General features: G+C 58.7%; 46 protein-coding genes, 2 tRNA genes, 1 other RNA gene and 2 pseudogenes (1 of these 51 running past the window's edge). 22 read left to right on the top strand and 29 right to left on the bottom strand.

What is annotated here, in order from left to right; genetic code table 11:
- From HMPREF2681_RS04670 to HMPREF2681_RS04635, 9 genes and pseudogenes are all read left to right on the top strand, one after another.
- Window positions 1–227, top strand: the final stretch of a protein-coding gene (locus tag HMPREF2681_RS04670) for a glucose PTS transporter subunit IIA (RefSeq protein ID WP_070546238.1). The gene continues 1,894 nt to the left of window position 1, outside the view; 227 of the gene's 2,121 nt are visible here — the last part of the coding sequence; its start codon lies beyond the left edge, outside the window; its stop codon occupies window positions 225–227.
- Between the two features lie 41 nt (window positions 228–268).
- Window positions 269–1,108: pseudogene (locus HMPREF2681_RS11235) on the top strand (PRD domain-containing protein); the annotation flags it as partial.
- 162 nt (window positions 1,109–1,270) lie between these two features.
- Complete coding sequence (locus HMPREF2681_RS11230) at window positions 1,271–1,537, top strand: HPr family phosphocarrier protein (protein WP_224433282.1); 267 nt, start codon at window positions 1,271–1,273, stop codon at window positions 1,535–1,537.
- Between the two features lie 88 nt (window positions 1,538–1,625).
- Window positions 1,626–3,317, top strand: coding sequence for a phosphoenolpyruvate--protein phosphotransferase (gene ptsP / locus HMPREF2681_RS04660; protein WP_070546235.1), 1,692 nt, complete (start codon window positions 1,626–1,628; stop codon window positions 3,315–3,317).
- A 467-nt stretch (window positions 3,318–3,784) separates the two neighbouring features.
- On the top strand, window positions 3,785–5,188 hold the full coding sequence (gene brnQ / locus HMPREF2681_RS04655; protein ID WP_070429143.1) for a branched-chain amino acid transport system II carrier protein: 1,404 nt from the start codon (window positions 3,785–3,787) through the stop codon (window positions 5,186–5,188).
- Window positions 5,189–5,268: 80 nt separating this feature from the next.
- Window positions 5,269–6,513: a dicarboxylate/amino acid:cation symporter gene (locus HMPREF2681_RS04650; protein ID WP_070429144.1), complete on the top strand. Its 1,245-nt coding sequence runs from the start codon at window positions 5,269–5,271 to the stop codon at window positions 6,511–6,513.
- 123 nt (window positions 6,514–6,636) lie between these two features.
- Window positions 6,637–8,085 (top strand): threonine synthase, encoded by a 1,449-nt coding sequence (gene thrC / locus HMPREF2681_RS04645; RefSeq protein ID WP_069359210.1) that lies wholly within the window; start codon window positions 6,637–6,639, stop codon window positions 8,083–8,085.
- Window positions 8,086–8,220: 135 nt separating this feature from the next.
- The gene (locus tag HMPREF2681_RS04640) at window positions 8,221–9,957 is read left to right on the top strand and encodes a thiamine pyrophosphate-binding protein (RefSeq protein ID WP_224784053.1); all 1,737 of its coding nucleotides are present in this window, start codon (window positions 8,221–8,223) and stop codon (window positions 9,955–9,957) included.
- Between the two features lie 77 nt (window positions 9,958–10,034).
- On the top strand, window positions 10,035–11,462 hold the full coding sequence (locus HMPREF2681_RS04635; RefSeq protein WP_070546234.1) for an MFS transporter: 1,428 nt from the start codon (window positions 10,035–10,037) through the stop codon (window positions 11,460–11,462).
- Window positions 11,463–11,491: 29 nt separating this feature from the next.
- On the opposite strand, the gene HMPREF2681_RS04630 is transcribed toward HMPREF2681_RS04635, so the two are convergent.
- From HMPREF2681_RS04630 to HMPREF2681_RS04620, 3 genes are all read right to left on the bottom strand, one after another.
- Entirely contained in the window at window positions 11,492–13,705 is a 2,214-nt protein-coding gene (locus HMPREF2681_RS04630; RefSeq protein ID WP_070546232.1) for a hypothetical protein, read from the bottom strand.
- A gap of 98 nt (window positions 13,706–13,803) precedes the next feature.
- Window positions 13,804–16,986: a bifunctional [glutamine synthetase] adenylyltransferase/[glutamine synthetase]-adenylyl-L-tyrosine phosphorylase gene (locus HMPREF2681_RS04625; RefSeq protein ID WP_049189593.1), complete on the bottom strand. Its 3,183-nt coding sequence runs from the start codon at window positions 16,984–16,986 to the stop codon at window positions 13,804–13,806.
- Between the two features lie 61 nt (window positions 16,987–17,047).
- On the bottom strand, window positions 17,048–18,388 hold the full coding sequence (locus HMPREF2681_RS04620) for a glutamine synthetase family protein (RefSeq protein ID WP_005511085.1): 1,341 nt from the start codon (window positions 18,386–18,388) through the stop codon (window positions 17,048–17,050).
- A gap of 140 nt (window positions 18,389–18,528) precedes the next feature.
- On the opposite strand from HMPREF2681_RS04620, the gene panB reads away from it, so the two are divergent.
- Together panB and HMPREF2681_RS04610 are read left to right on the top strand one after the other, a co-directional pair.
- A complete protein-coding gene (gene panB / locus HMPREF2681_RS04615) occupies window positions 18,529–19,338 on the top strand; it encodes a 3-methyl-2-oxobutanoate hydroxymethyltransferase (RefSeq protein ID WP_246822702.1) in 810 nt (269 codons plus the stop codon).
- A 30-nt stretch (window positions 19,339–19,368) separates the two neighbouring features.
- Window positions 19,369–21,192 (top strand): CYTH and CHAD domain-containing protein, encoded by a 1,824-nt coding sequence (locus tag HMPREF2681_RS04610; protein ID WP_070546228.1) that lies wholly within the window; start codon window positions 19,369–19,371, stop codon window positions 21,190–21,192.
- A 10-nt stretch (window positions 21,193–21,202) separates the two neighbouring features.
- Here the strand turns inward: HMPREF2681_RS04610 and HMPREF2681_RS04605 are convergent, their stop codons facing one another.
- Window positions 21,203–21,406: an SPOR domain-containing protein gene (locus tag HMPREF2681_RS04605; protein WP_016423068.1), complete on the bottom strand. Its 204-nt coding sequence runs from the start codon at window positions 21,404–21,406 to the stop codon at window positions 21,203–21,205.
- 263 nt (window positions 21,407–21,669) lie between these two features.
- Here HMPREF2681_RS04605 and HMPREF2681_RS04600 point away from each other — a divergent pair, with 263 nt between their 5' ends.
- Entirely contained in the window at window positions 21,670–22,833 is a 1,164-nt protein-coding gene (locus HMPREF2681_RS04600) for a galactokinase family protein (RefSeq protein WP_070546226.1), read from the top strand.
- A gap of 11 nt (window positions 22,834–22,844) precedes the next feature.
- On the opposite strand, the gene rnpB is transcribed toward HMPREF2681_RS04600, so the two are convergent.
- From rnpB to cobC, 5 genes and pseudogenes are all read right to left on the bottom strand, one after another.
- Window positions 22,845–23,309: RNase P RNA component class A (rnpB, locus tag HMPREF2681_RS04595), an RNA gene on the bottom strand.
- A gap of 59 nt (window positions 23,310–23,368) precedes the next feature.
- Window positions 23,369–24,034 (bottom strand): annotated as a pseudogene (locus tag HMPREF2681_RS04590) (histidine phosphatase family protein); the annotation flags it as partial.
- A 24-nt stretch (window positions 24,035–24,058) separates the two neighbouring features.
- Window positions 24,059–24,802, bottom strand: coding sequence for a zinc ribbon domain-containing protein (locus HMPREF2681_RS04585; RefSeq protein ID WP_070546224.1), 744 nt, complete (start codon window positions 24,800–24,802; stop codon window positions 24,059–24,061).
- Window positions 24,803–24,807: 5 nt separating this feature from the next.
- On the bottom strand, window positions 24,808–25,995 hold the full coding sequence (locus HMPREF2681_RS04580; protein WP_070546222.1) for a Nif3-like dinuclear metal center hexameric protein: 1,188 nt from the start codon (window positions 25,993–25,995) through the stop codon (window positions 24,808–24,810).
- A gap of 69 nt (window positions 25,996–26,064) precedes the next feature.
- On the bottom strand, window positions 26,065–27,198 hold the full coding sequence (gene cobC / locus HMPREF2681_RS04575) for an aminotransferase class I/II-fold pyridoxal phosphate-dependent enzyme (protein WP_070546220.1): 1,134 nt from the start codon (window positions 27,196–27,198) through the stop codon (window positions 26,065–26,067).
- A gap of 35 nt (window positions 27,199–27,233) precedes the next feature.
- Here cobC and HMPREF2681_RS04570 point away from each other — a divergent pair, with 35 nt between their 5' ends.
- Together HMPREF2681_RS04570 and HMPREF2681_RS04565 are read left to right on the top strand one after the other, a co-directional pair.
- Window positions 27,234–27,914: an HAD hydrolase-like protein gene (locus tag HMPREF2681_RS04570; RefSeq protein WP_049192884.1), complete on the top strand. Its 681-nt coding sequence runs from the start codon at window positions 27,234–27,236 to the stop codon at window positions 27,912–27,914.
- A gap of 68 nt (window positions 27,915–27,982) precedes the next feature.
- Window positions 27,983–28,486 (top strand): low molecular weight protein-tyrosine-phosphatase, encoded by a 504-nt coding sequence (locus HMPREF2681_RS04565; RefSeq protein WP_369707166.1) that lies wholly within the window; start codon window positions 27,983–27,985, stop codon window positions 28,484–28,486.
- Here the strand turns inward: HMPREF2681_RS04565 and HMPREF2681_RS04560 are convergent.
- Window positions 28,483–29,064 carry a GtrA family protein gene (locus tag HMPREF2681_RS04560; protein WP_042388795.1) on the bottom strand — a complete coding sequence of 194 codons (582 nt, stop codon included), beginning with the start codon at window positions 29,062–29,064 and terminating at the stop codon, window positions 28,483–28,485. The two genes, HMPREF2681_RS04565 and HMPREF2681_RS04560, sit on opposite strands and share 4 nt — an antisense overlap.
- A 136-nt stretch (window positions 29,065–29,200) precedes the next feature.
- Between HMPREF2681_RS04560 and HMPREF2681_RS04555 the strand changes: the two genes are divergently transcribed.
- Entirely contained in the window at window positions 29,201–30,187 is a 987-nt protein-coding gene (locus HMPREF2681_RS04555) for an SURF1 family cytochrome oxidase biogenesis protein (RefSeq protein WP_049170162.1), read from the top strand.
- Here HMPREF2681_RS04555 and HMPREF2681_RS04550 read toward each other — a convergent pair.
- The 4 genes from HMPREF2681_RS04550 to HMPREF2681_RS04535 all read right to left on the bottom strand — a co-directional run bounded on the left by HMPREF2681_RS04550 (window position 30,184) and on the right by HMPREF2681_RS04535 (window position 32,428).
- Complete coding sequence (locus HMPREF2681_RS04550) at window positions 30,184–31,143, bottom strand: cobalamin biosynthesis protein (protein ID WP_222865368.1); 960 nt, start codon at window positions 31,141–31,143, stop codon at window positions 30,184–30,186. The two genes, HMPREF2681_RS04555 and HMPREF2681_RS04550, sit on opposite strands and share 4 nt — an antisense overlap.
- Before the next feature lies 1 nt (window position 31,144).
- Window positions 31,145–31,750 (bottom strand): zinc metalloprotease, encoded by a 606-nt coding sequence (locus tag HMPREF2681_RS04545; protein ID WP_141698021.1) that lies wholly within the window; start codon window positions 31,748–31,750, stop codon window positions 31,145–31,147.
- Window positions 31,751–31,822: 72 nt separating this feature from the next.
- A tRNA-Val gene (locus tag HMPREF2681_RS04540) sits at window positions 31,823–31,894 on the bottom strand.
- Window positions 31,895–32,017: 123 nt separating this feature from the next.
- Window positions 32,018–32,428, bottom strand: a complete 411-nt coding sequence (locus tag HMPREF2681_RS04535; RefSeq protein WP_005511050.1) for a DUF3052 domain-containing protein — start codon at window positions 32,426–32,428, stop codon at window positions 32,018–32,020.
- 276 nt (window positions 32,429–32,704) lie between these two features.
- Between HMPREF2681_RS04535 and aceE the strand changes: the two genes are divergently transcribed.
- A complete protein-coding gene (aceE, locus tag HMPREF2681_RS04530) occupies window positions 32,705–35,461 on the top strand; it encodes a pyruvate dehydrogenase (acetyl-transferring), homodimeric type (RefSeq protein WP_070546218.1) in 2,757 nt (918 codons plus the stop codon).
- The gene (locus tag HMPREF2681_RS10925; RefSeq protein WP_083276308.1) at window positions 35,461–35,826 is read left to right on the top strand and encodes an acyl carrier protein; all 366 of its coding nucleotides are present in this window, start codon (window positions 35,461–35,463) and stop codon (window positions 35,824–35,826) included. The genes aceE and HMPREF2681_RS10925 overlap by 1 nt, the downstream gene beginning before the upstream one ends.
- Here the strand turns inward: HMPREF2681_RS10925 and HMPREF2681_RS04520 are convergent.
- From HMPREF2681_RS04520 to HMPREF2681_RS04505, 4 genes are all read right to left on the bottom strand, one after another.
- On the bottom strand, window positions 35,802–36,425 hold the full coding sequence (locus HMPREF2681_RS04520) for a DUF3145 family protein (RefSeq protein ID WP_070546216.1): 624 nt from the start codon (window positions 36,423–36,425) through the stop codon (window positions 35,802–35,804). The genes HMPREF2681_RS10925 and HMPREF2681_RS04520 overlap by 25 nt on opposite strands.
- Before the next feature lie 267 nt (window positions 36,426–36,692).
- Window positions 36,693–37,547, bottom strand: coding sequence for a serine hydrolase domain-containing protein (locus HMPREF2681_RS04515; protein ID WP_070546250.1), 855 nt, complete (start codon window positions 37,545–37,547; stop codon window positions 36,693–36,695).
- A 10-nt stretch (window positions 37,548–37,557) separates the two neighbouring features.
- Window positions 37,558–38,940 (bottom strand): dicarboxylate/amino acid:cation symporter, encoded by a 1,383-nt coding sequence (locus HMPREF2681_RS04510; RefSeq protein ID WP_070546214.1) that lies wholly within the window; start codon window positions 38,938–38,940, stop codon window positions 37,558–37,560.
- A 317-nt stretch (window positions 38,941–39,257) separates the two neighbouring features.
- On the bottom strand, window positions 39,258–40,901 hold the full coding sequence (locus HMPREF2681_RS04505; RefSeq protein ID WP_083295715.1) for a DHA2 family efflux MFS transporter permease subunit: 1,644 nt from the start codon (window positions 40,899–40,901) through the stop codon (window positions 39,258–39,260).
- Between the two features lie 257 nt (window positions 40,902–41,158).
- Between HMPREF2681_RS04505 and HMPREF2681_RS04500 the strand changes: the two genes are divergently transcribed.
- Window positions 41,159–41,232: transfer RNA gene (locus tag HMPREF2681_RS04500), tRNA-Ile, on the top strand.
- Between the two features lie 20 nt (window positions 41,233–41,252).
- Here HMPREF2681_RS04500 and HMPREF2681_RS04495 read toward each other — a convergent pair.
- Window positions 41,253–41,819 (bottom strand): thymidine kinase, encoded by a 567-nt coding sequence (locus tag HMPREF2681_RS04495; RefSeq protein WP_048732776.1) that lies wholly within the window; start codon window positions 41,817–41,819, stop codon window positions 41,253–41,255.
- A 94-nt stretch (window positions 41,820–41,913) separates the two neighbouring features.
- Here HMPREF2681_RS04495 and HMPREF2681_RS04490 point away from each other — a divergent pair, with 94 nt between their 5' ends.
- Window positions 41,914–42,918, top strand: a complete 1,005-nt coding sequence (locus tag HMPREF2681_RS04490) for a PfkB family carbohydrate kinase (protein ID WP_069359224.1) — start codon at window positions 41,914–41,916, stop codon at window positions 42,916–42,918.
- 69 nt (window positions 42,919–42,987) lie between these two features.
- On the opposite strand, the gene HMPREF2681_RS04485 is transcribed toward HMPREF2681_RS04490, so the two are convergent.
- From HMPREF2681_RS04485 to HMPREF2681_RS04445, 9 genes are all read right to left on the bottom strand, one after another.
- The gene (locus HMPREF2681_RS04485; RefSeq protein ID WP_070546210.1) at window positions 42,988–43,620 is read right to left on the bottom strand and encodes a MusI family membrane protein; all 633 of its coding nucleotides are present in this window, start codon (window positions 43,618–43,620) and stop codon (window positions 42,988–42,990) included.
- Between the two features lie 115 nt (window positions 43,621–43,735).
- A complete protein-coding gene (locus HMPREF2681_RS04480; RefSeq protein ID WP_042389412.1) occupies window positions 43,736–44,632 on the bottom strand; it encodes a carbohydrate ABC transporter permease in 897 nt (298 codons plus the stop codon).
- Window positions 44,633–44,650: 18 nt separating this feature from the next.
- Window positions 44,651–45,496, bottom strand: coding sequence for a carbohydrate ABC transporter permease (locus tag HMPREF2681_RS04475; RefSeq protein WP_016423090.1), 846 nt, complete (start codon window positions 45,494–45,496; stop codon window positions 44,651–44,653).
- 179 nt (window positions 45,497–45,675) lie between these two features.
- On the bottom strand, window positions 45,676–46,959 hold the full coding sequence (locus HMPREF2681_RS04470; protein WP_088611979.1) for an ABC transporter substrate-binding protein: 1,284 nt from the start codon (window positions 46,957–46,959) through the stop codon (window positions 45,676–45,678).
- Window positions 46,960–47,484: 525 nt separating this feature from the next.
- On the bottom strand, window positions 47,485–48,696 hold the full coding sequence (locus tag HMPREF2681_RS04465; protein WP_172620277.1) for a DUF4032 domain-containing protein: 1,212 nt from the start codon (window positions 48,694–48,696) through the stop codon (window positions 47,485–47,487).
- An 81-nt stretch (window positions 48,697–48,777) separates the two neighbouring features.
- Window positions 48,778–49,914: an ABC transporter ATP-binding protein gene (locus tag HMPREF2681_RS04460; RefSeq protein WP_069359226.1), complete on the bottom strand. Its 1,137-nt coding sequence runs from the start codon at window positions 49,912–49,914 to the stop codon at window positions 48,778–48,780.
- Between the two features lie 97 nt (window positions 49,915–50,011).
- Window positions 50,012–51,286, bottom strand: coding sequence for a PhoH family protein (locus HMPREF2681_RS04455; RefSeq protein ID WP_042388806.1), 1,275 nt, complete (start codon window positions 51,284–51,286; stop codon window positions 50,012–50,014).
- A gap of 169 nt (window positions 51,287–51,455) precedes the next feature.
- Window positions 51,456–52,892 carry an FtsX-like permease family protein gene (locus HMPREF2681_RS04450; RefSeq protein ID WP_070546208.1) on the bottom strand — a complete coding sequence of 479 codons (1,437 nt, stop codon included), beginning with the start codon at window positions 52,890–52,892 and terminating at the stop codon, window positions 51,456–51,458.
- Window positions 52,889–53,614 (bottom strand): ABC transporter ATP-binding protein, encoded by a 726-nt coding sequence (locus HMPREF2681_RS04445; protein WP_070546206.1) that lies wholly within the window; start codon window positions 53,612–53,614, stop codon window positions 52,889–52,891. Before HMPREF2681_RS04445 ends, HMPREF2681_RS04450 begins: the two co-directional genes overlap by 4 nt.
- A gap of 117 nt (window positions 53,615–53,731) precedes the next feature.
- Between HMPREF2681_RS04445 and HMPREF2681_RS04440 the strand changes: the two genes are divergently transcribed.
- The 3 genes from HMPREF2681_RS04440 (at window position 53,732) to HMPREF2681_RS04430 (ending at window position 56,878) form a co-directional block, all read left to right on the top strand.
- A complete protein-coding gene (locus tag HMPREF2681_RS04440; RefSeq protein ID WP_083301589.1) occupies window positions 53,732–54,523 on the top strand; it encodes a sensor histidine kinase in 792 nt (263 codons plus the stop codon).
- Window positions 54,523–55,236, top strand: a complete 714-nt coding sequence (locus HMPREF2681_RS04435) for a LuxR C-terminal-related transcriptional regulator (protein WP_049170138.1) — start codon at window positions 54,523–54,525, stop codon at window positions 55,234–55,236. The genes HMPREF2681_RS04440 and HMPREF2681_RS04435 overlap by 1 nt, the downstream gene beginning before the upstream one ends.
- A 121-nt stretch (window positions 55,237–55,357) precedes the next feature.
- On the top strand, window positions 55,358–56,878 hold the full coding sequence (locus tag HMPREF2681_RS04430) for an acetaldehyde dehydrogenase ExaC (RefSeq protein WP_070546204.1): 1,521 nt from the start codon (window positions 55,358–55,360) through the stop codon (window positions 56,876–56,878).
- 184 nt (window positions 56,879–57,062) lie between these two features.
- On the opposite strand, the gene HMPREF2681_RS04425 is transcribed toward HMPREF2681_RS04430, so the two are convergent.
- Window positions 57,063–57,500, bottom strand: coding sequence for a hypothetical protein (locus HMPREF2681_RS04425; protein WP_070546202.1), 438 nt, complete (start codon window positions 57,498–57,500; stop codon window positions 57,063–57,065).
- Window positions 57,501–57,671 lie beyond the last annotated feature (171 nt).

Here is a 57,671-nt window from a genome sequence, read left to right as displayed (position 1 = left end):
ACACGGTCAAGATGGCCGGTGAGGGCTTCGATGTCCAGGTTTCCAAGAAGCAGCACGTCCAGGCCGGCGATGTTCTTGCCGAAGTCGATTTCGACAAGGTCAAGGAAGCTGGTTACCCAACCACGACACTGATGACCATCACCAATACCAAGAAGCTGACCATGGTTTCCCCGGTCGCCGGCATCTCCGTCCACGCCGGCGACACGGTCATCGAAGTTCAGCCATAATTGATTTCTAGAAGGCATACCGGCCTGAAATCCCTCAACTTATGGAGGAGTTCACGGTTACCGACATGGAAATCCTGAGAGTATTCAATAACAACGTGGTCCTGGCCAAGGACGCGGCCGGCGAGAAAATCATCACCGGCCGCGGCATTGGCTTCAAGGCCCGCCCGGGGCAGTCGGTTGATTCGAGCAAAGTTGTTCGAATCTTTGTCCCAGCGGAAGGCCGCGATCCGGACCATATTGCCACGATGCTCACAGAGATTCCGTTGGCCCACATCACTCTTGTGACCGATGCGGTAACCGCGGCCGGTCTGCCGGAATCGATGACGAAGAACGCTTCCCTCCTTGTGGCGTTAGCCGATCACATTGGTTTCGCCATCATGAGGGCAGCTAACGGGCAGCGAGCTGATTACCCGCTGCTCGCGGAAGTCAGCCAACTTTATAGTGAAGAGTACGCGCAGGCGCAGGCCATTTTGTCGCATATCAATCGCGCTCTCAATGACCGTCGTATAGCACCATTGCCCCGTTCCGAAGCAGTGGCTATTACGTTGCACCTGGTCAACGCCGGGTTTGCCACGGGTGATTTGAGCTTCACCTACACCATGACGGGCGTGCTGCAGCAGCTGCTCACAATCATTGAAAGTGATTTTGACATCACGCTGGAGCCAGAGACTGTCAATGTGGGACGCTTCATCACGCACCTGCGCTACCTGTTCGTCCGGATTGCCAAGCATGAGCAGTTGAAAGATCACTCCTCCGCTATTGGCCAGGCCATCCGTGACTCTTCCCCAGAGGCATATCGTTGCGCACAGCGCATATCCGCAGTCATTGAACTGCGTCTGGGGTCGGGGCTAACGGAAGACGAAGTTTCCTACCTCACCCTGCACATTGCACGCATTGTGCAGGCAGCGGCTGTATCTCCCACCGCCTCCGGGGTTTCCCGGAGCATGCGCGACGTTGATGCTAAGCAAGCACCAGCGGTGGGGTGTACAGGCACTGTGCCTGAGTCAGAAAATTTCACATATTCGACCCGAAAGGATTCAACCATGATTACTCGTACCGCTACCATCGGTTCCTCCGTAGGCCTGCACGCTCGCCCGGCTTCCCTGTTCACTCAGGCTGCTGCTGAGTACGACTACGACATTGTCATTTCCCTTGACGACGAAGAGGCCGATGCCGCCTCGATCCTGGAGGTCATGACCCTCGGCGCTAAGCACGGCGACGAAGTCACGCTGAGCTGCGAGGACGACTCCGCAGCTGCAGCTCTGGACGAGCTTGCAGCCATGCTCGAGCGCGACCTTGATGCCGAGTAAGCCCAGCTAGAACGCTCCTGGATAACACCACGGCACACCACGACCGACGAGTATCCCCGCAGAGGTCCCGAAAAGGAGATCGGAAGCAATGAACGAGCAGCACACTGTCATCTATGGCATCGGTGTCTCGACCGGTACGGCCAGCGCTGAAGTAGTAAAGGTACTCCCCGCCCCGGGAGTTGATACTCAAGAGCCGTCGTCGACCGATCCCGTCGCCGATGGTGAGCGCGTCCGCGCGGCGATGGCCAACGTCGCAGAGTCGCTGAAGAAGCAGGCTGAGCACTCCAGCCCGCAGGCACGTCCGATTCTGGAGGCCACTGCGCAACTGGCTTCCGATAGGGCGCTCGCCAAGGCCGTGGTGAAGAAACTCAAGGCAGGCTCCGGCATCACCCAGGCCGTTCACGATGCCGTTGAAGACTACGCGCAGCTCCTAACCAGTCTCGGTGGCTACATGGCTGAACGTGTCACCGACCTCTACGATGTTCGCGACCGCACAATTTGCGAGCTGCGTGGCCTGCCAAAACCGGGCGTCCCGGATGTTTCCACCCCAACTATTCTGCTTGCCGACGATCTCGCGCCCGCCGAAACCGTGGGTCTTGACCCCGAGTTGGTCGTAGGCATTGCCACCGCTGGTGGCGGGCCGACCAGTCACACGGCTATCCTCGCAGCACAGCTGGGCATTCCAGCCGTCGTTAAGGCGAAGGGCGTCATGGAACTCGAGGCCGGTACCTTCGTCGCCATTGACGGCGGCGCCGGTGAGGTAATTGCGAATCCGACCGCCGATGAGGTCGCCGCGTTAGAAGAGCGCGCTCGACGCCGGGAAGCAGCCCTGGCACAGTCTGTGGGCGCAGGCAAGACCGCTGATGGGTACCCCGTGAATCTGCTGGCCAACATTGGTACGGCGGAAGATGGTGAGTCTGCAGCAGCGCAAGATAATGAGGGCACCGGCCTGTTCCGTACTGAGTTCCTTTTCCTCGACCGCGACAAGGCTCCGAGTTTGGAGGAACAAACGGAAACCTACACTCGTGTGCTGAAGGCATTCGGTGAGCGACGCGTGGTTGTGCGCACGCTGGATGCGGGTGCGGATAAGCCGCTGAGCTTTGCCGACCTAGGCGAGGAAGAAAACCCGGCGCTGGGTCGCCGCGGACTGCGCCTGTCGCAGGCTCGGGAAGATTTGCTGGATACGCAGCTGGATGCACTCGCCGCTGCGTTTGACGCCACCGGGCGCAAGGCTGACCTACGGGTTATGGCTCCGATGATCGCAACGGTCGAAGAAACAAAGTGGTTTGCGGACAAAGCGCGTGAGCGTGGCCTGCCGAAGGTCGGCATCATGATTGAGGTCCCCGCAGCAGCGATTCGTGCGAAGCAGCTGCTGTCCATTGTGGACTTTGCCTCCATTGGTACTAACGACTTGTCGCAGTACACTATGGCGGCCGACCGTATGCAGGGGGCTCTGGCGGATCTCCTATCGCCATGGCAGCCGGCTGTGCTGCAAATGATTAAGTCCGCATGCAAGGGCGGCAATGCTACCGGCAAGCCCATTAGTGTCTGCGGTGAAGCCGGCGGTGACCCGCTGCTGGCACTGGTCCTGGTGGGCCTCGGCGTGAGCTCGCTGTCCATGGCTTCCAAGAAGGTGCCGGCCGTCCGCGCCGCTCTCCGCCTCCACGACCGCGCTACCTGCCAGCAGATGGCAGCATACGCTGTCGATGCCGAAACTGCGGCCGATGCGAAGGCCGCAGTGACCGCGCTGGTGGATCCGAAGGTGAAGGATCTGCTGTAGAGCGACGGAATTAGCACTAAGCCTGGCGTACACACGCTGTCAGCGTAAACGTGTGCGCCAGGCTCTTTCTCTTATGTTCGCTGCCCCATCACAGGCAGCAAGTTTTCTGGGAAATTTCTTGATTTTCCCTCTCTCGAACGCCCCATTAGGATAAATAGAGTGCCTTCGTCGGCACCACCAACGCCGTCGAAGCCCCTTAATAATTCAAATAAAGACGGATCATACAAGCCGCAACTTAATTCACGCATCAGGCTCCACCCAGCCCGTGAAAATTCACAATTTCACATTAAGAGTGTCAGTTTTCGACATCGTGGCCTTTCATCTACATGGGCACACGAACTGCAATTGCGCTGCTGTAACGGGCGTTTGCGCCACCGCAGCACCGGCAACAATGGCATCGCCACAGCAGCTTGCAGCATCGCCCTTGACCTTACGGGCGACACTAATTTAGAAAGAACACAATTCTCATGACCAAGTCGAGCGGAGTGGAGTCCCCGAAGTCTTTCGCTTCCATTATCGTTGTTACAGCTCTCATGCTGTTTTCGATGTTCTTCGGCGCGGGCAACCTCATCTTCCCGCCGAAGCTCGGAGTGGATTCCGGTACCAATTTTGGCCCCTCAATCACCGGCTTCCTGCTCACCGGTGTGGCGTTGCCAGTTCTGGCCATCATCGCTATCGCCATTTCAGGCAACAACCTGCGTGACCTAGCGTTCCGCGCGGGCCGCATCTTTTCCTTGGGCTTCCCGGTAATCGCATACCTTTCCATCGGTGCTTTCTACGCTCTGCCGCGTACCGGTGCCGTGTCGTACGAAACCGGTGTCCAGCCGATTTTCGGCAGTGATTCACTGGCCGTCGCTGCGGCCTTCTACTTTGTTTTCTTCGGTATCGCCTTAGCACTTGCGTGGAATCCGAATGAAATTGTGTCCAAACTGGGCAAGATTCTCACCCCGGCTTTGCTGATTCTCTTGGTTGTATTGGTTGGAATGTCGGCATTCAAATTCGATGCCGCTCCGGCTGCGCCAATTGAGAAGTACTCCTCTACCCCATTTGCCTCCGGCCTGGTCGAGGGCTACCTCACCATGGACTCCATCGCCGGCCTGGCATTCGGCATTATTGTGATTTCCGCCCTGCGCGTCAGCGGTGTCCCAGAAGGCAAGCGCATGGTTCGCGGAACCATGACCGCAGGACTGTTCGCCGGCATTTTGCTCGCCATCATCTACTTGGGTCTGGGCTATGTCGGCCAGGTGCTGCCGAATGCCGCCTCCTTCGATAACGGCTCGGGCATTCTCGCAGAGGCTTCCAAGCTGGCCATGGGCCAGGTCGGACAGATTGTCTTCGGCCTCATCGTTCTGCTCGCATGTATGACCACGGCTGTCGGCCTAATTGCCGCCACCAGTGAGTTCTTCAACCTGCTGCTTCCGGGCATCAGTTACAAGGCCTGGGCCATTATCTTCACGGTCATGTCCTTCGTAATGGCAACACAGGGGCTGTCTCAGGTACTGGCGATTGCCGCGCCGATCATCACCTTTATTTACCCGCCGGCTATCACTCTGATTGCACTGACTCTTCTCGACCCGGTCATTTCCTACTCCTTCAAGCTGCATTACACCTACCGCCTGGGCGTCTGGGTTGCCACCATCTGGTCGGGTATCTCAGTACTCTCCGGTTTGGGTGTCGGTGGTTCTGCTTTGGCGGACTTCCTCAGTCTCGTACCTGGTCAGAGCATCGAGTTCGGATGGTTCCTGCCGACTCTGGCAGCGACGGTGATCGGATACGCAATTGACGTCGTCACGCGAAAGCAGCGCGCAAATCGCCCGGCGAGTGTGCTTGCCGACGAGACCGTTACAGAAGAGGTAGCCGAAAAGGCGTAAAACCACACCCGGTTATTTGCGTTGCATAACGTAAATACCGCACGCTAAGGAAGTAAATTCCATCCGAACAAGGATTGACTATGAGTACCCGAATGCGTTTTACGCAAACGCTCCTATTCCGCGTTATTGTCGCGATTATTCTGGGCATTGTCTGCAGCTTTTTCTTCCCGGAATGGCTGGCTCGAATTTTTGTCACTTTCAATGGCCTCTTTGGTAACTTCCTGGGCTTCTTTATCCCGGTGCTGATTTTTGCCCTCATCACGCCGGCGATTGCCAGCCTGGGCCGCGGCGCCGGAAAGTGGCTGGGTATTACCACTGCTATCGCCTACGGCTCGACGGTGTTTTCAGGCTTGCTGGCCTACGCCGCCACCCAGGGGCTCTACCCTTGGCTGCTCGGCGCTGATCAGGCCGGCACATCGGTGGATATTGATGAGGGCGCGCTGGAGAGCTTCTTCAATGTGGAGATGCCACCGCCGTTTGACGTCATGACCGCCCTGTTGCTGGCTTTCACGGTCGGTGTGGCGATGACCACCGTGAAGTCGGACTCGCTCTACCGCGGTGCGACGCAGCTGCGCGACGTGATTATGAAGATCATCTCGGCGTTTATCATCCCGCTGCTGCCGATTTACATCTTTGGCATGTTCCTGTCTATGGGCATGAACGGCAACCTGACCACGACGCTGTCGATGTTCTTCAAGGTGCTGCTTCTGGCAGTCATCGGCACCGTGCTCCTGTTGGCAATCCAGTTCTCCATCGCTGGCGCCATCGCTGGCCGCAGCCCGTGGACGTCCCTGAAGAACATGCTGCCGGCTTACGCCACCGCACTCGGTACCTCCTCCTCGGCCGCTACCATTCCGGTGACTTACAAGGCCGCGCTGAAGAATGGTGTCTCGGAGAAGGTCGCAGGCTTTACCGTGCCGCTGTGCGCGACCATTCACCTGGCCGGTTCGATGATGAAGATCACCCTGTTCGCGTTTGCTGTGATGTTTATGGCGGACAAGCCGCTTTCGCCGGGCATGGCCATCGGCTTCATTCTCACTTTGGGTATCACCATGATCGCGGCTCCGGGCGTTCCAGGTGGCGCAATTATGGCCGCGGTCGGAGTGCTGCAGTCCATGCTGGGCTTCGATCAGGAGCAGGTCGCTTTGATGATTGCCGCCTACATCGCCATCGACTCCTTCGGTACCGCATGTAATGTCACTGGTGACGGTGCAATTGCCATGATTGTTAATCGCTTTGCCAAGGATGATGTCATCGACCGTTCCGAAGAGCTCAGCTTCGACGCTGAAGCGGCCAATTCCGCATCTTCCACAACCGAGGCCTAACTGGCTTCGGTGCATATGTAAAAATTAAAGAAAACATCCACCGGTCAACCCCGTCGCAATCTTTCAAAAGGCCTTCTTATGGGCCGATGCGGCGGGTGTTGGCATACATGTAAGGGGCCCGCCTTGGACTTCATTTCGACTCGCGACCCAGAGCGCACGCCGCACAAGTTCTCAGACATTCTCCTGGGAGGTCTCGCTAACGACGGTGGCCTCTACCTGCCGGTCGAGTACCCACAGGTTGACGATGCCACTTTGACGCGTTGGCGCTCCGTGCTTGTCGACGACGGTTACGCAGCCTTGGCTGCAGAGGTCGTCAGCCTTTTTGTGGACGACATTCCACTGGAGGATTTGCGCGGTATCTGTGCACGGGCGTACACCTACCCGAAGTTCTCCGATCCGGATATTGTGCCGGTGACGAAGCTGGAAGATCAGCTCTACATCGGTCACTTGTCCATGGGCCCCACAGCGGCATTCAAGGATATGGCGATGCAGCTGCTCGGTGAGTTCTTCGAGTATGAGCTGGCTCGTCGTGGCGAGACCCTGAACATCCTCGGCGCCACCTCTGGTGACACGGGTTCCTCGGCCGAGTATGCAATGCGCGGCCGTGAGGGAATCAGCGTGTTCATGCTAACTCCGGCTGGTCGAATGACCGCCTTCCAGCAGGCTCAGATGTTTGGTCTGCAGGATGCCAACATTCACAACGTCGCCCTCGACGGTGTCTTCGACGATTGCCAGGACATCGTTAAGGCCGTCTCCGGTGACTTGGATTACAAGGCCAGCCGCCACATTGGTGCAGTCAACTCGATTAACTGGGCTCGCCTGATGGCTCAGATCGTGTACTACGTCTCCTCGTGGATTCGTGTCACTGGCGGCAACGGTGCTGAGGCGAACAACGCGCAGAAGGTCAGCTTCAGTGTGCCGACCGGCAACTTCGGTGATATTTGCGCCGGCCATATTGCGCGCCAGATGGGTGTGCCAATTGACCGCCTAATTGTGGCTACCAATGAAAACGATGTCTTGGATGAGTTCTTCCGCACGGGTGCCTACCGCGTGCGGAGCGCTGCGGAGACGCAGGCTACCTCTTCCCCATCGATGGATATCTCCCGCGCGTCTAACTTCGAGCGTTTCATCTTCGATCTGCTGGGGCGCGATGCTGAGCGCACTGCAGACCTCTTTGGTGTCAAGGTCAAGGAGGGCGGCTTCTCTCTTACTGCTGATCCGATCTTCCCAGAGGCTTCTGCCCAGTACGGTTTCCTCTCCGGTCGCTCGACTCACGCTGACCGCGTCGAGACCATCAAGGACTGCTGGGAGCGCCTAGAGGTCATGGTCGATCCGCACACCGCTGACGGTATCCACGTCGCCCGTGGCCTGGTAGACCAGGTATCCACCCCAATTGTCTGCCTGGAGACCGCCCTGCCGGTGAAATTCTCCGAGACCATCCTGGAAGCCACCGGCCGCGAGCCGGACTGCCCGGAGCGTTTCGCGGACATCATGAATGCCCCACGCCGCGTTACCGAGCTTCCGAACGATGTCGATGTGGTGAAGAAGTTCATCGACGACAACGTGGCTTAAAACCTGGCAAAGCCCAACGTCACCCCCATCCGCGCAGCGGCAATGTGGAATAGTGCCCTCTTTTTTAAGGGCAAACAGCATTATCTTGGGCTATAGGGCTGTTATTACCCCCGTGATTACCTCACAATTGTTCACATGAGTTTCACTCGAGTTAATAGCCGTCCTATGCCCCACGCGCCCGCGTCTTCCCCGCAGGAAGGTTCCCAAAAGACCACAACGGTCTCGCGGGCGCTGGCCGACACACTGGCCCAGCACTGCGACCACTGCTTCGGTCTCATCGGCAACGCGAACTCCCACTTCACGTCAGCCCTTACTGAATCGGGATTCGGCTACTCCTCCGTCCGACACGAATCGGCTGCTGTCGGGGCCGCCGATGCCTTCCACCGTGCAGGCGGAGGGCTTGCTATCGCGACCGCTACTTGCGGCGCAGGATTCACCAATGCGCTAACCACTCTGGCCGAGGCCCGAGTAGCCCGTATTCCGCTGATTTTTGTCGTCGGCACGCACCCGGAACGCCCACGTCCCTTTGACCTTAATCAGGCGGCGCTCCTCGACGCCCTCGACGTCTGTCATCGCACCGTTACTCCCGAGTCCGCGCTTGACGACGCAAACTTTGCGGTCCAGCACGCACTGAGTTCTCGGCAGCCTGTCGTGCTGCTGCTCCCCTATGACATCCAAGAAGCACCGATTACGGCATCTGCGTCTGAAACACAGTCGACTAATCAGGAGCATCTGCACACCGGCCGACCAGAATGGTTGGAGTCAACTGTCGCGTCGCTGGCCGAGGAACTGCAAACTGCCCGTCGCCCACTCATTATTGCTGGTAGAGGTGTGTTGCTCTCTGGTACCGCAGATCTAGTTCGCCGCATCGGGGACGGTGCGGGGGCACTGTTTATGCACTCAGCGATGGCTCGTCATGTGCTTTCCAGTCCGTGGCAGATTGGCACCGTGGGCGGTTTTGCGCACGCGTGGCAGGTGGAGCTAGCTCGACAGGCCGATGTGGTGCTGTTCCTGGGAGCAAGCTTCAACGCTTTCCAAAACCGTGGCGGCAACATGTTTGCACCGGACGCGAAGATTATCCAGGTTGTCGACGAGCCCCATCCCGCTGCTCAGCCGTCGGTGACACCGCTATTGGCTAAGTTGGAGGAACTTCTGCCCGTACTGGCAGAGCAGCTGGAGAAGTCCCGGGGGGCGTCGTCAAGCACATGGCGTGCGGAGTTGAAGACACTGCCGACGACAGCGGAGGTCGAGTCCCTGACGTGCGCGGATGGCCGGTTGGATCCGCGGGCGTGCCTGCAGTATCTGAATCGTATCCTGCCCAATCAGCGCGCTGTGTGTACTGACGGTGGCCATTTCCTGGGGTGGGTTCCGAAATATCTTGATGTGCCTGGTCCGCAGCAGCAAGTGATTGTGGGCACGGCGATTCAGTCAATTGGTTTGGGCATGGGGTCACTTGTCGGCCTCGCGGCGGCACGCCCCAAGGACTATTGCGTGCTAGTCGCCGGTGACGGTGGCGGCACGATGGGTATTGCGGATTTACCTGCGGCGATTGAGCAGCTGCGGCGTGGTCGTGGCGGTTGCGTGGTGTTCATTAACGATGCTGCCTATGGCGCGGAGCTGCACCAGTTTGGCGATGTCGGGTTGGACACCTCGTCCATGGAGATTGCCGACTACGACTTCGCCGCAGTCGGACGTGCCTATGGCGCTCACGGTTTCAGTGTCGGCGAACCTGAGGACTTTGCCCAACTCGACGCCTACTTCCATGACGTTTCCAACTCCGATGAGGCTTCCGTTGCCGTAATTGATTTCAAGGTCTCACGGCTGGTGGTCGCGGACTTCGTGAAGGAAGTTCTGGCTAAGGCACAAAGGTAGTTTGCCGCAGGCATGATCGGGGCCATCTAGGCCCCGGTGCGACCCCTCTTCAGGCCGGTTGGTTGATGGGGTCTACAATGTGGCGAGTGGTAAAGCAGCGTAACGGTAAAGATCAGATTTCATCAACAGATCAGCTCGCCACCGCAGTGGCAAAGGACCCGCGCGAGCATGTCGCTGGTCGCGCGATTGCCGTCTGGCTGGCGGCGCTGATTACCTACATCGTTGCCATCGTCGGCCGCACCTCCATGGGTGTCGCTGGCGTCGAGGCGCTCGATCGCTTCCATATCAACGCCTCCCAACTCGCGCTGTTCACCGCCGTGCAGGTTGGCGTCTACGCCCTGGCGCAGATTCCGACGGGCATCATCATTGACCGCGTCGGCGCCAAGAAAACGATGGTCGTGGGCGCACTGATCATGGCGCTAGGCCAGGTCATCATCGCGTTTACGACATCGTATCCGCTGGCTGTCATCGCTCGTGTGTTCATCGGCGCCGGCGATGCCACCGCATTCCTCGGTGCGATGCGACTGCTTCCCGCGTGGTTCCCACTGCGCGTCACTCCGCTGTTCACGCAGCTCACGGCTGGTCTTGGCCAGCTCGGCCAGTTCATCTCTGCGGTCCCGTTCCTCGCGATTCTGCACGCCGCGGGGTGGGTGCCCGCGTTCTTGTCGCTGAGCACCGCGGGTCTTCTCATCGCTATCGTAGGCATGATCGCGCTTGCCGACGTCCCGGAGAACTCCTCCACAGCCAAGATGTCACTTCGTAAACGCCGCGCCGCCGAGAAGGCCGCGAAAACGGCTGCCGATGGCGGAGCCTCTGCCGCAGCCGATGAGAAACTAACTATCGGCCAGACTCTGAAGATTGTGACCACTCACCCGGTGTGCTGGCAGGGTTTCTTCACTCACTGGACTGGTTTGATGCATCAGTGCATCTTCACATTGCTGTGGGGCATGCCTCTGATGATGCTAGGTATGGGTCTTAAGCCCTCCGAGGCCAGTGTGGTGCTGGTCGTTAACACGCTGTCAGTAATTATCGCCGGGCCGTTGATGGGCATGGTCTCGGCACGCACCGGCCGCGACCGTATCAAGGTTGTTGTCGCAATCGCGTTTATCAACATGGCCGTCTGGATTGTGTTCCTGGCACCGAGCAACCCACCAGCGTACTGGGCAATTATCGTAGTCAACATCCTAATGGCCGGTCTTGGTGCAATGTCCAACTTCGGCTTTGACTCAGTGCGCGAAGAGGTCGATCGCAAGGTACTCGCCACCGGCACTGGGTTGGCGAATATGGGCGGTTTTGTGGCCACCATGCTCGCTGCACAAGGTGTCGGCTTCCTGCTGGATATTGCAGCTCCCGATGGAAATTACACCTGGGAGACCTTCCGCATTGGCTGGTTGGCTGTCGTCGGTGTGTGGGTGATTGGTTTCGTTGGCCTGCTGGTTGCAAAGCGTGCGGCGGCACGCTTTGTCGCCCAGCAGAGCCGTTTTGAGCTGGAACCTACGGAGTAGGAACTACAGGAAGTCGAGAGACGGAGCGGCTAGAACAGCGAAAGCTGCTCTGGTCCTTCCAGTCCCTCCGAGTCATCCGAGTCCTCCGATCGCCCAGAGGAGTCTGCGCGGCCGCTATCCGCCGTGCGTTCGCTGCCATCGGTCTGAGCACCATGGGAAGCGCGCTCACCGGTGTCAGTTTCGGAGGCTGCGTTCTCCGGGACGTCGTCAAGCGAAGGCGTTGATGCTACGGCCTCACGCTCATACATTTCCTGCAGCTTCTCGGTCTTGGTAATGCGGACTAGCTCGGCGTAGATGACCAGCTTCATAGAACTATTGACCAGTGGCCCCAGCTGGGAAAACAGGACATCGACGTCGCCGTCAACCGCGAGGCAAGCGCGACGCAGGCTCTCCTCGGAAATAATCCAGCGAGAAGTTTCCGCGCAGGTTTCGCGGTCGCCGATGAAGTCCAACGCGAGGGCAACCTGGTTGCTGGCGACGCCATCCAATGTGGCAGCCAGGCGCTCGTTAGGTGCGGCATCCTTGAACAGGCGGGCAATCTGGACTGCCTCCGCCGTCGGCACCTGGCCAGCGGCATACTCAGCGATGAGTTCGGCCATGCGCTGAGCACCGACGTGCTGATCAGTCAGCCAGATGTCGTGCAAGGCATACATGATGGCCATGGCTTGCCAGGAGGCGTGCCCATGATAGAGAATACCCAAGATGCCGGCCTGCTCCAGCAGCCAACCGACCATCGCTTCCCCATCGGCGCCATTGCGAGCGCAGAGGTTGTCGACATTCCAAGCCATATGCCCTTCGACGCAGCAGCCATAGAACTTCTGATCTTCCTCCAGCTGCGCGGCCAGTGACACTACTTCACGCGCGGCATACGGGTAGCCGTAGGCAAGGGTGGCATGCGACAGATCATCGACGCCCATGGTCACCCACGGAAACTCGCCGTGCCACGGACCGCGACCAACGAGGAAGCCCGCCGCGAGATACGCCCATCGGGTCGAGGCATCAGCGTTGTACCAGTACTGCAGTGCGCGCGGCGTCGGATGCCCGCTGTCAGCGTGAATCAATCCCGCGTTGACCAGCATCTCCACAATCCAGGGCGCCGCGAAAGCACTCGCCCCTATTGACGCTGCGAAGTCCTGAATCCACAGCAGGCTCGATTCCTCATACATGTGCAACGGGTCCTTCAGACGTCCGTCGCCGCTGCCCGCAGCATCCATAAACGCCGAAGCAAACGCCACCGCAGCCACCGAAGCTTCGGTCAATTCCTTTGACTCCAGCGTTGCCGGGAAAGACTCCGTCGGATGCGGCTTACGAATCGACCACATGTCGCCCTTGAGCGCCAACGCGACTGCGCCCACCAGGCGGGCAACCACTGTCGATTCGTTGCGTGCTTCCGATTCTTGCTCAAATGTCGGCATCGCCGGTTCTTCTAGCACAGTCAGCAGCAGACGCTCTTCGGCCCAGCGCAACGCGTCGGCACGTAGTTCAGACCACATATAGGAGGGCAAGTACTTCTCGTCGGTTGCCATCCAGCGCAGCTCATTGCGAATATCCACCGGAGCTGTCATCACCAGAGCCCGCACCTTCACCGGATCGCAGAGGAAGCCTGCAATGAGCTCCACCTGGCGAGCCTGCACATTCCGCACCGTTAAATCGCTGGCGTTCAGGGCTCGCGGTGTGCCCTCTCCCGGCGCGTTATCCGGCTCCAGCCCCATGCGCTCCATACGGCGACTCAGCACATCCGCTGGCATATTCGCCACTAAGTCGGCGACGCGGAAGCTAAGGCTCGGTTCCGCCGGGAACACCTCCGAAATATGTGGCGGCACATGCCACACGCCCGCCGGTTCCTCCCACACGAGCCCCTGGCGCTGGCCACGGCGTAGCACATGCTCAAGCTGCTGCTTGCCGACGCGACGACGCTTGCGGTCAACGCCCTTCGGCGTATCGTGCGCCATCACGTCCGCATCCGATGCCCAATAGGCCACTTCTGTGAGGGTATCCAGCGATGCGGAATCCTCCAGAATATGAACCAAGTGGGCCACATCGAGAACATCGGGATCACAAAAAGACAGCGCCGTATGCGCTGAATCCTGTGACATCAGCAATTCCACCGCCTCTTGCCCAGCAGCTGAGGTATCAGCGGCTGGGCACGTGCGGCTCAATAAAAAACGCAGGTCAGTGCCATCGAGGTTGAGAATGAAATCCTCATACCTAGGGCGTACCGAGTAATCGACGTTGCGTTCCATAGCCCACCATTATGCCCGGTCGCCGTGCTAAGACAAAGGCTGCACCCCGCTGCCACATATTGAGCCTCGCAGCGAGGTGCGGCAGACCTCTGCCCGGCCTACTCGTGGTCGGGGTTCTCCTCACCCCAAAACACACGATTGACGACACGGCTGGAGTGACGAGTCAGACGCAAATAGTGCTCAATAAAACCGTTGGAATCCGATGCCTCCCACCCCGCCGCACCGGCGACCTGAGTCAGCTGACGCCCCGGCTGGGGCAGCTGATCCGTGCGCTTACCACGGGTGAGCACCAGCGCATTGCGAGCATTCGTCGCCATCAGCCAGGCATCCCGAAGTGCGTCGGTATCCTCCGCATCTAGAATTCCGCGGTCTTTCAGCACTTCCAGACACTCCAGCGTCGACGTGTTGTGCAACTCCGGCACCTCGTGGGCATGCAGCATGATTAGCAGCTGCACAGTCCATTCGATATCGGTCAGTGCACCGGAACCGAGTTTGGTGTGGGTACGGCGATCGGCTCCGCGAGGCAGTCGCTCGGAATCAACACGCGCTTTCATACGACGGACATCGCGGACCATCTTGGCATCAGCTCCGCCCTGTGGGTACCTCAGCGGATCGATGGCCTTAAGGAAGCGGGTGCCCAGGTCTTTGTCGCCGGCAATCCAGGTAGCCCGTAGCAGTGCCTGAATCTCCCAGGTTTCACCCCAGCGCTCGTAGTAGGTCACATAGGAATCCAGGGTCCTGACAATCGGGCCCGAGCGTCCTTCTGGGCGCAGGTCCACGTCGACCTCCAATGGCGGGTCCTGGCTTGGCTTTGCCAGCCGACGACGCAACGAGTCACAAATCCTGGTTGCCCACTTGACCGCCTCGGAATCGTCGACAAGCGGCGCTCCATCGGCGTCCTTGCGGGGTTCACAGATGAACATCACGTCGGCATCGGAGCCGTAGCCCAGTTCAGCACCGCCGAGTCGCCCCATACCGATTACGGAGATAATGCCCGGGACCTCCGAGTCAGGATGCTCCAGCGACCACGCACGGATTTCGGCGGCGAGGGCAGCTTCGAGTACGTTGTCCCACACCATCGACAGAGAATGACAGACCTCTTGCACATCCATCAGTCCGAAGAGATCTGCGGAGGCAATGCGCGCGAGCTCTGCACGGCGCAACGCACGTGCCACACCAATGGCCTTAGCTGGACTGTTGTGACGAGCAGCCGCTGCGACCAGCGCACGCCCGACTGCATCGGAGTCGGTATTCAGTAGCTTCGGCCCGGACGCGCCGTCGCCGAACCGTTTAATTACGTCCGGCGCACTCATAATCAGATCAGACGCGTACGGCGAAGAACCGAGCACCCGCATCAACCGCTGGCCGACGACGCCCTCATCGCGCAGCGTACGCAGGAACCACGTTTCGTCGTGGAGCTTCTCAGAGAGCTTGCGATAATTGAGCAGACCCGCGTCGGGGTCTGGCGTCGACGATAGCCACTCCATCAGCGTCGGTAGCAGCATCGCCTGAATACGCGACTTGCGCGAGGTGCCCGCCGCCAGCGCAGAAAGATGCTCGTAGGCGCGATCCGGGTACTGATAGCCCAGCGCGGCCAGCTGGCGCTTTGCCGCATCGGCCGATAGCTGCAGGGTTCCAATGTCCTGCTCCACCACGGAGTTCAGCAGTGGACGGTAGAAAAGCTTGTTGTGCAGGGAGCGGATCTGTGAGCTGGCCAGTCGAACCTGCTTGGCCAGCGGTTTGCTGGCATCGGTGCCGCCCTCACCGACGATGCCAGAGGCGCGACCGAGCCACTGAAGAGCTTCGGTGTCGTCGTCGGCAGGCAACAAATGCGTCCGCCGCATCTTTTGCAGCTGCAGGCGGTGCTCCAGCAGACGGACGAACTCGTAGGCGTTAATCAGCGCGGCACCGTCTTCGCGACCGATATAGCCAGCCTCGACAAGTGCGTCGAGTGCCATCACAGTTGGCAGCACGCGGAGGCTATCGTCATAGCGACCATGGACCAGCTGCAGCAGCTGCACCGCGAACTCGACATCACGCAGACCACCGCGACCGAGCTTGAGCTCTCGGTAGCGAAGCTCTTCGGGGACGTTTTGGACCACACGGGCGCGCATGCGTTGAACATCATCGACGAAGGATTCCCGCTGAGAGGCGGTCCACACCATCGGAGCTAGAGCATCGATGTATTCGCGGCCCAGCTCGATATCGCCTGTCATCGGCCGCGCCTTCAGTAACGCCTGGAACTCCCAGGTTTCAGCCCACCGCTTGTAGTAGGCGACGTGGGAATCCACGGTGCGTACGAGTGCACCCGACTTACCCTCCGGTCGGAGATTCGCGTCGACCTCAAAGAAGCAGTGGCAAGAAATCCGGATAAATTCGCTGGCCAAACGGGTGGCTCGGGCATCCGCCGGCTCTGCGACGAAAATGACATCCACATCGGAGATGTAGTTCAGCTCTTCCGCACCGCACTTGCCCATGGCGATTACGGCCAGGCGTGTTGAGACCGGCGACGAAGGAAAGACCTGTTGCACCGCGACAGAGAGTGCAGCCGTCAACGCCGCATCAGCCAGATCACTGAGTGCCTCCGAGACCTGACGGAATGGGACTTGTGGCTGTCCCGGACGGCGAGGGCCCCGTGGGTACGTGCCAGCCAAGTCGTAGCACGCAATACGCATAATCAAGTCGCGGTAGGCGCACTGCATCGCAACTTCGGCCTCACGGCCGGTTAGCTTCGCACGGTACAAACCGGGGCCTTCAAGCGTGGCGGGCGCAACGACGGGGTTGCGATACTCGGGATCCTCCTGCTTTTCCAGACTGGCCTCATCAGTGAGTTCGATGACCTCGGGCACAGCCCCGACGCTGGAGAGCATCTCGCGGAACATGTCTGCCTCAGTTGGAAACTCAGCTTGGAGCAGAACCCACTTTTCTGGGTGTGCAACCAGGTGATCGCCCAGTGCACTCGAGCCGCCGAGCAGCGCAAACATACGCGTACGTAGCGGCACCTGCTCGCGCATGGCTTCATCGAGACCGGACCAGGTGGCCCAGTTCTCCAGCTTTCCCTGCTGCTCCAGCTCGTCGAGAGCGCCTTTCAGCCGCACTAGCGCCATAAGCGCCAGCTTGGGGTCGCTGGCTCCGGCAAGACCCCACAACAGATGTAGGGACTCCTCGTTGTACCACCCCAAATCTTCCAGGTCAGCCCGCGTCCGATCGTCGTTACGCAAGCCCAGCGCTGCGGGCCGCGGCACTGATTGGCGAGATGTGCGAGGTCGATTCATCACCATTGAAACTGGTCACCCAAAAAACAAATGAAAGACGAAAAAGGAAGGGGGCGGTACGGGGAAACTAGTAATCCAGAGTTGTGCGCAGCTCCCACTGCGTCACCTGACGCTGGAACTCGCGCCACTCGCGCCACTTATTGAGCAGGAAGAACTCGTAGACATGGTCACCGAGAGCATCGGCCACCAGATCGGAGCGTTCCATCTCCTGCAGCGCCACCTCCAGGGATGTCGGCAAATCGCGGTAGCCCATCGCACGTCGTTCCCGCTTGGTCAACTCGGAGATGTTGTCCTCTGCCTGCTCCGGAAGCTGGTAGCCCTCCTTAATTCCCTTCAAACCGGCGGCCAAAATCACCGAGTAAGCAAGATACGGGTTACAGGCCGAGTCCAAGGAACGAATTTCCACCCGGCGCGAATGTGCCTTACCCGGTGAGTACATGGGCACACGCACGAGAGCCGAGCGGTTGGCCATGCCCCATGTCGCGGACGTCGGAGCCTCATCGCCAAATGCCGTGCGCTTGTAGGAGTTGACCCACTGATTGGTCACAGCGGAAATTTCGCTGGCGTGAGTCAGAATGCCGGCAATGAAACCCTTTGCGGTGTCGGAGAGCTGGTTTTCATCATCCGGGTCGTGGAATGCATTAGTGTCCCCTTCAAAGAGGGAAATATGAGTGTGCATGCCATTGCCCGGCAAATCCTGGAAAGGTTTCGGCATGAATGTCGCCTGCACACCGTTTTTCATTGCGATCTGCTTAATGATGTAGCGGAAAGACATCACGTTATCCGCCATAGTCAGCGGATCGGCGTAGCGCAGATCGATTTCCTGCTGACCCGGCGCATTTTCGTGATGGGAGAACTCCACAGGGATTCCCATGTCTTCCAACACCGTGATCGCTTCTTGGCGAAAGCGGGGTGCGCGGTCGTAGACCGCCTGGTCAAAGTAACCGCCATTGTCCGTTGGCACCGGCGGCTTTCCATCAGTAGCCAGGCTCTCTACTAGGAAAAACTCAATCTCCGGGTGGATGAACGCGTGGAAGCCCTCGTCGGCAAGCGCCTTAATTTGGCGGCGCAGCACCTGGCGTGGATCTGCCCACGACGGCTGACCGTCGGGCATGACGATGTCGCAGAACATGCGCGCGGACGTGATTGTGTCTTCTTTATGCAGACGCGGCATGACCTGGAACGTCGAAGGATCCGGTTGCGCGATAGTGTCAGCCTCGGAAACGCGGGAAAAGCCCTCCACCGCGGAGCCATCGAAACCAATGCCCTCTTCAAAGGAGCCCTCGAGCTCAGCCGGTGCGACGGCAACGGACTTCAGATACCCCAAAATATCGGTAAACCAGAGGCGGATATAACGGATATCTTGCTCTTCGATTGCGCGGAGGACGAATTCCTGCTGACTGTTCATACTTTCCAACGTTACCCAGGTGCCCGGATTCGCGGTACACATTTTGACCATCCGGCGTGGCTAGCCAACTGCCGCGCCCGTGTCATAACCGCTGCCCTCGTGGCCTCGAATTGCGGGTGACTATGGCATGCTCTATTGACATGAGCGGAAAAAAGATTCGTCTGAATAATCTGGCCGAATGGAAGGCTGAGTCTCGCCCCTGGGCAATGCTGACTTGCTACGACTACTCCCCCGCGCGCGCTTTTTCCGCCGCCGGTGTCGAGCTGCTGTTGGTCGGCGACTCTGCAGCAAACGTTGTCTACGGCTACGACACCACCACCGAGATCTCGCTGGAAGAAATGATCCCGCTTGCTCGCGGTGTCGTCCGGGGCGCTGGCAACGCACTTGTGGTTGCCGATTTACCCTTCGGCACTTACGAGGCCTCCGATGAGCAGGCCGTGCTGTCCGCCGCGAAGATGATGCGCGAAACCGGCGCACACATGATCAAGATCGAAGGTGGCGTTCGTATCGCTCCGCGCATCCGTGCGCTGGTCAACGCCGGCATTCCGGTCATGGCGCACATCGGTTTCACCCCGCAGTCCGTCAACGCGCTGTCCGGATTCAAGGTACAGGGGCGCGGTGCGGGGGCGGAACAGCTGCGTGCCGACGCCCATGCGGTAGCCGATGCTGGTGCCGCGGCCGTGGTCCTTGAGATGGTGCCTGCGGATCTGGCCACCGAGATTACCCGCGAGCTATCCATCCCAACCTGTGGCATTGGCGCTGGTAACCAGTGCGATGGCCAGGTTCTCGTCTGGCAGGATGCCTTTGCAGTTCCGGCCGATGGCCGCAGGCCGTCGTTTAGTTCGGTGTTCGAAGAGGTCGGCGAGATGCTGACCAAGGGAGCGAAGCAGTATGTCGACCAGGTGCACTCCCGCGAGTTCCCTACTGAGGCGCAGAACTTTTCGGGTTAGCTCTTCGATTCGGGGGTAGAATTAGTGGTTATGGCATCTAAGTCTGGTTCTAAGTCCAAAACTCCAACTGCGGCGTTGGAGGTGGAATCTAAGTTCTCAGCTACCCCAGAAGTGGTAGCCCCATCGTTCGATTTCGTTCCACAGGTTGGCTCCACCACCACTGAGGTGCGAAATCTCTCCGCGATTTACCTGGACACGGCGGACCTGCGTCTGACCCGGTCCAAGCACACTCTGCGTCGCCGAACGGGCGGCCCCGATGAGGGGTGGCATCTGAAGGCGCCGGGTACCGGCGGTCGCCTCGAATATGGCGTCGGCCTGGAAGAGGGCTCTGTTAACGGTGAAGGCCGCGATGCTGACTACATCGTGCCTACCGAGTTGCTTGCTCCCGTGCGCGCAATTGTGCGCAATCACCCGCTGCAACCAATCGCGCAGGTAGACAATGAGCGCCACGTCACCACGGTGTTTGCCCTCGATGGCACGCCCATGGCGGAGTTTGCGGATGATCACGTCACGGCGACTTCCTTCCTCGATGGCGGCGAAACCACTACCTGGCGTGAGTGGGAGATTGAGCTGCTCGGGGATTGGGCAAATCACCCGGACGGTAAGGCCGTAATGGCAGCGATGTCCAAGGTCGCTGAGGTGGCTGGCGCCGTGCCGTCGGAAAGCCCTTCGAAGTTGGCGACGGCGTTGGGTGACTCCATCGACTCCGCTCCCCTGCCGCCGGTTCCAGCGAAGCTGCCGAAGGGCACTCCGGGGCGCACTGTGGTCGATGCGCTGGCCGCTAACGTGGCCAAGATGGTCGAGTACGACCCGAAGGTACGCCGCGATGAGTTTGACTCGGTGCATCAGATGCGCGTCGCCACTCGTGAGCTACGCAGTCACATGCAGACCTTCCACGGCATTGTTGTGGGCGATAAGGTCGCTGAGCTGGAAAGCAACCTCAAGCAGCTGGCGGGTGTTCTCGGCGTGGCTCGTGACGCTGAGGTCGTCGCTATGCGCTGGGAAGAGCTGCTGGCCAATCGCGAAAGCGCCGCTTTGGGCGAGGAGCTGCGCGCGAACCTTGTCGAGGATGTCCAGAAGGACTACGAGCGCGCCCATCACCGCGTTATTCTCGCGCTGAATTCCGGCGAGTACCTGCAACTTCTCGACGATCTCGATGAGTTCCTCGCCAATCCGCCAATTGCCGCAAATGCGGACGAGGCCGAGGCTGGGGAAAAGAAGTCTAAGAAGAAGGATGATTCGCTTGTCGACGGAGCGGAGAACGCAGACTCCGAGGATACGTCGGCAGCTGGTTCCGAGGTCGCGGCTGAGGCTGATACTGCAGCCGCCGATGCAGCAGCTTCCACAACCTCAGACAAGGCCGCACCGGAGAAGGTAGCGGCCCCGAAGGAACTCGACACCACTGCGGTGCTGCTCGATCACCTGCGCAGCGCGTTTTCGAAGTTCCGTCGTCGCCACAACCTGGTACTCGATGGCCGAGAGGATGCTGACCTTCCAGAGGCAGATTTGGACGAGCGTTACCACGATGTCCGCAAGGCTGCGAAGAAGCTCCGCTACAGCGCGGAAGCTGCTCAGAACGCGGACCTGCCGACCGAGAAGCTCTATGCTGCCTGCAAGAACCTGCAGTCGGTTCTCGGTGACTTCCAGGACACCTGTACTGCGCGCGACTTCGTGCTGGCTCGCGCGAAGCGTGCCTCCCGTGCGGGCAGGGACACGTTCGGCTACGGCGTGCTTTACCAGATGGAGTACTACGACGGCCTGAAGGCCCTGACTGAGTACGACGATGCCGTGGCAAAGGTTTTCAAGGCCTTCCGCAAGATGGAAAAGAAGATTAAGAAGGGCAAGAAGGCCTAAAGGCAAAGCCTTATTTCTCAGCTACGCCCCAGTCGTCATCTTCTTCATCCCAGTCGTCGGCCGCCTTGTTGCGCTCGGCGACTTTTTCCATGGCAGCGCGGGCTTCCTCTTCGGAATCGTAGGGGCCCATTCGGTCGTCCCAACCGGTTTTCTTCCCCTGAAACACCGTGCCCGTCGACGGCTGGTAGTACCACTTACTGCTGTTGTCGCTCACGATTTTTCTCCTCTTCCACATCGAGAACATGTCGAGTTATCAAGCGGTTCTGCCACCGCCAACTCCACAGATAAGCAAACTTGCAGAGAGGCAACCATTTGACTGCCATGTGCGCTGCGGCGACATAAAATCCCAGTATATAGGTTTGTCACTGTCCCCCGACCCGGGTATTATCGACGGAATTGTTCACCTTAGAACACAAGCGTTGAACGCGAACACTGCACACCAGCACTATGAGTCCGATCTCTGGAGAGGTTTCACCCATGCCCGCCGCACCCGCTGTCGTAAACGACGTCTTCGATGCCGTCGGTTCAAATGCTTCAGTTGCATACGCCCCGGGTTCCATCAACCTGTTGGGTGAGGACTGCGCGTCCTCCGGCGGCATGCTCCTAGCCACCGCCATTCCGGCCTATGCTGCGGTCGGTATCGAGGAAATCGACGAGCAGCAGCTCATTGTCGTGTACAAGCGCGAAACTACCAAGATGGATTTCCCGGATAGCGTCCCCGCCGCTTTTTCTCAGGTGCCGACCGCTGTCGCGGCTGCCATTGTCGCATTGCAACACTCGCTGCATCTCGTTCCGCGCAACAGCAACGGCCTGAAGGTCACCATTGCCTCCACTATCGCGCCAGGTCGCGGTTTTGGAGAGATTCCGGCAATTCAGTGTGCCCTCGCACTGGCTCTCAACGCGCGTTTTGGCGACCGCGATGATGTGCCCACCCGCACGCGTATTGCCACCGCTATCCACGAGACCATGGTGCAGATTAAGGGACAGTCGTGGCCGCTGTACCCCTACACCACGGCACTGCGCAGCCGCCCGGACAGCCTGCTGTGCATCAACCACTCGGATGAGGCAGTCACGCAGACGGCGTTCCCGCAGTCGTTGGCGCTGACTGTCGCTTACTCCCCCGATGTCACCGGCGGTTCGCCCGACGAGGAGCGCTACGAGTTCTTCCAGCAAGCCTGCGCCGCTTTTGGCGTGCCGACTCTCGCTAGCCTCCCCGACTCACAGGAGCGGGTCGCGGACTGGGTGCGTGCTCGTCACGAGGGGCACCCGGACGACGAAGACATCCCCACCATCGGCCGTGCCATTCAGTGGCTTGACGAAGCCGACGCATCCTCCGACCGCGCCCGCGCAGTCATCGGCCACATCCGTCACAGCGATATTCAAGCAGCCATCGCAGGGGTTTCGCGCGATGTCAGTGAGCGTGGCTCCGCGCCGTCGGCAAGCTCTGTGCTGGGGCAGATTGCCGAGCTGACCGACACCATTGACTGCGAGAAGATTGCCCGTTGTGCGCCATGCCCGGGTGCGTCGCTGGTGATGTGGTCCCACGTCGACGACGCCGATCGGATTGCCTCCGCGCTTAACGACGGCGGTTCCGAGACCATCCGTGTGGAGAACACTGCGGCCGGCGCGGTGGTCGAGTAATAAAGCTTGTGTGAACGAGTCGGCCTATGAGCCGGATTCTGTCCCTCGGCGCTCCTTTCGGAAAGCGCCGGGTGGCGATCATCCATCTCGGTCTGCCATTGCTGACAGCCTGAAGCAGCACACCCGCGAGTATCGGACGGGCAGCCCTCAAACACTCGCGCACGCGCACGACGAAGCATGCGCGATTTTGCCTTGCTCCTGGTGGGGTTTACCTAGCCGGTGCAATCACTTGCCCCGCTGGTGCGCTCTTACCGCACCTTTTCACCCTCACCGGATCTCCACAGCTTTACGTCAAAGACATCGGCTGTGCGCCCGGCGGTCTATTCTCTGTGGCACTATTCCCGCAGGTCACCCTGGGTTGCTGTTAGCAACCACCATGCCCAGTGGAGTCCGGACTTTCCTCGACAGCGGCCTGGACACACTCTGTAAAAGAGGCGTCCGGTTCCGTTAACTGCCGCGATCACCCGGCCGGCTCGCTCGAATGGTTAGTGTACCCGCCACAACCGCAATTCAAATAACCCGCCGTGCCCGGCTGCTAACCACGCAGGTAGCTGGTGTCGTTAATCAGCCGCACTGATGTCGGCCCATCTGCGTAGAACTCCGCGATGGAGAGGCTGGCCAGGTCCAAGTGCAGGCGAGTGAAGATTTCAAAGCCGCAGCCGAGCCCCTGGCGCAGCAGCGACTTGATTGGCGTGACATGGCTGACTACCAGCACATCCGAGGCACCGAATTGTTGAGCGATGCGCTCACGCGCGGCGCTCACTCGGCTATCGACCGCGCGGAAATCCTCCCCCTCCGGTGGCGCCACGGCCGGATCCGCAAGCCAGGAACTGTGCAGCTCAGGGGTGGCGTTGTGAGCCTCGGAGAAAGTCATGCCCTCCCACTGCCCAAAGTCGGTCTCGCGCAAATCCTCTTCAACGTGGATGTCCAGGCCGAGCGCTTTGGCTGCCGCCTCTGCGGTCTGCTGTGCACGACGCTGTGGAGAGGCCACAATCGCCGAGAAACTCATGTTGCCGCTATCGACCAACGCCGCCAGGTGACGTGCTGCCGCTTCCGCTTGCTGTCTGCCCACCTCTGTCAGGTCGGGGTTCGAACGGCTTCCCGAGTACTCCCGGCGAATCGACATTGGCGACTGCCCATGGCGCAGCAGCACCAACCGCGTGGGATCCGTAGTCGCACCCGTCCAGCCCGGCGCGCTATCGCGCTTGTCTGCAGCCTGGCTCATCTACTTGCCTTTCACCGCTCCCAGCGTTTCCGCACGCACAATCATCGCGCCGCATTCAGGACAGAACGTCACTTCTTCCGGCGCGAGCGTGGTGAATTCATGCACGGTTCCTACATCGAGCTCCATGAAGCAGGAACCGCAGGTGCGTCCGTTTAAGCGGGCAACGGGGATCCCATTAGCAAGCGCTAGACGACGGTACAGCTTGGCTGCCGAACCATCAATGAGTTTGTCAGCCTCTTCGATTCGGGTCTCAGCGATGGAAATGCGCGCAATGAGGTCAACCTCGGCGTCGTTAAGCCTTTGCTTGGCGGCGACGATGTCATCGTGCGCCTCGTCGGCGTCGTATTCGTGCTCAGCGTCGACCTGATAGGCCTCCTGCATGCGCTCGTACTGCTGGAGTTCCTGTTCAGCGCGTTCGCGGCGGCGCTTGGTGGAGCGCAGGTCGTGTTCGAGGTCACGGCGCGTGGATGAGTCTTCTGCGGCACCGAGCGACAGACGATCAGCCTTTTCGCGAGCCTTCAGCTTGTTGATGTCCGATTCCAGCTTGGCAATATCGCGGCCGATATCGGAGGCGCTGAGCTTGGAGCGCGCTGCCTCACTGGCCTGACGGCTGTGCTTTTTGCGCAGCTCCTGCAACTCGGCACGCTCGGGCAGAACGTTCTGGCGGGCGGTGAGCCCATCCAACAGAGTTTGGTTTTCCGCCTTTTCCAACATCGCAACTTGGATTTGTGGACTAAGCCTCATGGTCTTCACTTCCTTGCCTGTGTCGACGATTCTGCCACTGTCCAGGGATCGGTGCGCACCTCAAGGACCTCGGTCGCGACCCCGAGCCTCTCGGCCAGCATGTCTGCGGCCTGGTAGCACCAGGGGAACTCGCTGGCCCAGTGAGCCGTGTCCACCACGCAGAAGTCCGCGGTCCGCAGTGTCTCATCGACAGGATGATGCCGCAGGTCAGAGGTAACGAACGCATCGACGCCCATCTTTGCCACAGTGTCCAGGAAAGAGTCACCTGAACCAGATGCGACGGCAACCGTGCGAATCATCCGCTCCGGATCGCCTGCGCCTCGCACGCCCCATGCCGTTGCAGGCAGGCGCTCAGCCACACGGGCGACGAATTCCTTAAATGGCATCGGCGTATCCAGCGTGCCCACTCGCCCAATGCCCACAGCCTGCTGCGGATCCAAGCCGGTGGCCTGATTGTCCACGATGTCGAAGGCAGGCTCCTCATACGGATGCGCTGCAACGAGAGCCTTGACAATCGCCGCGCGCACGGACCGTGGCGCGACCATCTCCAGGCGTACTTCCTCGACATACTCAATCTGCCCCTCGGCACCGATGAAGGGATTCGCCCCGCTCAGCGGGCGGAACTGGCCGCGGCCGTTAATGCGAAACGCACAGCTGTCGTAGTCGCCGATAGTGCCCGCGCCCGCCTCAAACATGGCTTGCGCGACCTTATCGACGTGATCTGCCGGAACCTTCACTGTCCAGGTATCCAAGCCGGGAGCCGGCTGCGGAGCTAGCGGCGCACCCGGTTCAACTCCGAGAACCGTGGCCAACTGGTCGTTGACACCCGGTCGGGCGCTGTCAGCGTTGGTGTGCGCTGCAAAGAGAGCCACACCTGCCCGAATCAGCTTATGAATAATCCGACCCTTCGGTGTATCCGCCGCCACGGAATTCACACCACGCAGAAGCAGCGGATGGTGCACAACGAGCATCTGAGCACCGGAGGCAATCGCGCGATCTGCAACCTCGTCAGTGCAGTCCAGCGCCAACGCGATGCGACGCACCTCATCCTGCGGGTCACCGCAGATCAGGCCAACTTTATCCCAGCTCTCCGCCAGTGCCGGCGGGTAGGCCGCGTCCATCGCCGCACGCACGTCGGCAACGGTCACCACTGCGTTATTGCCCTCGGCACGGGTCTGCGCAGAGTCCGTCATACATCCATCCCTTCAACATGCATTTCTCTCCAGCTTCTCTTCCAGCGTAGTGAACTCTGCCCCGCCCCATCAGTTCTGCGACAGCAAATCCGCTACTTCCGCAATGAGCCGCCGCACACTGGTCTCGTCTCGCACAGCCAGCCGCCACCACGAACCGTCCAAACCGGCGAAGGTGTCGCAACGCCGCACGGCTACTCCGCGCGCAGCGAGCCGCTGTCTCAGGCGCTCGTGCTTGACGACGTCAACCTCCGCAGCGTCCGGACCATCATGCGTGCTCAGGGCAACCCCCGGGCGCGCCAGCACAAAGGGAGCCTTGGAATCCAACACCTGCCAGCCGGCGGCTACTAACAGCTGTGTCATAGCCTCGCGCTGCTGACCAATCTCAGCGCGGATTTGTGGCAACAGCTCTGCCTCGCGACACGCGATTGCCGCCATAGCGGTAAGTTGCAGCGTGCCCAGTGGCCAGTGCGGACGCAGTCGCCCCAACTTCGCCAGGAGCTCAGGGGTTCCCAGTGCGTAACCACAGCGCAGGCCTGCGATTGCCCAGGTCTTAGTCATGCTGCGGAAAACGATGACATTATCGGGGATACTGTTCGCTTCCCCCGGCCTGCAATCAGCTAGTGAGCACCGCCGAATAATCTCACCATCGGCGACGTCCATAAATGCCTCATCCACGACCAAGATCCCACAACGGCTGGCGAGCCCCCGCAGGTCATCCGCTGAATGAGCAACACCGGTGGGGTTAGTCGGATTGCCGATGATGACCATCCGACCGTCAAGCTGCTGGGAATGCGGGGAGGAGGCGTTCTCGTGGACGTCGGCAAGCGTAGGCGTGAGCGTGTACGGCGACGGTAGTACCAGCGAATCCACCCCGACTCCCGCGGCGCGGAACGCGGCTTCAGGTTCGGTGAACTGCGGCTGGACGATGGTGGCGGGCAAGCCCAGGTGCGGCAAGAGCGAAAAGCCCTCGGCGACGCCGTGGAGAAGCAGTACCTCGTCGGCGCTGCGATTGTGGTTGGCGGCAATGGCAGCGCGGACGTCGGCATCGAGCTGCGCAGACGGATACGCGGCAAGTTCTCCGAGGGACGTGGCCAGCGAGTCCTGCAGCCACTGCGGTGTGGTGCCGTGAACATTGACGGCAAAGTCCAGGTCAGCGCCATGGGCGGCCTGATCGCCGTGATAGCGCAGCGGGTCGTCTAACATGCCATCCAGCCTAATGACCTTTTAGGATGAACAATATGTCCACTGGCCATCGTCCCACTGTCCTTATTGATGTCGACGGCACCATCGCCGATTCTCTCCCCGCAATCGCACATGGATTCCGCCTTGCGTTGGAGGCAATTGACCACCCACTTCCGCCCGAGAGCTTTATCAACACGATCCCAGGCCCGCCAATGGTGGAGACACTCGCATCCCTCGGGCTTTCCGACGAACAAGTCGACCGAGCCTTCGCTGTGTACATGGAGCATCAACACGCCGGTGCTTGGCAGCGTGCCGAGATGTTCCCCGGCTGGCCGGAGCTCCTGCGCGATTGGCGGGCAGCTGGTGTCCAACTAGCCACTGCGACTTCCAAGGGCGACTACTTCGCCCGTAAAACCTTGGACAATTTCGGGCTTCTCGACGCCTTTGACTTCATCGGCGCCGCCAGCGACGACGGCTCACGACAGACAAAGACCGAGGTCATTGAGTACACGCTCAAGGAGTTGGGCATTGAAACCGATGAAGCAGTGCGTCCGCACGGTTCGGTCGTAATGGTTGGCGATCGCATCCATGATTTTGAGGGCGCCGCACAGTTCGGCATCCCCGCCATCGCTGTTAAATGGGGCTACGGCTCGGAATCTGAGTGGGCATCGGCAGCGGCGGTGGCGTCGTCGCCTGGGGACCTGAATCGTGTTGTGCGGGAAATGTTGTATCTTTAAGACTCGTCAACGATTAGTGACAATCCTATTTTTATTTTCCGAGAAGTTTGGTTTTGCCTATTATGCTTATGAACTCGTCGCATCGTACTGAGTCCGTGTACGTCGTGTTTGTCTGCTCCGGAAATATCTGCCGCTCCCCCATGGCTGAAATCATCGTCCGTGACGCGGTTGAAGCCAATGCGCTTGCCGACGATGTCCTGCTCGCCTCCTGCGGAATCGGCGGCTGGCATGTCGGCGAACCCGCCGACGAGCGAGCGCAAGCCGAGCTGGAAAATGCTGGCTACGATCCGAACCACACCGCGGCACAGCTGGGCGATGAGCACATGGATGCAACGCTTTTCATCGCCATGGATGAATCGCACATCAATGGTCTACTCCACGCTGGCGTGCCAAAAGAGAAGATTCGCCTGATGCGTTCCTTCGACCCGGCATCCCCGAAGGGGGCCGTCGTGGCTGATCCTTACTACGGAGGTCCGGAGGGATTCGTCCGCACTCGAAACGAAATTGAGGCCGCGACGCCGGGAATCATCGCATGGTTGCGTGAGACTCTGGCGCTGGCCTCTGAGCGTTAAGGTTTCAAAACAACCTTTTCTTTTGTTTTGCTGGCATTGCCCCGGTTTCGAAACGCCCAAATCTTATTCAAGATGAAGTTAGCGGGCGTACCCAAGATGACGCCGATGAGGTTTGCCCAGTAGAGGCGGTTTCTAAAGCCGGTGGAGTCGTCGAAAATATCCACCGGCAGTGCCAGTGGCGAGGTGGGGTTAGTCAGCAGCGTGATGACAACCAGGTTCACAATCAGTGCTGAGATACCTGCAAATAAAAACGGGAAGAACTGTCTAAACCAGTTCGGGCGATTGTCAGTTCGGAAGGTCCAGGACCGGTTGAGCTGGAAGTTCCAGATGTTAGCCACGACAAACGCCAGAGTTGCATAGACGTGGGAGTAACGGATATTCCACCGCGTTCCGAACAAGTTCATAAACACGTCGTGCTCATTGGTGCCCAGACTGAGGCCCAACTTGCGGGCAATAATCACGACAATCAGGTTGACAACCACACCTGTGCCGCCGACCAGGCCGAACTTGATGAACTGGCGCGAGACTGTGCTGAAGCGGCGTGAAGGCGAAGATTTCGCTGTTTGCGTGCCCACCACGACACCTCTCTTTCCATCTATCCCCGGGTAGATTCCCCGTCAAATACGCTCAAATAACTTTACCCGAAGTTCACTCAATCTCCGCACCGCCAATCACCTGCCGCTCTAGTGCCATCCACACCACCGGGTAAGCTCAATGAATGTGTTTAAGAATGTGCGCCAGTTTCTGACCCCTGGATGGGTTCTCACTGCCATTGTCGCCATTGCGTTTTCCTATCTCGCATTTACTGTTCTGGCTCCGTGGCAGTTGGGTAAGAACACCGCGACGCAGCATCGCAATCAGCAGCTTGAGCACTCATTCGAGCTCGACCCCGTAGATGTCAATGAGCTAATGCCCAAGGGCAAAGGGTTCGTCGAGGGCAACGAATGGCGTCGCGTTACCGCCACCGGGTCCTTCCTACCGGATACCCGCGTGCTATTGCGTAACCGCCCGGTCAATGGAGCCCCCGCCGTCCAGGTACTCGATGTCTTCGTCGCTAACAATGGCGAAAACTACCTGGTCAACCGCGGCTTTGTACGCCCGACAGACTCCAGCACCCCCAATGTTGAGCCAGCCCCGAAGGGCACCTTGACTATCTCGGCCTTTACCCGCCGAAACGAGATTCCCGCCGAGACCGCCCCAATCCCCGGCACCCCGCCGCAGGTCTACGGAATCAACACCAAGGAAGTGTCCGAGCTAGTCGACACCGAACTCAACCCCGATTGGCTTCAGCTCTCGGACAAATCCGATGCCGTCATCGAGGCCATTCCACTGCCCACTCTGGAGTCCGGCCCCTACCTCTCCTACGGCATTCAGTGGATTTTCTTCGGCGCTCTCGTGCCGCTGGCCGTCGTCTGGTTCATTCGTGCTGAAATCGTCGAGCGCAGACGAGACCGCGCGGAGCAAGAGGAGATGGCTAAGAACCTCCGCGATGCCGAAGCCGCGGAACCAGTAGATGACGCTGATGACTCTGAGGACGCAACACCCGAATCGGACGATGCCACCACTCCCACTCCTCCGCAGGCTAAGTCCGAAGAGGATCGCGCCGCCGAGCTGCACCGCCAGCGCATGGCGCAACGCTACGGCAACACTGGCCACCGCGCCGCAGGTTACCGCGACAACCGATACGACGAACGCTTCTAGCTCGCAGCTCGCGCCTTCGCGTGCCGGACGCATCCGGCCACAACCACAGCTCCCGCACAGCTGAGCGCAACAATATTTTGCACTCGCTTGCTCAGCTCAGCTGCACGCCGAACATCCGCCACCGCAGGCGCCCGGCCACCGCCCAGCACTGGGCGCATCTCCACACCGCTGAGATACACCGTCTTACCACCCAGCTGCAGCCCCAGCGCGCCGGCCGCACTCGCCTCCACAACGCCCGCGTTTGGACTTGGATGGTTGCTGGCATCTCGTTGCCACGCTGCCAATGCTTGACGACGATTCGGGCCCGCAACCACAGTTGCGACAGCTGTGAGCCTGGCGGGGAGGAACCCGGCGACGTCGTCAAGCCGTGCACTGGCCCACCCGAACTGGCGATAGCGGTCATTGCGGTATCCGACCATCGCGTCAAGGGTATTGACCGCTCGATGAGCAACCACACCAGGAGCTCCTGCAATGGCTCCCCACATGAGTGTGCCGGTGACTGCGTCGGAGGTATTTTCGGCGAGCGATTCGACGGTGGCTCGGGCGATCCCATCAGCGTCGAGCGCCTCTGGATCACGCGAGCACAGCCACGGCACAAGCTCTCGGGCAGCATCGATATCTCCGGCGGAAAGTCGGTCGGCCATACGTTCGCCCGTGCGGCGGAGGGTAGTGCCGCCGAGCGATGCCCACGTGGTGGCAGTCAGTGCGAGGGTCGGGGCGACTGTACTGACTGCGGCGGTAAGCACTACCGGTGCGGCCACTGCGATTGTGGTGAAAGCTACACCGCGCGCCTTGGAATCGGCATAAATTCGGCGCTCAAGTTTGCTGACGGCCTGCCCGTAGATTGCCACCGGATGGTGATTGGTGGGATCTGCGAAAATGCGGTCAAGCGCATATCCCGCAGCGATGGCTGCACCGCGTCGCCAGAGGCGTCGACTTCTGGCTTTTATACGCAATTTAATCGAACTGTCCCTGCAGAACGGCTACGACATCGAGCGGAGTGACATGTGCTGCCGGATGACGGTGCGAAGATGCAGCCATCAAGGTGTAATCACAGGTGTGCCGGATACCGAGTAGGTGCCCAAACTCGTGTGCAAGCGTGCTGCGAATTGCATCAGGATAGAGTGTGGAAGTAACGAAAACCGTCATTTCTTTACTAATTTCCGATGCAGAAGCCAAAACGTGCGAGTTCGGCTTAGGCACGTAGCGAACGCTCACGGTATCCGAATCAGCTTTGTCTTTGGTCACTTCCCGGAGCACGACCTTGCCACCGAGCTTTTCATTCCACTCTTGGGCAGCAGCGTCCAGCTGCGCGCGGTACGGAAAGTCTGGAGCAACAACGTAGTCCAGGGTGCCGTCGGCAAGGTAGGAAGGCATCTTGTCGGAGAGATGGAGAATCGATGGATCCTCCACCGGCTCGCCTGCATTTGCGGCTTTGACCATTGCCTTACAGGTGGCAGCGTCGATTACTGGTTTACCGTCTCCTCCAATTGCGTAGGCCTGTGGGCCCGCAAGTAGAGATCCGGCAACAATGATGGTTACTAGCGATTTTGTAAAACGCACAGACCGGGAGTTTAGCACAAACAAAAATCCACCCGGATTCTCCATTACAAGAATCCGGGCGGATTATGTCTGTGCGGCGAGAGGGTTTCGAACCCCCGACCGCTGGTGTGTAAAACCAGAGCTCTACCGCTGAGCTATCGCCGCGCTGCTGCGAAACTTTAACACACGGCAAACATAGATTGCCAATTGCGCACTACACACAGCGTTTATGCAGATTATTTCAATAGCTCGGCTAGTAGCCGATTCAAACGGGACAGCGAAAGCCGGCTAGCTAGAGCGCTGCACCAGGCAATTGCCCTGCCAATCCCCCAGACGAAGCGCCGAGGTGTTGGAGAAACCTGCCAGCTGTGCGGACTCGTCAATCACACCAGGATCAATGGCACCCGGCTGACCAGCACCCGGCGTGAGCAACCAAACGCGGCCTTCATCCTCCAAAGGGCGGGAAGCATCCACAAGACCATCGACCAAGTCGCCGTCTTCTTCACGCCACCACAGCAATACGACGTCGACAACCTCATCCGTGTCTTCGTCGAGCAGGTCTGCATCCAGGAAATTCTCGACCGACTCACTGATTGCTGAGTCACAGTCCGTATCCCAGCCAACCTCCTGGACTAGCTGACCTTCCTTGATGCCGAGCCTGCTCGCATATTCATGAGCAGCGCCTGTGGCGTTGACCACTTCCCTTTTCCTCCTCTAGAAAAAATATTCAGCTCGATTTTTCGAACTATGTGGAGAAATTTTACCGCTCAAATACATTTTTCACAGCTGCAAAATAAGAATTTCCCCAAAAAGGTGCAGTTTTCGCAGTGTTCTTCGCAATGCTCGTCGTAAAGCCGACCGGATTGTTCGGTGAAAGCGTGTGCAAGAAACGGCTAGGGGCACAACAAACGATTCAGACGTAGAGTGGAGAAAAATAACCTTTGCCTTTCCTTCAGGGACTGAAAGGAGCTCACAATGTCCGATACCTCGTCGGGTACGCCACAAGCCCACTCTGATGAGTCAAACTTTGCCCTTATCCGTGATGGGGTCGCCTCCTATCTCACGGATGCAGATCCTGAAGAGACCAAGGAGTGGCTTGAGTCTCTCGACGGACTGTTAGAAGAGGCAGGTCCGGAGCGCGCACGTTTCCTCATGCTGCGCCTGCTGGAACGTGCCACGGCAAAGCGCGTGGCTCTACCGCCGCTGACCTCGACAGACCTCGTCAACACCATCCCAACTGAGATGGAGCCAGAATTCCCAGGCGATGAGGACATTGAGCGCCGCTACCGCAAGTGGATTCGCTGGAATGCGGCAATTATGGTCCATCGCGCACAGCGTCCGGGTATCGGCGTGGGCGGACATATCTCCACCTATGCGGGCGCCGCACCGCTTTACGAGGTCGGCTTTAACCACTTCTTCCGCGGCAAAGACCACCCAGGCGGCGGTGACCACGTCTTCTTCCAGGGCCACGCTTCGCCGGGTATGTACGCCCGCGCATTCCTAGAGGGGCGTCTGACCGAAGAGGACCTCGACGGTTTCCGTCAGGAAGTCTCCCTCGGCGAGGGCAATGGCCTTCCCTCCTACCCGCACCCGCATGGCATGCCAGAATTCTGGGAGTTCCCGACGGTGTCCATGGGCCTTGGTCCGCTCAACGCCATCTACCAGGCACGCTTCAACCGCTACCTGCATGACCGCGGCATCAAGGACACCTCACAGCAGCACGTTTGGGCCTTCCTCGGTGACGGCGAAATGGACGAGCCGGAATCTCGTGGCGCCATTCAGCATGCGGCGCTGAACAACCTGGATAACCTGACATTCGTCATTAACTGTAACCTGCAACGCCTCGACGGTCCGGTGCGCGGCAACACCAGCATCATCCAGGAGCTGGAGTCGTTCTTCCGCGGCGCTGGTTGGAATGTCATCAAGGTCGTTTGGGGCCGCGAGTGGGACGAGCTCTTCGCTAAGGACAAGGACGGCGCACTAGTCGACCTGATGAATAAGTTCTGCGATGGCGATTACCAGACGCTGAAGGCTAACGACGGCGCTTGGGTGCGCGAGCACTTCTTCGGCCGTGACCCGCGCACTGCCAAGCTGGTCGAGGACATGACCGACGAGGAGATTTGGAACCTCCGTCGCGGTGGCCACGACTACCGCAAGATTTACGCTGCCTACAAGAAGGCCTTGGAGACCAAGGACCAGCCGACCGTCATTCTGGCGCACACGGTTAAGGGCTATGGCCTCGGCCATAACTTCGAGGGCCGCAACGCGACCCACCAGATGAAGAAGCTGACGCTCGATGATCTGAAGCTTTTCCGCGATAACCAGCGCATTCCGATCTCCGACGAGGAGCTGGAGAAGGATCCCTACCTGCCGCCGTACTACAACCCGGGCCCAGAGTCCGAGGAAGTGCAGTACATGCTGGAGCGCCGCAAGGAACTCGGCGGTTTCGTGCCGGAGCGTCGCACTAGCTACGAACCACTGACAACGCCAAAGCCGGAAACCCTGAAAAACCTCCTCAAGGGATCAGGTAAGCAAAAGGTTGCCACCACTATGGCGACGGTGCGTGTTTTCAGGGACCTGATGCGCGATAAGGATCTCAAGGACCGCTTCGTGCCTATCATCCCTGATGAGGCCCGCACCTTCGGCATGGACTCCTGGTTCCCGACGCTGAAGATCTACAACCCGCACGGCCAGAACTACACTCCGGTCGACCATGAACTGATGCTGTCCTACAAGGAAGCGAAGGACGGTCAGATTCTGCACGAGGGCATTTCCGAGGCGGGCTCTGTGGGGTCGTTTACCGCTGTCGGCTCGGCGTACGCCACCCATGGCGTGGCCATGATTCCGCTCTACATCTTCTACTCGATGTTCGGTTTCCAGCGCACGGCTGACTCCATCTGGGCTGCCGGTGACCAAATGTCCCGCGGCTTCCTACTCGGCGCTACCGCCGGTCGCACGACGCTGACAGGTGAAGGCCTGCAGCACATGGACGGTCACTCCCAGCTGCTGGCAGCTACGAACCCGTCCGTGGTCTCCTACGACCCAGCATTCGGCTACGAGATTGCTTACATCGTCTGCGACGGTATCGACCGCATGTATGGTCCGGAGCGCGGCGAAGATGTCATTTACTACCTGACTATCTACAATGAGCCGACTTCGCAGCCGGCTGTCCCGGAAGACCTCGATGTCGAAGGGCTGCTTGGCGGTATCTACCGCTTCCGCAAGGCTGAGGGCGACAAGCATGTCAACCTGCTGGCTTCCGGCATTGGCATGCAGGAGGCGCTGCGCGCCGCGGACATCCTGGAAGACTACGGTGTGGCTTCCTCGATTTACTCGGTGACTTCGTGGAATGAGCTGGCTCGCGATGGACACGAGCGTGACACTGAGCGTCTGCACAACCCGGCTGAAGAGGTCGAAGCCGCCTTCGTAACCCGCCAGCTGTCCGACACCGATGGGCCGTTCATCGCAGTGACTGACTTCCAGCGTGCGGTCCCGGAGCAGATTCGCAAGTGGGTTCCAGGTGACTACACCGTCCTCGGCACCGATGGCTACGGCTTCTCGGATACCCGTCCGGCCGCTCGCCGCTACTTCAACTCCGACGGCGAGTCAGTCGCTGTTGCGGCCCTGGCCGCACTGGCACGCGCTGGCAAGCTCGACAAGAGTGTCGCCCAGGAAGCAGCTGAAGAGCTGCAGATTACCGATCCAACCGCAACCACTCAGGACGCTGAATAATGACCTCTAGCCTTGGAGATCAGCTCAGCGCCCTACTGGGCACACAGGTCACCGGCGCCGGTGACGCTGACGATGCCTCACCCAATGCAGCGAACGCGGGCTCGAAGAAGGGTTCCGCCGACGCTGACCTGCCCGCAGGTCTTCACGGCGAGGTCGCGGCAATCGTCAAAAAGATGGCTAACGACGAGGTGGAGTCCCTAGAGCTCTCCACTTCGCTGACCGACTACGGCTTTGACCGCTTGAGCGTCGTAGAGTTGGCTGTCCGCTGTGAGGAAGAGCTGGGAGTCCGCATTGAGGACGAGGACATTTCCTCGTTTAAGACCCTTGGCGATGTAGTTGACTACATCGCCGCCCGGCGCGGGTAGAGCTGCAGCACGTTAGCTGCCTCTACCCCACCGAGGTCTGCGTTGCCAGCGGTCGAGTTGCCGCTGGCACTGTCGGGTCCGGCAGGGGTGGACGTCGTAAAGCACTCTTCGGGGGCGTAGCCTGCCGTCATCATGCGCATCGGCTCTAGCACGCGGTCCCACGGCCCGCCGATGGCCGCGTCGAGGGTTCCTTCGATGTCGCCGCCGCGTGCCATGATGGAACGCAGCGCATCTTCGTTGACCACGATGTTTCCGGCGGCATCGGTCTGTCCGGCGAAAGTCCCCAGCTGCGGGGTATGACAGTAGCGCATGCCATCGATGGCGTAGCCGTCATCATCCACGGCTGGGTCTTGCGCCAGCTCGAAATAGAGGCGCGGCCACCTAGCCAGGTTGTCCACCAGTGTGGCGATGGTGTCAGCACTTGCAGTGAAAGGCACCTCGGCGCACAAAGTGGCATCCTGGTCGGTCGCACGCCAAATATCCCGGCCTGGCTTAGTGCCATCGGGCATGCTGAGTCGGGCCAGCGCCCACGTGATGTGTGGTTGCAGCGGCCCTGGCATGCTGTGAATCCACAGGACGCCTGAAAGTTGGGTGCGCATAGACGAAGGTCCTCGGAAAAGTTGCGGTCAATTGGTGTAAGACGAGATTCGTCTTCCCCTACGAACTCATCCAACGACACTTGCCACACTGCAGAAAAAGCACTGCGGTAAAACAACACTTCTGAGGTTTGCGTTGCACGTGTTTATGATTGTTATTTCCGAGACGGCTGCTGGCAACCCTCAAGTTGTCCTTAATCCCCCAGATGTGATTTAGCGCTGAGACGAAAAATCGGCGCCGCAGCCGACGCCGACTTAGCTCATATCCCCTTAACCTTTAGCGTGTTCTTCCAGTTCACGCCATAGTTCGTCGTTGAAGTCAGTCCACAGCGGCTTGGCCCATTCGCCGAAAGCTCGGTCGGTCAAGGCGATTGCCGCCCGCCCGGTTGGACGATGAAGCCACAGGAACGTGCCCGCCTGCCCGAAGTGGCCTGCGACATCCTTGGGCATCGAGGCGCCAAACCACAGCCCCTGCTTGGAATCGGGGTGCCCGAAAATCTCAAAGCCCAGGCCCCAATCGGCCGGACGTTGCATTCCATAGCCCGGCACGACACCATTCAGGCCCGGGAACTGCACGGTCAACGCTTCGGAGACGGTACCTGGGTGCAGGAAAGTCGGGGTGAAGATCTCATCGACGAAGACCATGAGATTAGCGACACTGCTACGCGCGCCATGCCCTGCCGAGCCATCCAGCACGGAATCTGACATCCCCAGCGGCTCAAACACGGCCTGGCGCAGGTATTCACTAAACGGCATGTCTGCCTCCGCAGCGATGGCATCGGCGATGATTTCAAAGCCCGCGGAGGAGTAAATGCGCCGCTCCCCTGGTTCTTTTTCCAGCTCACGGCTGGCAAACCTCACCCCGCCGGCGTGCGCCAGAAGGTGACGCACAGTCGCGCCGTGACCGGGTGGCGTGAGCTCTTGGTCGAGCTCCACCGCGCCCTCCTCGACGGCCACAAGCATGCCCACAGCGGCCAGTAACTTGGTCACGCTAGCGAGCTCAAAAACGCGACCGCTATCACCGTGGGTATGCCAACTGCCATCGTCGGCACGCACGGCAGCCGCGACCGTGTCAACTGGCCACTGATCAACTTGCGCAAGAACAGAGGGCTTCCAAGAAGTCATGTCCTCAAGACTACGCAAGCGTGGCGGACTCGGATTTTTCGGCGGAATCGGACTTCTCAGCAGGCGCGTCTGCAGACTCGTCGTCCGACTCGTCGGCTGGCGACAGGTCGGCGTTGGCGCTGGCGTCCCACTCGTCCTTATCCCAGATTCCCGCACGCTTTGCGACGACCAACGGGACCACGGCCTGACCGGTAACGTTCACCGCAGTGCGGCCCATATCCACGATCGGCTCGACAGCCAGCAGGAGGCCGACACCGGCAAGTGGCAGGCCAAGGGTCGACAGGGTCAGGGTCAGCATGACGGTAGCGCCGGTGGTGCCAGCAGTTGCAGCCGAACCGATGACGGAGACGAAGATGATGAGCAGGTAGTCCGTGAAGTCCAACGGCACACCGTAGAACTGCGAGACGAAGATAGCCGCGATAGCCGGGTAAATGGCGGCGCAACCATCCATCTTCGTGGTGGCGCCCAGCGGTACGGCGAAGGAGGCGTACTCATCCGGTACTGCCAGACGACGGGAGACAACGCGCTCAGTGACCGGCATGACGCCCATAGACGAACGGGTGAAGAAGCCGAGCGAGGTCACTGGCCAGACGCGACGGAAGAAGTCGATTGGGCTAATGCCATGAATCTTCAGCACAACTGGGTACACAACTGCGATGACCAGGAACAGACCAATGTAGATGGCAATGGCGAACTTGCCCAGGCTGCCGAGCGCTTCCCAGCCATACTCAGCGACGGCGTGGCCGATGAGGGCTGCGGTACCAATTGGTGCCAGACGGATGACCCACCACAGGACCTTCTGCACGATGGTCAAAAGAGAGCCGGAAAACTCGATGAATGGCTCAGCCTTCGGGCCAACCTTCACTGCGGCGACACCGAAGACAATCGCGATGACCAGCAGCTGCAGGACGTTGAAGTTCAGCGAGCCGGATACAGCACCGTCAGATTCGCTGATCTTCACGCCAAGGCCGAGGAAGTTCTGCGGGACGATGCTCTGCAGGAATCCCCACCAGGAGCCCACGGAACTCGGCTCCTGAGCTGCCGAGGCATCCACGCCAGAGTTAACGCCTGGCTTGATGACCAAGCCCAGCACGATGGCGATAACCACCGATACAAAGGATGTAATGGCAAACCAAATCAGCGTCGAAACAGCCAGCTTGGCTGCACCTGCGACCTGACGCAGGTTGGCAATCGACACTACGACTGCGGTGACCACCAGCGGTGGGATGAGCAGCTTCAACAGCGTGACGTAGGTACTGCCGACCTCGTCGAGCGCTGTGCGCAACGAGGAGTCATCGCCAGTACTGCGGGCCATGAAGCCCAAAATGAGACCAATAATCAGGCCATAGACAACTTGGGCACCGAAGCCGGTCGCCCATTTAAATCTATTCACTTTTCCTCCTGGATATTTCTTTCTCTGAAAACACTTGTGCCGCGCCTTATGCCGTCTGACAAATGCGCGCGACGGGATCCGAGGCCGCTGAGCTCAGCCTCGAAGAGACAGGCGCAGCGAGGCGGAAGCTCCGAAGTGTTTAGCGACAGGAGGAAGTGGAGATTCGGCCGTAATCGAGCCAACGCCGCTTTGTGAGCATTTTCATGTTGGTCATTTCTATCTAGCAAGTCCGGTTAAGAGACAAACGATAAGACTGCCACGATTGATGTTGTGACACCAATTTCCAACACGGCCCCTCACCCGAATATTCCACATCGCTAATTCGATTTCTCAGCCTGCCTGCGCAACTGCAGTACCTTCAGCGAGCAGAGGAAGCCAATAGTCAACGCGCCGACAGCGGAATACAGCGCAAACTGCGTGGCATGTGCAAACGCATTTGTCAGCGGCACCAACACACCGTCGGGAGCACCCTGCGCACGCAGACCAATCAGCATCGAGCCGGCGGAATCCTTCAGCCCCTGCCCCATCTGCTCCAGGCCCGGCGACAGCTTCGCGATCTCACGATCCAGCCCAATCGTCAGCGCCATACCACCGAGCGCAGCACCGAGCGCCGAACCAATCTGCCGAATCGTCGACTGCGTTGCCGATGCCTGCCCCGACAGCCGCACCGGAATATCACCAAGCACCAACGAGGTCAGCTGCGCCGATGCCAGACCAAGACCCAGACCGTAGACAATCAATGCAAACACAACCAGCCACAGCGGCAGGTCAACGCGCTCTTCGGCCGCCAACTGCAGCGAACCAAAGACCTCGAGACCAAGGCCCACAATCACCACACCGGCCGGGGTAATCCGAGCTGCCAGATGACGCGCCATGGCACCTGCGAAGAACGCACCGAGAGCCATTGCTGCCAGGACCAGGCCGGTTGCGATCGTCGATAAGCCAATCGCCGACACCAGGTAGAGCGGCAGCACGAAGACCAGCGCGAACTCACCCACCGCGACAAGCATCGCCGTGGTATTCCCCCAGCTGAACGTGGCGTAGGAGAACATCGACACGTCCAACAGCGCAGGATCCGCGTTCTTCCGACGACTGTTTTCCCACAGCACGAAAGCGACAAGCACCACCGCACCAACTAAGAGCGTGACGACGGGTGCGGAGGGAAAAGCAAACCCTATCTTGGCGCCTTGAATGATGCCGAAGACCACGGCACCAAAGCCAATTCCAGACAACACCAGGCCAAGGACATCGAAGCGACCCGCGCCATTGGTATCGCCTGCGGTGTTCGGCACCCAGCGCAGCGCAAGGACGAAAAGCACGACGGCGATGGGCACGTTGACCCAGAAGATAGCTTCCCAACCAGCAAACTGCGTAAGCACGCCACCCAGGAGTGGGCCGACTGCTGCAGCACCAGACATGACCGCACCCCAGATGCCGAATGCGGTGGCACGATCTTTATCACGGAATAGTGCGTTCACGCTGGACAGTGTTGATGGCAGAATGCACGCGCCACCAATGCCTTGGATGACGCGGGCAATGACCAGTGGCGCCAAGGCTGTGGAAAGTGCGGCCACGACGGAGCCGACCGTGAAGATGACCAGACCGACGAGAAAAAGCGTTCGACGGCCGAAGCGGTCGCCAGCGCGGCCAGAGGTCAGGAGTAGTGCGGCGAAAACGACCGAGTAGATCGTGGTAATCCACTGCGCGCCCACGATGTCAAGGCCCAGCTCCGAAATGATGGTCGGCAATGAAACACCAACGATGGTGCCGTCCAGGACAATCATGCCGAGGCCAACCGCGAGCACGAGCAACCCCCACCACCGCTGTGGCGAGGCCCCGAACTCAGCAATCTGATCCTCGTTGGCGATTGCCATGACGGGGGTGCCCTTCGCTTTCGCTGTGGCACCGGTTTGTGCGTCGACTGAGACGTCGGCGCTGCTCAAGGAAGGTTTTGTACTCATAGGATTAATGCTAGAAGTGTCCTAGGGCTGATTCATCAACCGAAAGTCGTAACTTTGCGGAAAGATCAGCTTCGTTGAGAACGGGGATTACCTTCGTCGACACGGAAACACTTAGCTTCATTGAACCCACGCAATGGCAGCCGAACCCGCTGGGTATAGGGCTTTTATCACCGCACGGTGGCAGATTGCTATGATGCTATGAGGTTTTGGGCACTGGTTCATAGTGCTTAATTGTCACTTCACAATGCCCAATCCTTGCCCCTATAGCTCAGTCGGTTAGAGCAGAGGACTCATAATCCTTTTGTCCCAGGTTCGAGCCCTGGTGGGGGCACTAAAAACTCTGGGCTCTACTCACGCCCATTTACCCGACATCCGGTTGTAGCAGCTGGCGCATAGGGAGATGTACTTCGGCGCTTCGAGTGCCTCAATTTCCACGGTTTCGCCGTCGAGGATAATGCTGCCGTCCGGATTCAACCGTGCAGTAAAGATGGCCTTCTGCCCACAGGTGCAAATTGTCTTGATTTCCTCAATGGTGTGGGCAACTTCGAGCAAGCGCTGGGAGCCTGGGAAGGCATGCGTGCGAAAGTCGGTACGCAGACCGTAGCAGAGCACCGGAGTACCGCGAAGGGTAATTCCCAGCAACTGATCGACCTGGTCAGGGGTAAGAAACTGTGCCTCATCGATGATTAGACAATCGTAGCCGTCGGCAAGCGAGGAGAGGTCATCGCCATCGTGGATGAGGTGCGCGCGTTCCGCGATTCCGATGCGGGAGTGCACGTCGCCGTCAGCCAAAGTATCCACGGCCGGCTTGGCGATCAACGGCCGCATATCGCGCTCGCGGTAGTTGTGGGCGACGCGGAGGACCTCGATGGATTTTCCGCTGTTCATGGTTCCGTAGCGGAAGTACAGTTTTGCCATAGCCATCGATTGTAGGGCATCGATTCGCGGGCTCTGACGGCTGTAAACTCGGGCCGCCAACACGGATTTGAATTCCCGACTATCCTTTATTTTTATGCAGCCGATTCCTGACCTGAATGAGAATCCAACAGTTGTTGTATGTGGATCTATCCACCTAGATACCTTGGTACAGGTCGATAGTGTCCCCGCAGAAGGTGGCACGCTCATCGTTGATGACGGCACGAATATGCTGGGCGGCAAGGGCGCTAACCAGGCCGTTGCTATCGCTTATGACGGCGTCCGTGCGATCATGGCCGGTACGGTTGGTGAGGACCGCGCAGCGGATTTCGTGGTCGAGGAACTCAACGCACACGGCGTAGATGTCCACTCCATTCAGACGTCCTGGGATTTGCCGACCGGCAGCGCTTTCGTCGCAACGAACCGCAAGGGTCGCCCGGTGATTTTTGTCCAGCGCGGTGCCGATGCGCTAACCGACCCCACCGATTTCGTCGACGAGTTCGCATCAGCGGATGTCGTGCTCGCGCAGGGCGAGCTCCTTCCGGAAGCAACTGAGGCCATCGCGTCCGTCGCATCCATGTACAGCGCGCGACTGGTGCTGAACCTCAATCCGGTCGTAACCGTTACACCTGCCCTGATTGACCATGCAGATCCGCTGATCGTCAACATGAAGGGCGCCTGGGAAACAATCCGTCGCCTGGACATCGCCGAAGGAATCCGCGCTACCGACTACCGCGCACAGCTCGAGGCGCTTCTGCAGTACTGCCCCAGTGTCGTCATGCTCCGGGGCGACCACGGCTGTCTCTTCGCACAGCACTCCGACGGTCTCGACGACGAGCCGACAATCTACGAGCACCCCGCGCTCAAGCTGCCAGAGGAGAAGATTGTCGACGGCACTGGCTCCGGTGATGCGTTCGTCGGCACGCTCACCGCGGAACTGGCTAAGGGCACCTCGCTTTACGACGCCGTCCCCCTGGCCACCGCAGCAGGCGCAGCAGCTGTACAGGCGGTCGGCGCATGCTCCGCTTTTGCACGTCGCGAAAAACTGCTGGAGATGGTCGAGGCGGAGGATTTTCCCCCTGTGAAAGAGTACGCGGGCTAAGGGTCGTCAGCGGCCTGGTGTGCGAGCTGGCACCGATTAAGTCAGTGCCAGTGGGGCCAGCGGGAGAACCTACCCAGCATTGTCTGGCAGAACGGGCTCAAGCGCCAGCATCACCAAGTACCAACTCAACGCGTACCCGATGAGGAAGACATAGGTAGCAATCGCGTAGATTTTCGCCGGGAAAAAGAATATGGCCGCGGGCACGATGAGAAGCGCCAATACTGCGAGCGCAGTCCGCGGCAGGTTTTTGACGGTCATGCTGGTGGCCGTTGCCAGGGTTCGGCGGAGCGACGAGTGACCGTCGGAAAGCGAGCACAGCGAGTAGACCCACGCGGTAATTCCCAGCAGTATTAGCGCCCCGGAGGTAACTCCTGCGGCGAAGATCAGGCCGACAGTGCCGAGGTCCGCGCGGGAGATAACGTAAAACTCATAGCCAATGCCACTGGCGAGAACCAAGGTGAATAGCCACCACACGGTTGGTGTGCGCCAATTGTCCAACAGTGCGCGCAAGAAGCGCCGTACGGGCCTTGAGCCTTCGTCACGGACCATGTCGCGAGCGACTACTACTCCAGCGCGAGTTGCGGCGCCTGCAGTGACTATCGGGATGGATGCGACGATCATCAGCAGGTTGATGATTACAAGGTCTGCTAACAGCGACCAGGCTGCGTAGAACTTTGTATCGGTGCTGAAAAATCTATCCACGGGTTCATATCCTAATAAAGGCTGATTAACAGACGAAAGCCTCAACCTACGCGGTTGAGGCTTTCGCTTTCGTAAAACGCGGTGCTTGGCGTCCTATGCGCTAACGCTTAGGCAGCTATCCCTTAACGGCACCCGCAGCAACACCCTCGATAATGTGCTTCTGGGTGGCGACGTAGAAAATCACAATCGGAATGATTGCGAGCACCAGCATTGCCATCATCGCGCCAAGGTCACGGTTACCGTTGGAGCCAACGAAGCTCTGCACGACAACCGGGATGGTCTTGTACTTAGTAGACAGGCCAATGACCAGGTACGGCAGCAGGTAGTCGTTCCATACCCACATAGCGTTCAGAATGGCGACAGTCACTGCAGTCGGCTTGAGCATGGGCAAAACGATGCGGAAGTAGTTCTGCATCGGAGATGCGCCATCAATCATCGCGGCTTCCTCGATGTCAATCGGGATGGACTTGATGAAGCCGGCAAACATGAAGACCGACAAGCCGGAGCCAAAGCCCAAGTAGAGAACCACGATGCCGATTGGGTTGTTCAAATGCAGCATGTCGGCGATCTTGACGGTCGGGAACATCACCATCTGGAACGGGATGACCATCGAGAACACAAACAGGTAATACAGCAGCGAGGTCCACCACGTCTTCACTCGCGTGATGTAGTAAGCCGTCATCGCAGAGAAGAACACAATCGCAATAACCGAGAGGATCGTGATGACAAAGGACCACACGATCGCCCAGCCGAAGCCCTCCTTCATCAGGCCGACGGCGTAGTTTTCGAACCCGACCCACATGTCACCTAGTGGCAGCTGGAAGGGGTTATCTGAAATTGCGAACTTGGACTTGAACGAGTTGAAGATAATGAACGCGATTGGCCCCAAGAACACGACGGTCAAAAACACCAGAATCGCGTAGATGATGACCTTAGATACGCCTCCCACCTTGGCCTCGTCCTGCTTAGCGGGCTTGGCCTTGGGGAGCTTGGTGGCCGTTTCAGTGGTCATTGCAGCGTCGACAGACATTTATGCCTCCACTTCCTTGCTGCGAGTAGCACGCAGCTGCAGCATCGCGATCGCTACGACCACGACGACGAATATTACTGCCTTGGCTTGACCAACGCCCTCCACACCAATTCGGTTGAACATGGTGTTGACGATGTTCAGAGCAACCATTTCTGTCTCTGAACCCGGCGCACCATTGGTCAGGGCCAAGTTTTGATCGAAGAGTTTGAAAGTGTTCGACAGAGTCAAGAAGAGGCAAATGGTAATCGATGGCATGACCATCGGGATAGTAACGTGCCGCAGAATCTCCCAGCGTCCGGCGCCATCAATCTCCGCAGCTTCGATGAGCTCCGGTGGGACATTCTGCAGACCGGCAATATAGATAATCATCATGTAACCGACCAGCTGCCAGTTGATGAGGATGATCAGACCGGCGTAACCGAACTTCCAGTCGGACACAATCGTCGTACCGTACGATGCCAGCACGGCGTTAATCATCGACTGCCAGGTATAACCGAGCACGATGCCACCGATAAGGTTCGGCATGAAGAAGACTGTGCGGAAGAAGTTCGTGCCCTTCAGCTTGCGCGTCAGAATCCATGCGATCCAGAACGCGAACAAGTTCACAGTAATGATGGAAACAACAACCACCATGAGAGTGAATCCGAAGGAGGCGACGAAGCCCTCGCGCTCACTAAAGGCCTTCTGGTAGTTCTCGATACCAACCCACTGCGCATTAGTGATGGTTGTGAAGTCAGTAAATGATAGGAAGAAACCGATAACGAACGGCACCAGGAACGCGATTGCAAAGGCAATCAGCGTGGGTAGCACGAAAATTGGGAAATACTTTTTCAATGTTGCTTGCATCTACAACACCGCTCCTAAAGCTAAAGGCGGAGCCCGGTGCCTCGAGACCGGTTTAACAGGTCACCGAGCCCCGAGCTCCGCCTTGCCATTGGATGAACTCATTCCGTCGGTTGTTCATGCGCGAGAAGCTTTCGCTTCACACTCACCGATGGAATGGATCACCATTGATTTGCTGGTATTTAATTGTTCGGAGATTCCGCATTCCAGCTGTCGGCGAAAGTCTCGACAACCTTGTCCCACGGCATCTTTCCGGAAGCGTACTGCGCCAGCGCTGCGCCAAAATCATCCTTGAACTGCTGCGACGGGAAGTACTGGAAGTCCCACGGGATGGTGGTCAGGTCCTCGTTCTCAATTGCTGCGGCCACTTCCTTGGCCAGCGGGTCATTCGGAGTGTCGGCTTCAGTGAAGTTCTGGAACGGAGCGATGAATCCGAGATCCTCGACGACGTACTTCTTGCCCTCATCGGTGTTGAACAGCCAATTGACGAAGTCCTTCGTTGCCTTTTGGGAAGCCTCCGAAGCCTTGGAGTTGACCGTCAGGTAGTTCTCAGTACCAACCGAGATGCCGGTCTTATCCTCGTCCTTCAGGCCCATGTACATAGGCATGAACTTAATCTTGTCCTGCTTGACCACGTTGCCGGAGACATCGTTGATCTGGGACCATGCCCAGTTGCCATTCTGAACCATAGCGGCCTTGCCCTGGGCGAATTCCGCCATCGAGTCGGACACAGCCTTCGACGGGGCCAGAGTCTTTTCGACAGTGGAGTTATTCAGGTACAGATCAAAGAGGTTCTTGAACTCCTTGTTGTACTTGAACTTCACATCAGCGGTTTCCTTGGTGCCAAGGTCCTCGAATTCATAATGAACCGGTCCGTTGGCCAAGTGTGTCTGCCAGCGCCAATCCTCACCGGATGCAAGCGAGGTGGAAGCGAAGGTGCCGGAAATCCCCAGCTTGTCCTTCTTGGCCTGCATGTCCTCAGCAACTTCCTTCAGCTTTCCGAAGGCCTTAATCTCGTCGATGCTCTTGGCCTTGGCATCGGGCAGCGCGAAGTACTTGTCCATGATCTCTTCGTTATAGATCAGGCCAAACCCCTCGACTGCAAACGGGACGCCGTATACCTTGCCGTCCTCGCCCTTCAGCGGCTCGATGCCCTCGTTGAGGTTTTGTGCGATCTCAGTGTCAGACATGTCTGCCATGTATTCCTGCCAAGTACGCAGGCCCGCCGGACCATTGACTTGGAACAGTGTTGGCGCGTCCTTTTTACCAATCTCGGCCTTCAGAGTTTGCTCATAGGAATTCGAAGCAGCAGTAACGACCTTGACCTGGACACCAGTCTTGTCAGTGTATGCCTTCGCAATCTTCTGATATGCGGCATCCTGCTCCGGCTTGAAGTTAAGGAAGTAGACACCACCATCTGCAACCGCATCATCACTCGAGCACGCAACCAAACCAGCGGTTGCCATCAGGCCTGCTGCACACAGAGCTGAAAGGCGCTTGAAGTTCTTCACTATATTTTCTCCCTTGAGAAGAAAGGCCACTTCAATGGCATCCTCCGAGCAATTCGGACGAATATTTGCCAGCAGCCGTGGCCTAATTGGATTATCCCGCCCTGCGGCTAGAAGTAGCCTTTCATGCGAACTTCGACGCCACCCACGCGGGTATTCGGTCTCACCAAAATCTTACTTGACCAAAACCAATTTAGGTTGGCCTTCAGCCAGCTGTGAACAAATGCAAAGGAGAAAAATAGCAAAAGCTCTCGAAAGCACACCTAGAATTTGAGCTGTTTTCGAGCTGTTTTCGCTGAACAGAGCCGCCTACCGGCACCAAAGTAAGCACCTGGCCGCGACAATCACACGCAGACCCGACAACCACCCGACCACCAAAAGCACCCCTGTTTGGCGTGAATGTATATTTTTATAATATCCTGGCGAGTCGTTTACTTGTCACTTTTGAAATAATCGTACGCTCGACAGTCTGCTTCTAGAGAGCTACTCGACCTCATCGCTCGCCGGAAGATATACGGACTCGTCGCGATGCCCGGGCAACACTCGGTCTACGTAGCTCTGCACCGCTTCTTGAAGCGGCACATCCGCACGGCGTTTTTCTGCCATGTACCAGCGATGCTCCAAGACCTCGTGGAAAACCTGCGCATCCTGCAGCCTTCCACGCAGCCCCTCGGGCACAGCCAGGATTGTGGCCTCGAAAACTTCACGCAGCCATCGGTGCGCAACCTGCTCTAGCGGAACCCCTTCAAGACCTTCCGCCAACCGAAAGGTCTGCATACTATTGAGCATCCGCCTCGCTTGCCGTTCTTGAACATCCAACCCCGTCAGTCGCATTAACTGCCTATGGTGATGCCCTGCGTCAACCACTCGTGGTCGGAACACAACGCGGCCACCATCACTGGTGACTTTCAGCTCGCCAACATCGAAACCGAGGTCGTTGAGCCTGCGAATCCGCTCATCGACAAGCCAAGGCTCCTCAACACCAATAGATTCTTCCCCCGTCAGCTCTTGCCACAGGTCCTCATAACGCTCAATAATGCGCCTACCCACCGCAATTACGTCCAACTCAGGATCGAGGAATCCGCCGGCCTGCAGATCCATGAGCTCTCCGATGATGTTGGTATGGGCAACGTCAACGTCGTAAAGCCTGCGGGAATCTGAGAGTGTGCCTTGCAAATCTCCCGTTTCCGCGTCGACAAGGTAGGCGGAGAAAGCGTCTGCGTCACGACGAAACAACGTGTTCGACAGCGACACGTCGCCCCAGTAAAAACCAAGGAGATGTAACCGAACTAGCAGGACTACCAGCGAGTCAATCAGGCGGACCACAGTTTCGCGGGTGACCTGTTGAGAAAAAACTGCACGATACGGCAGCGAATACTCGAGATGTTCTGTGACGAGTGCCGCAGTTAACGGTTCGCCATCTGGATCCTTGCGGCCAGTAATGACCGCGAGCGGGCGAACCGATGGAGCACCGAGCCTGACCAGGTCACGCAGCATTCGATACTCATGATGAGCAGTGAACTCACCAATTTCTTTCACTGCAATGACGCGGTCATCCAAGTTGACGAATCGAACAATGTGCCGCGAAATTCCCTGAGGTAGGGCGGCTAACAAATCATCTGGCCACTGTTCCAGAGGTATATGCCAAGGAAGGCGCAAAAGCTTTGAAGCCACCGTTGTCGCGGCTATTTTCATAGTTTCCGACACGGTGGCTCCTAAAACTGTCTTACTGTCCCACTGCCCTACCAGCTACTCATTTCATCTAAACGAAAGAGTTTAGGCCGGAAGGCGCATACCAGTCGACTTCGAGAACAGGTGCAGCATGCCCGGACGAATCTTGCCGTAAACTACCGAGCCCAACTGCGGCGCGGTGCGCGGGGCGGTACGAATAACCACCTGACCGTGTTCCTCTTCGTCCGGGTTAGAGGAAGATCCGGAGCTCAATGCTCCGCCACCGACGAGATCGCCATACATGAATGCATCGGAGCCCAATTCCTCGACCAAGTTAACCTGCACCGGAATGACGTCATCGCCCGGCCCCTCGACCAGGTCGAATGCCTCCGGACGGAAGCCCACGATAATCTGGTTCTGATCCTCCGGCACGATTGCAGCAAGTGTGGCTTCCGGCAGCTTAATCTTGGCCTCACCCAACGTGGCGTAACCATTAGAGACGTTGAACGTGCCCAGGTTCATCGCAGGCGAGCCAATGAAGCCCGCGACGAATTCGTTTGCCGGGGTTTCGTAGAGTTCCCGCGGGGTACCGACCTGCTGCAGAACACCGAAGTTAATGACCGCGATGCGGTCGCCCATGGTCAGCGCCTCAGTCTGGTCGTGGGTGACATACATGGTGGTCACACCCATCCGACGCTGCATGGCCGCAATCTGAGTACGGGTTTGAACACGCAGCTTCGCGTCCAGGTTCGACAACGGCTCGTCCATCAGGAACACCTGCGGCTTGCGCACAATCGCACGCCCCATTGCCACACGCTGACGCTGACCACCGGATAGAGCCTTAGGCTTACGATCCAGGAACTGAGTTAGATCCAGGGTCTTCGCAGCTTCTTCGACACGACGGTCAATCTCGTCCTTGTCCACACCAGCAATCTTGAGCGCGAAGCCCATGTTCTCGCGCACCGTCATATGCGGGTACAGTGCGTAGTTCTGGAAGACCATCGCAATATCGCGATCCTTGGGCGAGACATTGGTCACATCACGATCTCCAATGAAAATCTTGCCCTCATTGACCTCTTCCAGACCGGCAAGCATGCGCAGTGTTGTGGACTTACCACAACCGGAGGGGCCCACCAGAACCAGGAACTCGCCATCGGCAATTTCCAAGTTGAACTTGTCCACAGAAGGCTTCGTCGCACCAGGGTAAATGCGAGTGGCATCAGCAAAAGTCACAGTAGCCATGTGAATACAAACCTTTCATCGGCAGGTACGTGCCGAACGATCCGAGTGAAAGTAACCGCAGGAACAGCTCCTACGTATCTGCCTCACAAGCTTACTCTTAATCGAGTAGTCCCGTAACGAGCTCCGCAATCTTCGAGCGCTCCGAGCGCTTCAGCGTGATGTGTGCAAAAAGCTCGTTGCCCTTGAGTTTTTCAATCACCGCCTGCACGCCGTCATGGCGGCCGACGCGCAGGTTGTCACGCTGCGCCACATCGTGCGTAAGGATGACTCGGGAATTGCTACCAAGACGCGACAGCACCGTCAGCAGTACGTTGCGCTCCAGCGACTGTGCCTCATCGACAATCACGAAGCTGTCATGCAGGCTACGACCGCGAATGTGTGTCAGTGGCAGTACCTCCAGCATGTCGCGCGAGGCAATCTCATCCATCACGTTGTCTGAAACCAATCCCTCCAGGGTGTCGTAAACAGCCTGCGCCCACGGGTTCATCTTTTCGTCCTCACTACCTGGCAGGTAGCCAAGGTTCTGACCACCTACCGCGTAGAGCGGACGGAACACCACAATCCGGCGATGCAGTCCGCGCTCCAGCACCGACTCCAGTCCCGCGCACAGCGCAAGCGCCGACTTACCCGTACCGGCTCGGCCGCCGAGGGACACAATCCCCACCGAGTCATCCAACAGCAGGTCAAGCGCCACACGCTGCTCCGCCGACCGCCCCTTCAGGCCAAACGCCTCCGTATCGCCCCGCACAAGCTTGACGACGCCCGGGGCGCTCACCCGTGCCAGCGCAGACTGGCTACCAGCGCTGAGCTGCACGCCGCAGTGCAGCGGCTGATCCTGGATCTGCTCGAGCTCAAGGAACCCATTGGCGAAGAGACGATCAATTTCCTCCGGGTCGACGTCTACTTCCACCATTCCCGAGTACCCAGTCAGAACGACGTCCTGGGCGCGGTAATCGTCGGCAGGCAAGCCGACCGCACCAGCCTTGACGCGAAGCGGAATGTCCTTGGTGACCAGCACGACATCATGTCCATCGTGCTGAAGATTAAGGGCGCAAGCGAGAATGCGGTGATCGTTTTCGGCGGTGCGGAAGCCTGCGGGAAGGATGGAGGGATCGGAGTGGTTGAGCTCAATATGCATAAACCCGCCAAGATCATTGGCGGGCACAGGCCGGTCCAGGTGGCCGTAGCGGTAACGCAGCTCTTCGAGGAAACGGAGCGCTTCTCGGGCGAACCACCCCAGCTCTGGGTGGTGGCGCTTGGCCTCCAACTCACTCACCACGACCAGCGGAAGCACAACTTGGTGCTCATCGAACTTCTTGGTGGCGTGGGGATCGGACAGCAGGACCGAGGTATCAAGCACGTAGGTACGCATGCCCTCAGGCTAAAAGTCAGAGGTAGAAATTACGTGGTTGTGAGATGAATGCTTGGTTATCAGATGAACCACAGTTGGTTACAGGCTCTAATCCTCAAGTTGAACCCTAAGGAACTGGCCGAGCACCGAGCACCACTGCCCGGCCACTCCACTGCCCTTTTAATGGCGACTAGTCGTTATGGCGAATCTGTCGACCCAGCAACTTGTGGCGAAGCGGATCAACCGCCAAGGTCACAGCGCCAACTGATACAACTCCCACGAGGTACGCCAGCGCAACAACAAGTGAGCGTTGACCAAACGTGATTTCGTTCGCAATCGGGCCGAACATGGTGGCTCCCAACAGCGCACCCATAACAAAGCCGAAGATGCTGGTCGCAAGCATGGGAAAGAATGTCTGCTTGAAAGTGACCGTGCGGTGGAAGCTGATTGGCGTCCCGATGAAGTCCAGCGCCTTTGTCAGCGATGCCTCTTCATAGACGGCTGAGGCCTGAGTCAAAAGCGTTGACACCAGCAACAGAATGAAACCGATTACGAAAGTGATAGTCACACCGGTTGCAATATCGTGCGCGAATGTGACATCTGCAACCTCTTCAATCTTGTCTTCGCCAGGCACCATCATTGTGTAGCCAAGCAGCAGAGACAGGAAGGCCATGGAACTTACTCGACGCCACGATTCCTTAGCGTTAGTCGCGACTCGTCGCGTCGCCACAAAATCACTTGAAGTACCGAAGAAGCTGGAGATGCGGGCAACAAGCTGGATAAAGAAAGGCGCCACCAGGCCAATTGCCCAGACCATCAGGTACATCATCGCTGCGACACCAAGCGTGGCAGTGACGGTTCCACCCGCGATATTGGAGTTGGCAATCACGTATAGGACGATCGCACCGATAACAACGGCCACAATCATGCGCCAAGCCTTCATCGACTTGGGCACTTCCTTGCGGCTAACGCCGAGTGGTGAAATCATCACCCTTCGCAAACCAACCACAGCCGCATAGAGCGCGAGGAGCACCACGGCAACCCAGACCAGCGGGTAGCCCCACCAGGGCAGCAACATGTCCCAGGTATCCAGGTAGTCATTGTCGAACTTGATTATCGCCCAGAATGGCGCAGTGGCCACCGACAACAACGTGCCCACGACAAGCCCTACAGCTGCCAATACGAGGGTTTCGATAATCACCATGCGCGTAACTGCCCCGTTAGACAGACCAATCAAGCGCAGAGTTGCCAATCGCTGCTCACGTCCTGCAGCGCCAAGCACCGCCGACTGTGCCACGAGCGAAACCATTGCCGGAATCACAAAAACACAGGCCACGAGTGCCAGCTGCAGGTACATCTCGCCCTGACCTTGATTCATGTAATCCTCGGGTGTTGGGTTCGGCGGCAGCTTTGGCTCAGCCTGCCAACGGCGGTAAAACATCGCCGTGCCACCGACGACGACCAACGCCAACCAGGTACTCACGGTCATGGCCACCACGGACAATGCGGACAGCCAGCCGTTTCCCGAATGGGATTCACGCCCGGCGCGCTGCAGCCGCGTGCTCAAGTCCGCTAGTGCGCCGGTAGGAATTCTCTGGGGTTTTGTTGCTTCAGTTACGGTGCTCACTTTGTAACCTCCGCTCCTGCCAGCATGCGGTCGTCGTGAATCAGGCCATCGCGGATCTCCACACGTCGACGACACCAGTCGGCCACCTTCACATCGTGCGTGACCATCACCAATGTCGTGCCAGTCTGCTCCACCAACGCGGTGAGCTGCTGCATGACCTCATGGCCTGTGGACTGGTCCAGCGCGCCAGTCGGCTCATCGGCGAAGATGACACCTGGCTCGCCGGCCATCGCGCGGGCAATTGCCACACGTTGTGCTTGACCGCCGGACATCTGTCCTGGGCGACGGCGCGTGAGGTCCTTGAGCCCCAGGCGGTTGAGGACATCGTCGGCAAGCGCGAGTGACTTCGAGCGCTTCTTGCCCTGCAGAATCATTGGCAGAGCAACGTTTTCCCTGGCAGTCAGCTCGGGAAGGAGCTGGCCATCTTGGAAAACGAAGCCGAAGTCGTGCAGGCGGAGGGCGGAGCGGTCGGCGTCGGAAAGCGAACTGATCTTTGTGTCACCGAAGATGACGTCGCCGTCGTCCGGTAGCAAAACGCCGGACATGCAGTGCAGCAGCGTGGACTTACCAGAACCTGACGGTCCCATGACTGCAACCGTTTCGCCGGGCTCAATGGTCAGCGAAATGCCGGTGAGAACGGGAGCGGAATTGTAGGACTTGGTGATGTCGCGGATACAAAGTCGTGCGTTTCTGGGGCTGTTGTTCTCTGTCATGGCACTCATTTCACTCGCACGGAGGCGATTTCAACACCGTGCCCACTTTCCTTTTGCGGTAGTGCTAGGTCTACCATGCCGGAAATTAATTCCTCCGCACACAGAGCTTTCGTACCATGGGAAACTATGGAGCTGAAGGATTATTTCCGCAAATATATCGGCGCGAACCGTCGCGAAAAAGCGCATAAACGCAGCTACGAGGAATCCGCCGCCGCCCGCATCGCCGAACTTACCGCTTCACGACGAACAATTGCCGAAGCCTTTGAGATTGAACGTCGCCGCATTGAAAATGACCTCCACGACGGAGCTCAGCAATACATTGTTGCGGCTTCAATGAAATTAGGACTTGCGGAATTAGAGGCCTCCAATACTGGCAATGAGGAACTAATGCAGCTCCTGTCGGAAACGCGCGGCCATTTGGAGGATGGCCTGCGGGCCTTGCGGCGAACAGTCCATGGCATCCATCCGCAGGTGTTGCGCGATCGCGGACTGCAAGCGGCTGTTGAGGAAATTGCTGAAGGATATGGCCCTCACGTTGTTGTACACACTCCCTATCCGCTGCCGGAATTGGAGGAAAGCGTGCTCGCCGCGGCATATTTTTTCTGTGCAGAAGTGCTGACAAATGCAGCAAAATATGCGCCGAATGCTCCTGTTTCTGTGCTGCTCACCTCAGATCAAACACTGAATATTTCAATTACGGACCAAGGCCCAGGTGGGGCAAAATTGGGGCGCGGATTGCGGGGCATGAAAGAGCGCCTGGCCACTTTTGACGGTGCGATGACCATGCACTCTCCCGAAGGCGGGCCAACGCAGGTAATAGCCAGAATTCCCTTGATGCTAAATCGCTGGGAATCGGGCATTGGAGAAATAGAAGGCATGGATATGGAAAGCGTGGAGAAGAAAGGTGCGGCGAAATAATGAAAATTGTCATTGCGGATGACTCGGCACTCCTGCGGGAAGGAGTCGCGGGGCTCGTCGAAAAGCGCGGACATGAAGTGATTGCGATGGTCGACACTGCGCACGGTCTGGTGGCGGACATCGATGACCGGTTTGACGACTCGGGCGAGCTGCCAGACCTGGTGATTACCGATGTGCGCATGCCTCCGAAGATGAGTGACGACGGCCTGCGGGCCGCAGTGGAACTGCGCGAGCGTTATCCGCAGCTGAATGTCATGGTGCTGTCGCAGTATGTGGCGCCGGCGTATGCGCGTGAGTTGTTCTCGCCGGGAGGTGCTGGGGTTGGTACTGGGGCCGGCTCAAGTGGCAGCAGCTCGAGTGGCGGGACCGGGTATCTGCTCAAAGACCGCGTTGGCCAGGTGCTGGACTTCTTGGGTTCGCTCGAGGTCGTCGCAGGTGGTGGCGTGGTGATTGACCCTGATGTGGCGACGGCATTGATGCAGTCCGGCAAATCGGGGCTAGCCAGTTTAACGGCGCGCGAACGCGAAGTGCTCGAGCTGATGGCACGCGGCAAGTCCAATAAGCAGATTGCCGATGACCTCGTGCTTTCCGGGGCGGCGGTGGCGAAACACGTGTCCAACATCTTTATGAAGCTGCATCTGGAGCCCGGCGAGGAAAACCGCCGTGTGCGGGCAATTTTGGAATTTCTCACGGCGACGTCGGGGCAGATTTAGGGTCGGCAGCAATCGCATCTCTCGCAAAAGCGATGAAAAAATAAGTGTTGATTATGACACGAGTCACAATTTAAAGTTGGCTCATACGTTTGTTGTTTCCCTATAGAAAGGACGTGTCTACATGACTGTTTACGCCAACCCCGGCACCCCCGATGCAATCTTCACGTACAAGGAGCAGTACGAAAATTTCATCGATGGTAAGTGGACACCTCCAGTAGACGGGCAATACATGGACAACTCCACCCCGGTTACGGGCGAGGTTTTCTGCCGGGTTCCGCGGTCTAACGAGAAAGACATTGAGCTCGCTCTCGACGCCGCGCACAAGGCGAAGGACTCCTGGGCCTCGGTTCCTGCGGCCGAGCGGGCGCTGATCCTCCACCGCATCGCGGACCGTCTGGAGGAAAACCTTGAGAAGATTGCCGTCGCCGAGACCTGGGAGAACGGCAAGGCCATTCGCGAGACCCTCGCCGCTGACATCCCGCTCGCAATCGACCACTTCCGCTACTTCGCCGGGGCCACCCGCACGCAGGAGGGGCGCATCTCACAGATTGACGACAACACGGTCGCCTACCACTTCCACGAGCCACTCGGCGTCGTCGGCCAGATTATCCCGTGGAACTTCCCCCTCCTGATGGCCGCATGGAAGATCGCCCCGGCCCTCGCCGCCGGCAACTGCATCGTGCTCAAGCCAGCAGAGCAGACCCCCGCGTCGATTCTCATGCTCACCGAGATTATCGCCGATTTGCTTCCGGACGGCGTTCTCAACATCGTCAATGGCCTCGGCACCGAGGCCGGTGCTGCGCTGACCGCAAGCGACCGGATCTCCAAAATTGCGTTCACCGGATCGACTGCCGTGGGCCAGCTAATCAACAAGGCAGTGTCCGACAAGATTATTCCAATCACGCTGGAGCTCGGCGGCAAGTCCCCATCCATCTTCTTCCCCGACGTCATGGATGCCGACGACGCGTTCCGTGAGAAGTGCATCGAGGGCCTGGCCATGTTCGCGCTGAACCAGGGCGAGGTCTGCACCTGCCCGTCGCGAGCCCTGGTCCACGAAGACATCGCTGATGAGTTCCTGAAGCTCGCGGTCGAGCGCGTCAAGCAGATTAAGACCGGCAACCCGCTGGATACGTCGGTACAGATGGGTGCCCAGGCGTCCCAGGAGCAGCTGGACAAAATCTCCGGATACTTGGAGTCCGGGCCGACGGAGGGCGCGGAGGTTCTCACCGGCGGCAACGTCGCCAAGCTCGAAGGGCTGGAGGGAGGCTACTACGTCGAGCCGACCATCTTTAAAGGCAACAACTCGATGCGTTTCTTCCGTGAGGAGATCTTCGGCCCGGTCCTGGCCGTGACAACCTTCAAGACTCTGGACGAGGCTCTCGACATTGCCAACGACACTATCTACGGTCTTGGCGCCGGCGTGTGGAGCCGCAACCAGAACAACGCCTACCGCGCTGCCCGCGGTATCCAGGCTGGCCGCGTATGGGTGAATAACTACCACAGCTACCCTGCTCACGCAGCCTTCGGCGGTTACAAGCAGTCCGGTATCGGCCGCGAGAATCACTTGATGATGCTCGAGCACTACCAGGAGACCAAGTGCATGCTCGTCTCTTACGACGAGAACCCGACTGGCCTGTTCTAAGAATCCGACCCCTTGGGGCTAGGCGGTTTGTCGATTCCGATTCACGTCCGATGAAGGTGTCGACAATCGCCTCTGCCCCCCAAAAAAACGCCCTCCGCGCCTGGCAGGTTACGATGGTCGGCCTTAACCTGACGCACCAGGCGCTGGCGACTCCAAAGTTAGAGGCCTAGCTCACGGCCGCCAGCTAGGTCTCTCTTTCTTTCTTCACTTGCCGGTACCACCTACGCATCCGATTAATCGCGGCACTGGCGGCCCATCCGCCAAGAAATAGTAGCGGGATGTAGAAGAACACGACATAGGCGACGGCTAGGCCGTCCTGGCCATCGAGCGGCGTGGTGAGAAATAGGAATGCCAGATCGCCAAGCGCGGCAATTCCTGCGCCGGTAGCTGCTGCGACAATGCTCCGCGCGCTGGTCATCCCCCGAGCCAACGACCCATCACCGGCGAAAACGGCTATTGCTCCGACCAGCATTACTGAGACCAGCATGGACACAATCCACGACGCAATTCCTTCGTCGTAGGCGAGGTTGGGCTCCGGCAAGATTAGCCCACCTAAAACACTCCACGCGACCGCGGCGAAAAAGGACGCCAGCAAGGGGCGAGTTATACTGTCGAGCCTCATGCGTCCCAGGTTACGTGAGATGACCTCCAAAAATGCTGGATCTCCCCTCCTCAGTGGAGAATCGAGTCACGCCCGCAAGAGCAAAAATCCCCCGACCATAGAGTGGGTTAAGTAGCAAAACTGACAACCCCGAAAAATTATGGGCTGCAAATGTGAAACTGTGTGAGTTTA

The organism is Corynebacterium sp. HMSC064H12 (assembly GCF_001809925.1).
Classification (GTDB): domain Bacteria; phylum Actinomycetota; class Actinomycetes; order Mycobacteriales; family Mycobacteriaceae; genus Corynebacterium; species Corynebacterium jeikeium_D.
The sequence above is the reverse complement of the archived record's forward strand: the minus strand, read 5'-3'. Positions and strand labels throughout refer to the sequence as shown.

Excerpts from the sequence above, each read along its gene's own strand:
- HMPREF2681_RS11230 (WP_224433282.1), top strand. The coding sequence starts at position 1,271 with ATGATTACTCGTACCGCTACCATCGGTTCCTCCGTAGGCCTGCACGCT.
- ptsP (WP_070546235.1), top strand. The coding sequence starts at position 1,626 with ATGAACGAGCAGCACACTGTCATCTATGGCATCGGTGTCTCGACCGGT.
- brnQ (WP_070429143.1), top strand. The coding sequence starts at position 3,785 with ATGACCAAGTCGAGCGGAGTGGAGTCCCCGAAGTCTTTCGCTTCCATT.
- HMPREF2681_RS04650 (WP_070429144.1), top strand. The coding sequence starts at position 5,269 with ATGAGTACCCGAATGCGTTTTACGCAAACGCTCCTATTCCGCGTTATT.
- HMPREF2681_RS04640 (WP_224784053.1), top strand. The coding sequence starts at position 8,221 with ATGAGTTTCACTCGAGTTAATAGCCGTCCTATGCCCCACGCGCCCGCG.
- HMPREF2681_RS04635 (WP_070546234.1), top strand. The coding sequence starts at position 10,035 with ATGTGGCGAGTGGTAAAGCAGCGTAACGGTAAAGATCAGATTTCATCA.
- HMPREF2681_RS04630 (WP_070546232.1), bottom strand. The coding sequence starts at position 13,705 with ATGGAACGCAACGTCGATTACTCGGTACGCCCTAGGTATGAGGATTTC.
- HMPREF2681_RS04625 (WP_049189593.1), bottom strand. The coding sequence starts at position 16,986 with ATGGTGATGAATCGACCTCGCACATCTCGCCAATCAGTGCCGCGGCCC.
- HMPREF2681_RS04620 (WP_005511085.1), bottom strand. The coding sequence starts at position 18,388 with ATGAACAGTCAGCAGGAATTCGTCCTCCGCGCAATCGAAGAGCAAGAT.
- panB (WP_246822702.1), top strand. The coding sequence starts at position 18,529 with ATGAGCGGAAAAAAGATTCGTCTGAATAATCTGGCCGAATGGAAGGCT.
- HMPREF2681_RS04610 (WP_070546228.1), top strand. The coding sequence starts at position 19,369 with ATGGCATCTAAGTCTGGTTCTAAGTCCAAAACTCCAACTGCGGCGTTG.
- HMPREF2681_RS04600 (WP_070546226.1), top strand. The coding sequence starts at position 21,670 with ATGCCCGCCGCACCCGCTGTCGTAAACGACGTCTTCGATGCCGTCGGT.
- HMPREF2681_RS04585 (WP_070546224.1), bottom strand. The coding sequence starts at position 24,802 with ATGAGGCTTAGTCCACAAATCCAAGTTGCGATGTTGGAAAAGGCGGAA.
- HMPREF2681_RS04580 (WP_070546222.1), bottom strand. The coding sequence starts at position 25,995 with ATGACGGACTCTGCGCAGACCCGTGCCGAGGGCAATAACGCAGTGGTG.
- cobC (WP_070546220.1), bottom strand. The coding sequence starts at position 27,198 with ATGTTAGACGACCCGCTGCGCTATCACGGCGATCAGGCCGCCCATGGC.
- HMPREF2681_RS04570 (WP_049192884.1), top strand. The coding sequence starts at position 27,234 with ATGTCCACTGGCCATCGTCCCACTGTCCTTATTGATGTCGACGGCACC.
- HMPREF2681_RS04565 (WP_369707166.1), top strand. The coding sequence starts at position 27,983 with ATGAACTCGTCGCATCGTACTGAGTCCGTGTACGTCGTGTTTGTCTGC.
- HMPREF2681_RS04555 (WP_049170162.1), top strand. The coding sequence starts at position 29,201 with ATGAATGTGTTTAAGAATGTGCGCCAGTTTCTGACCCCTGGATGGGTT.
- aceE (WP_070546218.1), top strand. The coding sequence starts at position 32,705 with ATGTCCGATACCTCGTCGGGTACGCCACAAGCCCACTCTGATGAGTCA.
- HMPREF2681_RS10925 (WP_083276308.1), top strand. The coding sequence starts at position 35,461 with ATGACCTCTAGCCTTGGAGATCAGCTCAGCGCCCTACTGGGCACACAG.
- HMPREF2681_RS04520 (WP_070546216.1), bottom strand. The coding sequence starts at position 36,425 with ATGCGCACCCAACTTTCAGGCGTCCTGTGGATTCACAGCATGCCAGGG.
- HMPREF2681_RS04515 (WP_070546250.1), bottom strand. The coding sequence starts at position 37,547 with ATGACTTCTTGGAAGCCCTCTGTTCTTGCGCAAGTTGATCAGTGGCCA.
- HMPREF2681_RS04505 (WP_083295715.1), bottom strand. The coding sequence starts at position 40,901 with ATGAGTACAAAACCTTCCTTGAGCAGCGCCGACGTCTCAGTCGACGCA.
- HMPREF2681_RS04495 (WP_048732776.1), bottom strand. The coding sequence starts at position 41,819 with ATGGCAAAACTGTACTTCCGCTACGGAACCATGAACAGCGGAAAATCC.
- HMPREF2681_RS04490 (WP_069359224.1), top strand. The coding sequence starts at position 41,914 with ATGCAGCCGATTCCTGACCTGAATGAGAATCCAACAGTTGTTGTATGT.
- HMPREF2681_RS04480 (WP_042389412.1), bottom strand. The coding sequence starts at position 44,632 with ATGACCACTGAAACGGCCACCAAGCTCCCCAAGGCCAAGCCCGCTAAG.
- HMPREF2681_RS04475 (WP_016423090.1), bottom strand. The coding sequence starts at position 45,496 with ATGCAAGCAACATTGAAAAAGTATTTCCCAATTTTCGTGCTACCCACG.
- HMPREF2681_RS04470 (WP_088611979.1), bottom strand. The coding sequence starts at position 46,959 with ATGGCAACCGCTGGTTTGGTTGCGTGCTCGAGTGATGATGCGGTTGCA.
- HMPREF2681_RS04465 (WP_172620277.1), bottom strand. The coding sequence starts at position 48,696 with ATGAAAATAGCCGCGACAACGGTGGCTTCAAAGCTTTTGCGCCTTCCT.
- HMPREF2681_RS04460 (WP_069359226.1), bottom strand. The coding sequence starts at position 49,914 with ATGGCTACTGTGACTTTTGCTGATGCCACTCGCATTTACCCTGGTGCG.
- HMPREF2681_RS04455 (WP_042388806.1), bottom strand. The coding sequence starts at position 51,286 with ATGCGTACCTACGTGCTTGATACCTCGGTCCTGCTGTCCGATCCCCAC.
- HMPREF2681_RS04445 (WP_070546206.1), bottom strand. The coding sequence starts at position 53,614 with ATGAGTGCCATGACAGAGAACAACAGCCCCAGAAACGCACGACTTTGT.
- HMPREF2681_RS04440 (WP_083301589.1), top strand. The coding sequence starts at position 53,732 with ATGGAGCTGAAGGATTATTTCCGCAAATATATCGGCGCGAACCGTCGC.
- HMPREF2681_RS04435 (WP_049170138.1), top strand. The coding sequence starts at position 54,523 with ATGAAAATTGTCATTGCGGATGACTCGGCACTCCTGCGGGAAGGAGTC.
- HMPREF2681_RS04430 (WP_070546204.1), top strand. The coding sequence starts at position 55,358 with ATGACTGTTTACGCCAACCCCGGCACCCCCGATGCAATCTTCACGTAC.
- HMPREF2681_RS04425 (WP_070546202.1), bottom strand. The coding sequence starts at position 57,500 with ATGAGGCTCGACAGTATAACTCGCCCCTTGCTGGCGTCCTTTTTCGCC.